Raw genomic sequence first — 56,602 nt, 5'->3', positions numbered from 1 at the left:
AAGGTATGCCCGCACCTAAGGTTGGACGTCTTTGGAGATTCAAAGCGAGCGAGGTTGACGGCTGGGTTCGCCGCGGGGGCGCGGCGGCAACTGACTCATCACCAATGCGCTGAACGATACGGCCCTTGCTAGAGCGATGTCGGCGGCATTACGTATTCTGATTTATTGTCCATTCCAGAAAGGAGGCCCAATGCCACACGGCACATATGAACGCTACTCATTGTCGTTTACTAGCGGCGGCCTCCTTGCCCGGGAGGCCGCAGTCTTGGCACCTGTGTACGTCGAGCATCGCGACTGGGCGAAGGTCCGGGGTGTCGCCGTTGAGGAAAACCTTCTTCAGGCGCGAACCCAAAGCACTGGTGTCCGCCGCGTGCGAGAGACGATCAAGCGGATGTCAGCGCTTTCTGACCGTGAGATTGCGATCCTCGCCGAAATCACCGCGTCTGAGCGGGGTCACCTTATTTGGGCAGCCGCCTGTCGACGCTACGAGCTAATAGGCGAGTTCGCCGAGGAGGTGCTCCGTGAGCGTTTCCTCACCTTGGCTGGTACGGTCTCATACGACGACTACGACTCCTTCTACCGTGCTAAGGCAATGTGGCACGACGAGCTGGGCGCGGTCACGGAGCTCTCGTATAAGAAGCTCCGGCAGGTGCTCTTCAAGATGATGGGCGAGGCAGGGCTTGTAACGACTAAGGGTGCCATCGAGCCCGCTCTTCTCTCCGCCCGCATAATCGATTTTCTAACGCGGCGCACCCCGAGCGACATCCGCTTCTTCCCGACGAGGGACGCCTGATGCCTCTTCCGTCCAAGCTCACGTTGGCTCAGCAGGAGGAGCACCTGTTCAAGGTGCTCAGCAGCGAACGCTTCCTGAGGATGGAGGGCCTCGGCAACGAGGTCGCCCACTTCATTTATGACTACGACCCTGCGTGGGCGCTCGACGTCGCGCAAGCCAGAAAGCGCATTAAAACCAAGCTCGACACCGAGTTGGGCATCAAGGTCTTCGAGATCCACCTCTACGACCTATGTGTCGAGCTGCTGAAAGAGCGCAACGTGTGGGAGCGCGTACTCGCCGCCGAGCCAACGATGGACAAGCCCGACTTCCTCAAGATGCTCCAGAACATGCTTGACCCGCACATACACCTAGCCCCGGCGATCAAAGAGCGCATCACGGACAACTCGTTCCAGATCCTCTTCCTGACCGGTGTCGGTGAGGCGTTCCCGTTTGTGCGTTCCCATACGGTGCTCAACAATTTGCAAGCCGTCGTCTCCGACCGGCCGATGCTGATGTTCTTCCCCGGACGGTATGAGGTGTCGGCCACGCAAGGCTCGGCACTGGTCCTGTTCGGCCAGCTCAAGGACGACTCTTTCTACCGCGCCAAGCGCATCCTCGATCAGGAAGCATGACCCGATGAAACTCAATGAGATCTTCCTCAAGGACGTCACCCGCTCGATCGAGGGCGTCGTCAAAGCCGACGACACCGACCACCTCAGTGTCGAAGTCGAGGAGTACGTCCTCACCAACGACGCGGCAAAGGGTGTGGCGCCCTTGCTGGAGGAGTACACCAACTACACCAACGCCAACGGCGTTTGGATCTCCGGCTTCTTCGGCTCAGGAAAGTCGCACCTCCTTAAGATGCTCGCGCATCTCCTCGGTGACGTTGACGGTCAGGCGTTCCCACGAGAGGAGGTCAGTGAGAGTTTTCTCGGCAAGAGCGACGATGCGATGCTGCTGGCTTCGCTTAAAAAGGCCTCCTCCATTCCGGCCAAGAGCCTTCTGTTCAACATCGACCAGAAGGCGACGCTGATCGCCAAGGACCAAACGGATGCGCTACTCAAGGTGTTCGTCAAGGTGTTCGATGAGAGCCGTGGCTACTTCGGCAACGACGGAGCGGTGGCCCGCTTTGAGGAGGATCTCAACAAGCGCGGGCAATACGAGGCCTTCAGGAAAGCCTTTGCGAAGCACGCAGGCATCGACTGGTCTCAGGGTCGCGAGCAGACAGCTCTCGAAGGCCACAACATCGACAAGGCGTTCACCCAAGTCAACGGTGAATCGAACCCCGATATCATTGGCAAGTACCAGAAATCCTATGCCGTCTCAATTGAGGGCTTCGCCGAGTCCGTGAAGGCGTGGATCGACAAGCAGGAGCCAGGATTCCGGCTGAACTTCTTCGTCGACGAGGTCGGCCAGTTCATCGCCGACGATGTGAAGCTCATGCTCAACCTGCAGACCATCGCCGAGTCCCTCAACACCGCGTGTAAGGGCCAGGCGTGGGTGTTCGTCACATCCCAGGAGGACATGGACAAGGTAATTGGCGACCGCACCAAGCAGCAGGGCAACGACTTCTCGAAGATTCAGGCTCGCTTCAGCGTCAAGGTGAAGCTCACTAGCCAAGACGTCGAGGAGGTCATCAGCAAGCGCCTCCTGGAGAAGAACGATCCGGGCGCGGCCGAGCTGATGGCGATCCATTCGCACGAGGCTGCCAACTTCAAGACGATCTTCGACTTCGTCGATGGTGCGAAGACCTACCGCAACTACGTCGACGGCAACCGGTTCATCAGCACATACCCGTTTGTGACCTATCAGATCCCGATGTTTCAGGCCGCTATCGAGGGTCTGTCCGAACACAACATGTTCGAGGGTAAGAACAGCTCGGTCGGGGAGCGCTCCATGCTCGGCGTGGTCCAGGAGGTCGCCAAGCGCATGGGTGACGAGCGGATCGGTTATCTCGCGACCTTCGACCAGATGTTCGCGGGTATTAGCGCCGCCCTGAAGTCAGCGGCGCAGAGCGCGATTCTTCAGGCTGAGAGGCACCTGCCCGATCCCGGCTCTGACGTCACGATCCTCGCCAACCGCCTGCTCAAGGCACTGTTCCTAGTCAAGTATGTTGACACCTTCAAGGCCACGCCACGCAACCTCACCGTGCTCGTCTACGACCGCATCGGGCTCGACCTCTCTGGATTGGGCAAGCAGGTGCGGGAGGCGCTCAACCTGCTGGAGACCCAGTCGTATCTCCAGCGCAACGGCAACGTCTATGAGTACCTCACCAATGAGGAGCAAGAGATCGAGAAGGAGATTAAGGCGGTCGACATCGACTCTTCTGAAGTCTCCAGCAAGCTCTTCCGGTACCTGTCATCCGACATCCTTAAGAGCAACAAGCTCAAGTACGCCAAGAATGGCCAGGACTTCTCCTTCGGGTACAAGCTGGACGACATCGTGCAGGGGAACCAGCGCGAGTTGACGATCCACTTCATCACGCCCGAGACGAGTTACAGCGACTCCGAGATCGCCGCGCAGAGCATGGGCCGGGACGAGCTGCGAGTATTTCTCGGCCGTGACAAGCGTCTGCTCGCCGACGTGCGGCTGCTGCTCAAAACGGAGAAGTACACGAAACAGCGCACCAACTCCGGTACCACAGCCTCGACGCAGGCCATTCTCCAGTCGAAGCAGGTGCTCAACGCCGACCGTGAGAAGGAACTCATCGAGCGTCTCCGTCAAGCGGTCGGCAAGGCGCACTTGATCATCAATGCCTCGGAAGTCACCTCCAGCTCGCAAGATGCAATCGGCCGTGTCGCCGACGGGTTCCAAGAGCTCGTCAGCCGTACATACACGAACCTGGGCCTGCTCGGCGGAAAGGTGTTCTCGGAGCAGCAAATAGCCAGCGTCGTGAAGAACGAGCAAAGGCTGGTCGACACAGAGATGCTGAGCACCCTGAACTCGCCTGGCACCGAGATGGAATCCTGGATCATCACGCGGACGGGTTTGGGCGAGCAGACGACGATCAAGAAGATCGTCGACCGCTTCGAGACCAAGCCCTACGGGTGGGACCTCGGTTCCATTGAGGTCGTGCTCGGCTGGCTAGTTGGCCACGGCAAGGTGGCGCTGAGTGTCGACTCCAATGCGGTCGTCCGCACCGAGGCCGCAAATCTGATCCGCAACACGGGTAAGCACCAATACGTTGTAGTCGCGCCGCAGAAGGCATACGACCAGTTCAAGGTTGCCGCGTTCAAGAAGTTCTGCATCGACTTCTTCGACGAGGGTGCCGTGCCGACCGACCCTGCTGAACTGGCCCGTTTTGGCAAGGACAGGCTCGCGGCCAGGCGTGACGAGCTCACGGACCTCGTGAGCAGCAGCCGGTATCCGTTCGTCAGCCAACTCTCCGACGTGGTCGTGATGCTCGATGAGGTCGTCGGTAGGCAGCCTGACTGGTACCTGAGCGAGTTCAACAAGTCCGAGGAGCTGCTGGGGGCCAAGGAAGACCTGATCGACCCGATCAAGTCGTTCCTGAAAGGTCAGCAGTCCAAGATCTTCGACGAGGCGCAGGCCCTCCTGAGCGCCAATGCCGGGAACCTCGGCTACCTCCCTACAAGTAGTGCTGACACCGTTAGAACTCTGCTCGGTGATACCAACGGCTTCCGCGGCAACAAGATGAACCAGCTCAAGGTCGCCGTAGATTCCTTGCGCGGGCAGATCGACGATGTCCTCGCCGACAAGCGCGCCGCGGTTTCCGCCGCAATTGAGGGGCGTCAGTCGGAGATTCACGGTAGTGCCGACTACGCGAAGGCCACCGTTGAAGCGCGCGAACGCGTGAGCCTCCGCATCGGACAGATCCTTGGGCGCCTCGCCAGTGAGAATCAAATTGCACTGGTTCTGCAGGCAGAAACAAGCTTCGAGCAGTACGACTACCCAGGACTTCTCGACGAGCTCGTCGCGTCTCACCAAGACGGAGGTAGTGACGCCGCCAACGACGACGAGCCGAAGCCACAGCCGAAGCAGACGGTTTCAGTCAGAACGATCAAGGTACCGGGCATTTCTGGGAGGGTGCTGGAATCTGAAGCCGACCTCGACGACTACGTTGCCAAGTACCGCGCCGCGCTTGTCGCGACTCTCAGTGACGGAAAGCGAATCACGCTCTGATGGACACCGCATCACTGAAGTCCTTCGCCACCTCGGCACGCACGGAACTCATTCGTGAGGTCGGCGCGCGCATTACGGCAGTCCTCGCCCAGGGTTCGCCCGAGCGCGTCGAACAGCCCCGCGCTGTGACCGCGCTGGAGCGGGCTATCGCCGCCGGGGGTGGAGACATCTCGGGCAAGGCTCACGTTGCCGACAAGGTCGCCTACACCTGGTTCAACCGCATCATCGCCCTAAGGTTCATGGACGCCAACGGCTATACCGGCATCGGGATCGTATCACCTGCCGCCGATCAGGTCGGCCAGCCAGAGGTTCTCGCTGCAGCGAAGCGCGGCCAGATCGACGGCGACGTCGTGAAGGGCGTTAACGGGGCGGTCGTTCCCGGACTGCTCGACGGCACCCGTCAACCGCGACCCGGCTTCGATGCCCAAGCCGAGGCATACGCACTGCTGCTCGCGGACTACTGTCGCTACTGGAACCAGGCGATGCCGTTTATGTTCGAGCGCGAAGGCGACTACACCGAACTGCTCATCCCCGCCAACCTGCTCGCGGAGGACTCCGCCCTTAGCCGCTCCGTCTACGTGCTCACTGACGAGGTGTGTCGAGATGTCGAGGTCATCGGCTGGCTCTACCAGTTTTACATCTCGGAGCGGAAGGACGAGGTCTTCGCCGGGTTCAAGAAGAACAAGAAGGCCGGCGCCGATGAGATCCCCGCTGCAACCCAGCTCTTCACCCCGCACTGGATCGTCCGCTATCTGGTCGAGAACTCCCTCGGCCGGCTGTGGATGCTCAACCACCCTGAGTCCCGGCTTGTCGACCAGATGGACTATTACATCGCTCCGGCCGACGAGCAGACTGACTTCCTCAAGATCAACACGCCGGCGGAGCTGAAGGTCATCGATCCTGCGTGCGGTTCCGGCCACATGCTCACGTACGCCTTCGACCTTCTCTACGCGATCTACGAGGAGGAGGGCTACACGCCTTCGCAGATCCCGAGGCTCATTCTTACGCAGAACCTCTACGGCACTGAGATTGACCCGCGTGCAGGTTCTCTTGCCGCATTCGCGCTGACGATGAAGGCCGCAGCCAAGCGCAGGCTGTTCCTGAAGAACCCAGTCGAACCAAACGTCTGCGTGCTCGACCCTATCTCCTTCCGCGCCGACGAGCTGAGCTACCTCGTGACCAAGGACGGCGATCGCCACGCGGAGGGGGAATTCTGGAACCAGTTTGCTGACGCAGACACGTTCGGTTCCCTCATTCAGCCCGACCCGGACCTCACCGCACGCCTCGCCCACCACCTCGCGAGTCTCGGCGACGACGGCGACATGCTTCACGCCGACACGCGCGACCGGGCGGCCGCGGTCATTGCACAATCCGAGTGCTTGGCACCGCGGTACTCGGTAGTCGTGGCGAACCCTCCCTACATGGGCAGCGGGAACATGTCCGAACGGCTTTCCTCTTACCTCGGCGAGCAATGGGCCGACGGGAAGTCGGACTTGATGACGGCATTCATGCTTCGGTCTTCGGCATTGACTGTCCGTGGGGGGTTCTGGGCGATCATCGACCTTCCCGCTTGGATGGCGCTGAAGTCGTATGAGAAGCTTAGGAATAGGCTTTTTAGCACCGATTATCTTGTCTGCCTGGCGCAGTTTGGCCGCGGGGTTTGGGGGTCTGACTTTGGATCAGTTGGATTCGTCTTTCAGAAGGCATCCCCGAACGGGCGACACGGCTCGTACCGAAAGCTCTTTGAGCGGCACGTGGATGTCCGGAGTAGCGCGGAGATTGAAGCGCTCTTCCTGGATCGAGATTACAACGCCTTCGCATTCGACCAAGCCAACTTTTCCCTTATCCCAGGATCGCCGCTCGTGTACTGGCTATCGGACTCGATGCTTCGAGCATTCTCCGACGGCGTGCCACTTAGTGACCTCGCGGAGCCGCGACAGGGGCTCCTGACTGGCGATAGCCAAGCGTTCGTACGTCAGTGGTGGGAGGTGTCCGTAGACCGAAGCTCGTTCGCGAGCGGATCGCGCGACGCAGCCCGAGCGTCTCAAGCTCGCTGGTTCCCCTACAACAAGGGCGGGGAGTATCGAAAGTGGTACGGAAACCACGAGCACGTCGTGAATTGGGAGGACGATGGCGGTGAAGTTCGGGCATTCGGCTCTGAGAACGGAGGCAAGGTCCGGTCGCGACCGCAAAATGCCGACTATTATTTCAAGCCGTCGGTGTCGTGGTCGAACGTCAGCTCAGGATCGCCAGCCTTTCGAATGTATCCGCCGGGTTTCATCGCCGCTGGAAGTACGGGAGACGGAGTTTATCCTCCTTCAGTTGATTTGTCAGAGATTCTTCTCGGTATTCTAAATTCGTCTGTTACGCACGAGCTTCTTGCGGCGATCGCGCCCACGATCACCTTCAATGTCGGTACGATTGCCAATCTCCCGATCATTGACCCGGGCGAGGGCAGTGACATTGCGGATTCTGTCCGTGAACTTGTCAACATTGCTCGCGCGGACTGGGACCAGGCGGAGACTTCCTGGCGCCATTCCTGTAACCCTTTGGTCGCGCGCGGCTCAAGTCTGCTCGAGGATGCGGTGCGAGATCACCAGATATCGAGCGATGACGCCACGGAACGTGCTCGGGTCTTGGAGGAGCGGAACAACGAATCGGTTGCCCACTTGTTTGGACTCGCGGGGGAGGTGAAATCTCAAGTGGATGTCTCCCGGGTGTCGCTGAGCTACAACGCTGCGTTCCGCTTCGGCGCTGGACTTCCGCATCCCGAGTATCAGAAGCGCTTCCGGATGCTCGTGGTTCAAGATCTGATTAGTTACGCGGTTGGTTGCATGTTCGGTCGCTATAGCCTGGATGTCCCGGGGCTAGTTCTTTCTCATGGGGGCGCGACGCTGGAGGAATACCTTGCGAAGGTTGCGAAGCCAACCTTCACGCCGGATCACGACAACGTGATTCCGATCGTCGATGGCGACTGGTTCGAGGATGACGTCGTGGCGCGGTTCCGCCAGTTCCTGCGAGTTGCATTCGGGGAGGAGCGCTTCGAGGAGAACCTCCAGTTCGTCACCAAGTCACTCGGGGTGAAGAACCTGCGCGACTACTTCGTAAAGTCGTTCTACAAGGACCACGTCCAGCGGTACAAGAAGCGCCCGATCTACTGGATGTTCTCGAGTCCGAAGGGCTCCTTCAACGCCGTGATCTACATGCACCGGTACACGCCGTCATCGGTCTCGACGGTGCTGACCTACCTGCGTGAGTACGTGACCAAGTTGGAGTCGGCCCTGCAGCAAGCTGAGCGTGCGGGGAACGCCAAAGAAGCGGACCAGGTCCGCAAGGTCCTGGTCGAGTTGAACGAGTACGAGCACGACATTCTCTATCCCAAGGCGTCCGAGAACGTGGTGATCGATCTCGATGACGGGGTCAAGGCGAACTATCCGAAGTTCGGTGCGGCGCTCAAACGGATTCCCGGTTTGGAGGCGGCCGGTGACTGATCTGACCTCCGTCCAGGAGGCCCTCCGAATCCGTCTGACTTCCCAGCGAGTCGTGTTTTGGCATGACGCTGCCGGTGAGTACGCTGCCGATCTCGACGCGCTGAACCTCGGCGCGGTGCACGTCATTCGAGCCAAGGACAACGAGTTCGGCGTGAAAAACACGCTTCTCGCCGACCACGCCGGCAAGTACGTCGTCTACCGTTCTGGTGACGTCCCGCGCGGCACCGCGAACTGGCTGCTCGATCTCGAGCTCGCCTACGGCGTCTTCACTGCCAATAGGGCCTCGATGCTCCAGCAGGAATTGGGTCTGAACGATCCGGCGCTACTGCCGGTGATCGAGCAGCACCAGAAGTTCTTCGCCGCGAACAGTCGCAAAGAAGCACTCGAGAAGCTCCTCAACGACGGCGATGACGCTGCACGCCTGCGCGCCAAGATGTGCCAGGTGCTTGTGAGGGCGTCCGGTAACAAGCTGACCGACATCGTGCGCGAACTCTTGGTCGAGAACTCCAACGGGAAGACGACGAAGCTTGACGACCTCGCCGCATTCGGCCTTGACCAGTTTCTCTGGGACGGGCTCGCCACCATCTACAAGTACACCAGCGCGACACCGACTATGGACGACTTCGTCCTGTGGATGTTTGGCCGCGCCATCGAGGATTTCGCCTCGGTTACTCCCGACGAGCTCCGCAACATTAGGAGCGACTTCAACGCGCTGCGGTACGACGTCCGCACGCAGGACGTGATGACGTCGCTCGCAACCCGTGCGGCCGAAGCGCTCGACGTGAAGTCGAAGATCGACCAGCGCGACTACCGCGACCTGGCCAAGCTCACAATCTTCGAGGAGATCGACCGCAAGGTCGTCGTCGACCTCGCCGCTGCCGTCGCTTCCCAGTCGGTGACGCCTCGCGAGGTCGCCGACGTCGTCTGGCAGCGTCAGCACAGCCTGTGGGCAGCCAACTACGCCAAGCTTTACAGCGCCATCCAGAGCGCCTCGGAGCTGCTCGCAGCGATCGTCGCGCTTCCACACGCTATCGCGTCAGCCGGGGTCGGACTTGCGACGTACCAGTCCGACTGGTTCCGCATCGACCAGAACTACCGCTGGTTCACGTATGCCTCCCAGACCGCCGACTTCCAGAAGCCGCTCGAAGCGCTCAAGGCTGAGGTCGACAAGCAGTACACCAACACGTACCTCTACGCGTTCGGCGGGCTCTGGCAGCAGGCGCTTGAGCCCATGAGTGAATGGAGGTCCGCTGCGCTGACTCCGCAGGCGAAGTTCTTCGACCGCCACGTCGGCCCCGTCGTCAAGGACGGGCGCACCAAGGTTGTCGTGATCATCTCCGACGGCATGCGCTACGAGATCGCCGAGGAGCTCGCTTCGATGGTGCGCAGCGAGGATCGGTTCGAGGCCTCGCTCTCGGCCGTGCTCGGTTCCTTGCCGAGTTACACCCAACTCGGAATGGCCTCACTGCTACCCCAGTCGAGCCTCGAGCTCGACCCCTCGGGCTTCCCGGTACTCGCAGATGGGAAGCCGACGAACGGTACGGCCAACCGCAACACGATCCTCAACGACGTCAAGGGGCACGCCATCACTGCGGCCGAGGTCTTGGCGATGCCGGGGAACGAGCTTCGCGAGCTCTACACGAAGCACCAAGTCTTCTACGTCTATCACGACCGGATCGACGCTGCTGGCGACAAGGCGCCTACCGAGCGGACGGTCTTCGAGGCGGCCGAGGACACCCTTCGCGAGTTGCTCCAACTGGTGAAGAAGTGGACCAACGCCAACGCTACGAACATTCTGATCACCGCTGACCATGGCTTTCAGTACCAGGACATCCCGCTTGAGCAGGCGTATTACCTCTCTGAGGCACCCCAGGGTGACGCTGTTACCAAGACCAACCGCCGGTACGTGCTCGGCCGGGCGCTAAAGCCGTCCCCGTCCTTCATCACGTTCACCTCGGCCCAGGCAGGACTTGTCGGTGATATCGATATCCAGATCCCCAAATCGATCCACCGCATCCCGCTGCCCGGCGCTGGCACCCGTTACGTCCATGGCGGCGCATCCCTCCAAGAGATCGTCGTGCCGGTAATTACCGTCAACAAGAAGCGCAAGAGCGATATCCGCTCGGTCAACGTGGACCTCATGCCCGAGACCAACAAGATCACCACCGGGCAGCTGGCGGTCAATCTGCTTCAGCGCGAGGCAGTTACGGACAAGATCCAACCGCGCCAGGTCCGGCTTGGCCTCTACGTCGGCGACACGCTGATCTCCGACCAGCCCGTCCTCACCTTCGACAGCGAATCCGATGACCCACGTGATCGATACCAGAAGGCCGTGCTCTACCTGACACAGGACGCTGACCAGTACAACAACCGGCCTGTGGAGCTCCGGCTCGAAGGGCCGATCCTTAACACGACACAGTGGAAGTCGTTCTCTAAGGGGAACTACACCATCAAGCGGTCGTTCACGACGGACTTTGACTTCTAGGAGAGTCATGACGAACCTCGAAGAAGCTCTCGGCGAGATTGACGTCCTCGCCCCTACTGAGGCGAACAATGCCGCCCCAAAGAAGTCCGCGCTCGACGACAAAATCAACGAGCACTTCGCCGGCGCCGTCGTCCGTAAGGACCTCGTCAATGCAGTTCGCGGGAACGCGGTCGTACCGTCGTACGTGCTGGAGTACCTGCTCGGCCAATACGCCGCGTCCGACGACGAGGCCACGATTCAGGCCGGGATCGCGAGCGTGCGCCAGATCTTGGCGGCCCACTACGTCAACCGCAACGAACATATGCTCGTCAAGTCAGAGATCCGCCGCAAGGGCCGCCACCGAGTGATTGACAAGGTCACTGTCACGGTCAACGAGAAGAACGACGTCCACGAAGCTGAGTTCGAGAACCTTCAGGTCAAAGGCGTCATCATCGATGATGTCACAGTTGAGCGAAACCCGAAGCTCCTCGTCGGAGGTGTGTGGTGCATCTGCGATATTGAGTACTTCCACTCCGACGACCAGCGCGTCGTGCCGTGGATCCTCGGCAGTCTCAAGCCTATTCAGGTCGCCGGCGTCGACATTGACCACTATTACCAGGCGCGCGAGGCGTTCACGACCGAGGAATGGATCGACCTGCTTATGCAGTCGGTCGGCCTCAACCCTGAGCAATTCAACGACCGCGGCAAGCTCATCGCCCTGACCCGCCTTATCCCGTTCGTCGAGCGCAACTACAACGTCGTCGAACTCGGACCAAAGGGCACCGGCAAGTCACACACGTTCAGTGAGTTCTCCCCGAACGGCATCCTTATCTCCGGCGGGGAGGTCACCGTCGCCAAGTTGTTCGTCAACAACGCCAACGGCCGTATAGGGCTGGTGGGATACTGGGACTGCGTTGCGTTTGACGAGTTCGCAGCTAATCGGCGTACCGACCAGAACCTCGTCAATGTGATGAAGAACTACCTCGCGAACAAGTCATTCTCGCGCGGGACGAGCATCTATGGAGCCGAGGCCTCGATGGCATTTATCGGCAACACGACTCACACGGTGCCCCATATGCTCAAAAACTCCCACCTTTTCGATGAGCTGCCCGACGCCTACAGCGACCCGGCCTGGCTCGACCGGATCCACCACTACATCCCCGGCTGGGAGGTTGCACCAATTCGGTCCGAGATGTTCTCCACGGGCTACGGTTTCGTCGTCGACTACCTCGCCGAGATCCTGCGCGCCAAGCGGTCTGAGGACTTCTCGGACAAGTACAGGGACTATTTCACACTCGACAGCTCGCTTTCGGCACGCGACCAGGACGGCATCCGCAAGACCTTCTCCGGACTGATGAAGCTTGTGCACCCGACGGGTGAGGCCGATGAGGAAGAGGTCCATACGATGCTGGAGTTTGCGATCGAGGGCCGTAAGCGCGTCAAGGACTCGATCCTGCGGATCGACGCCACCATGCGCGACACCCCCGTCCACTTCCGGTACGTTGACAAGGCGGGCGTATGGCACGACGTCGCAACTCGCGAAGAACGCCAGTACCCGCAGCTCTACAGGCGGGACTGGGCCGCAATTCCCGGCGGCGACGGTTTAGATGAGGGCACGCCTACGCCAATCCGGCCGAAGTTGAACTCTGCACCATCGGCCGCTACCGCGGTGCCGGACTTGTCCTCTGGGCCCGCAGTCTCACCGTTGACCGAGGGACACCGTGACTTCATGGCGGGTCAGAAGGGCATCTCTTACGAAACCCTCCTTCTGCCCTACCTTCGCGGCGCATCCGAGATTACGATTACAGATCCGTATATCCGCCTGCCGCACCAGGGGCGCAATCTCACTGACCTGCTGAGCCTGCTCGCCGCGGTGAAGGACGATGCTGACGAGATCTCCGTAGAGCTTGTCACCACTGAGGAGCCAAAGATTGAGTTCAAGCACAATCAACTACTCATGCTCAAGTCGATCAAGGACGCCTCAGATGCGGTCGGCGTCCGCCTGGCAGTGCGACTCGACGACACGATCCACGACCGCCGCATAGAGACCAACCTCGGCTGGCGCATCGACCTCGGTAAAGGCCTCGACTTCTGGCAGAAGCCGACCGACAACCCATTCGACTTCGGCCGCAACCGCCAAGAGTTCCGCCTCATCGGATCGGCGTTCACCGTTCACTACGTCAGGGTCCTCACCGAGGAGAACGCGCAGTGATCGTTCTTGTCCTGCCACCGGTACTAGCTGGCCTCGGTGACTCCTAATTCCCCGACGATGATTGCGAGGACGTCGCACTGGCCCGCAGTTTCTCGTCGTCTTGAAGCTTCCGGATGATCTGTTCCGGGGAATAACCTCGTGGGCTTGTGCTGTCATGGTCACACCAGTCTCCTGCCCAGAGTCTTGGGCGCGGGCGCAACTCTCGTAGCTGTTGGAACCTAACTCGGATCAACCCAGGAGCCCCTGAGTTTGGGTAGGAGACGCGAGAAACGGAGCCGCAAAGACCTCATCGATAGTGACGAGGGGCGGGCCACCTTGGCGCCCCTGGACCTGCTTAGAGCTCTACCTGCCCCTGGTCGCCCATGTTCGGGGTCTCTGAGGAGAGCGACGCCTTCGCCATCTTGACCAGTGCCGCGGCCTTGCCGGGTCCCTCCCAGTACTGGGCGGTCTCCGGGGTCACCTCGATCAGCACGGCGTTGGGATCCTCGGGGCCGCCCTCGAAGTAGGCCTTCGGGCCCAGGTCCCACAGCTCCTTCTTGCGCTCGAGATCAGCGATGACCTGAGCGGAGCCCGCGATCGAGACCCAGGTATGGTCGCCGACGAAGCTGAGGTTGACCTCGCCCTCACCGATGATGTCCTCGATCTTGTCCGAGTTCAGCGGGGTGAAGAACCAGAACTTGTGCTGGTCATCGATCTCGGTGACACCCATCGGGCGGGAGACGATCCGGCCGTTCTGATCCACCGTGGTGAACATGCAGGTGCCGATGCTGTTCAGCTTCTTGACGAGCTCGTTCGCAGTCATGTCAGTCATATCGTTCTCCTGTGTTGGGTATGTGCGTCTTGATTCGCAGTCTACGGATCAGCAGTGGTGTGTACAGGGCGTCCGCACTGAGCCAATTTCAGGGCCCGTTGTTCATCCGGGTGCCCCGCCACGTGGGGTGGCGCAGCCGGTTGTCTCTGGTCACCCCCGAATGACGCACCTCCGCGGACAGCTTTGGGGTCACCCAGGTGGCGTCTGAGGAATCCTCGGCAGGGACGTCATCCACCGGGGCGGTCTTGCGAACCAGCTTCTCCAGCTTGGCGCGGAGATCGCCCAGTTCCACATCGCTGAAGCCGGTGCCGACCCGTCCGGCGTAGTGGAGCTCGCCGTCGTCGTCGGTCATGCCCAGCAGCAGGGAGCCGAAGGTCTTGGCGCGGCCACCCTTGCCCTGGCGCCAGCCGATGATCGCCACCTCCGCGTGGCTCTCATGCTTGAGCTTCACCCAGTCATCGGAGCGCCGCTCGGGGCGGTAGGGACTGCTGGCGCGTTTGGCCACGAGTCCCTCGATCTTGAGCTCCAGGCTGACCTCCATGGCCTCATCCAGAGAATCGCCCAAGTCACCAGGCACCTGTACGTGCTTGCCGATCTCAGCGAGCTGTTCCAGGACCTCCCGGCGGCGTGAATATGGATCGCCAGTGAGGTCGCCGTGTTTTGCGGTGTGTAGGACGTCGAAGACCATGAAGTGCACCGGGATCTTGCTTGCCGCCTGCTCGATCTCCTTGTCCTTGCTCAGTTTGCCGCGGCGCTGGAGCAGGCCGAAGTCGGGCCGAGAGCCGGAGTTCAGTGCGACGATCTCGCCGTCGACCACGGTGCCAGGCGGGACCAGGTCCGCAAGTTCGCTCAACTCGGGGAAAATGGAGCTGAAGTCCTTGCCGTTGCGGCTGCGGATCTCCACCCGGCCATCGGCGTGGACTGCAGCGATCGCCCGGTAGCCGTCCCATTTGCCCTCCAGCACCCAGCCTTTGCCGCGGATGTCGGTGGGCTTGCCGGGGGAGGCGAGCATGGGGGAGGGGAGTGGGTCTGGGAACGCTGACTTCTTCGTAGATGCGGCGGCTGACTTCTTGGTCTTCTCGGCTTTCCCCGGCGACTCGGATGACGGCTTCGCAGGGCTCTCTTCGGCGCGCTTGCCGGCACGCGGCTGATCCTTGGTCATCCGCATAAGCCAGTCCTTGCCGGCTTCATCGGTCTGCACCAGCGCGTAGCGCCGCGGCACCCCGCCCAGCCCGCCCTCGGGTGCACCGGTCAGGACGAAGACCACTTTCCCGGTCTTGCCCTCGCCGATCTCCCACTTCTCGATCTTCACGGTGCCGGAGTCCCAGATGGACATCTCCCCGCCGCCGTACTCGTTCTTCGGGATGGTGCCCTCGAACTCGGCGTACTCGATCGGGTGGTCCTCGGTCATCACCGCCAGCCGCTGCTGACCACTCTTGAGCGGCGGGCCCTTCGGCACCGCCCAGGAGACCAGCACGCCGTCGTGCTCGAGCCGGGTGTCATAGTGCAGCCGGGAGGCGTGATGCTCCTGGATCACGAAGATCGGATCTCCGGTCCGGGCGGCGGGAGAGTCGGTGGGGACCGGCTCGGGAGTCTTCGAGGCGTCGCGCATGGACCGGTAGGTGCTCAGTGCGTCTTGGGCAGGCGGCAGGACGTCCGTAGCGTCGTCGTCGGCGGTGAAGTCAGCCAAGGGATCTGTGCCGGAGGTGATGCGTTCCATCACCTGGTGCATGTCCAGCTGGGCGAGGTCAGGATCCTCGAGTTCCTCCCAGGTCCGAGGGGCGGCGACATGAGGACCCTCGGCGGAGCCGGGACGGCCGCGCAGCGAGTAGGGGGCGATGGTCGTCTTGTTGCGGTTGTTCTGCGACCAGTCGATGAGCACCCTGCCCTGGCGCAGGGACTTCTTCATATCGCTGACCACATCATCCGGGTGGTCGGCCTGAAGCGCCTTGGCCAGCTCATGGGCCACCTGGGAGACCTGCTCGGAGGTGTAGCTGCCGTTGATCGCGGCGTAGAGATGGATGCCCTTGGAGCCGGAGGTGACCGGGACCGAGGGCAGGTTCATCTCATCGAGGATCTCGCGGCACCAGCGGGCCACCCGCGCGCAGTCGGCGAGGTCCGCGCCGGGGCCAGGGTCCAGGTCCAGGACGAGCCGGTCGGGGTTCTGCGGTTCACCATCCGGGCTGAACCGCCACTGCGGGACGTGGACCTCCAGGGCGCCGACCTGCCCGAACCAGGCCAGCACGGCGGGTTCATTCGCCAGCGGGTAGGTGTTGCTGTGATCGGAGTGTTCCAGCTCCTCGCGCGGTACCCAGGCCGGGGCGGAGTCTTCGAGGTTCTTCCGGAAGAACGGCTCGTTTAGCTTGGCTTCGGTGCCGACGCCATCGGGCCAGCGCTTGCGGGTGGCGGGGCGGTTCTTGGTGTGCGGGAGCATCGCGTCTGCGACGGTCTGGAAGTAGTGGACGACCTCACCCTTGGTGGTGCCCGAGGCGGGGAAGAGAACCTTGTCCAGGTTGGAGAGCCGGAGCTTGTGACCGCCCACGGTGACGGTCTGCTGCCGCTTGCTTGCCATGGCTCAACCCTGGTGGGGGAGGCTGAGCGTTTGCTGGGTGGTGTTAGGGCTCGCGCCGAAAGAGTGCCATCTCGACTTCGTCTTGCCGGACTGACCTCGACGGGTCCAGAGTGTTCGAAGCTTGCGCAGCCCAGCTCTCGAGGAGTTTGCAATAGCGCTCGTAGCTATCCGGGTACCAAGCCGCGAGGGGCGCCGTGGGCCAAGCATCTCTCTTGAGGTTAGCGGAAACGACCTTGTCGATAATCAAATGACGCGGGTCATTCGTGCTCCCCTCGGCGAAGTAGAGGAACTTGGTGGCGAATGCCGGACCCAGACCCTTGATCTTCCCGGCGCCTCTTTCAGTCGTGAGAACTCTGTATGACGAAATGGGGGACTGGCCGTCCCTGACCGAGACCCAGGCCGCTGGGAGGAGATCCGCCGCGTTTTCGGTCTGAGTCGCGAGATCGTCTAGGCGTCTAGTCATCCAAGAGCCTTTCGATCCTAGCCCCCAAGCGAGCGAGTAGTAGAGAAGCTGAAATGCGTTCTCTACTGAAATCTCTCGTTCCCCGAGTTCGAACACTTCACGACGCGTCAAGGTGGTCTGGTCACTCTCGGCTAGCTTTCCCTCGATTGTTGGAAGCCCTCTTTGGGAAAGCGCCTTCCGCCACCGGGAACCGTCGACAGGCTCTGCGTGACTCATCACGCCGTCCCGTCCGGGGAGTGAGTTCAGGATGTCTTCTGGCAGAAACGCATCTTCCTTGAGCATGGCTCGAGCGTAGCTAGTAGTCGAGAAAATGGAGAGCACCTTCAGGTCAAGACATGACTGTGGCGGGCGCTTCAGCTGCGAAGCGCCCGTCACAGTGATGCCCCCTAAAGGGAAGTGACTTATGCCCGGCGGGTGACTGCCAGTTCGATCTCATCGGCGCGGACCGTGCGGTCCACCGAGGAGTCCTGCGAGGCTTCGTCCGCCCATTCGGTCATCAGCGTGCAGTACTGCTGGTAGACCTCGGGGACCCAGACGTCAGTGGTCGCGTCGGGCCAGGCGTCGCGAGCGAGGTTCGCGGCGACGTCGCGGTCCAGACTGACCAGCTTCGGCTCGGCGGCCGCGCCCTGGGCGAAGTAGAGGAACTTCGTGGAGAAGGCGGGCCCGAACCACGGGATCCGGCCGGCGCCGTCGTCGGTTGTCAGGATGCTGAAGGCGTCCTTGGCGGAGTCGCCGTTGCGCACCGAGTTCCACGCGTTGACGAGCAGCTCGGAGGCCTCGTCGCGGTGGGAAGCGAAGTTGTCCAGGCGGTGATGCAGCCGCGGAACCTTAGGCCCGAGACCCCATGACAGCGAGTAGTAGAACAGCTGGAACGCGTTGTCGGCGGTGCGCTCGCGGTCACCGATCTCGAACACGTCGCGGCGGGTCAGCGAGACCTTGTCAAGGCTGCCGAGCATGCCGGTCAGCGTGGGAAGGTTGCGCTTGGAGAGTTCGGCGCGCCAGCGGGCAGCGTCGACATCAACGCCGTGCTTCATCACCGCGTTGGAGCCGGGCAGTGCGTGCAGGATGTCCTGGGGCAGTCGTGCGTCTTCATTGATCATGATCCAACCCTAATGCGCCCAGCGGGCCGCGGCCTCCATCTGCCGGACGGTGGGGTCGGATCGTCGGGTTCTCAGGATTCTCCGGTGGTGCCGTTCGCCTGTCTCTTGCGCATACACGCCATCGTGAAACCCAGGATCGCCATCAGCCCGATGAGAGCGACGGGTGTTCCAATTTCCGGACCCTAGTAGGTCAAGGAGATCCACACCGCGACGACCTGCGCGAGGATAAGGGCCACGGTGATCGGGAACAGATGCTTCTATGGGTGTCGTTCCGCCAATCGTGTTCTCCTCGCTGGGTTTCTGACGCGGCTTCGTGGCGCACCTATTCGTGAGGGGAAGGTGGCGAAGGTGAGTCGTATATTCGCTTGTACTCCTCGGCGACGAGCGGCCATATATGTTCCCGCGCATCCTGAATTGAGTTCAGGCCCCCAGCCGCGTCACCTTCGAGCACGAAATCGTGGAAGATGACGCGTCCGGACTGGTCCTTCCGGCCTTCAGGGTCACGGAATCGTAAGGCAACCGTGTGGCCTAGGCGCCGCCAAGCCTCCGGGCCGTCATGGATGCCAGAGAAGACAGCTTCATATACGTGCAGAGGATCCGACGCCCCTGCGTTCTTGACGAAACGAAACCCCCAAGTGCGCCCGCGAGTCGCCCAGATCAGGCTCATCGTTGGCTCCTGTGCAGGACGTCGTTCTCCTCACCCTGTTCTAGGTCTATCTTGAACCGCGTCAGGATCGCGGTGAGGACTTGCTTCTTCGCCAATGCTTCTTGATTTGCCCGCCTGAGTTTCTCTCCGGCCAGTTCCGCACCGTTGACCACTACCTCCCTAGATACGAAAGTGCCGAGGAGCCCGGCAATTGCGCCTAAAGGACCAGGCAGCCTGGACGCCTTGCCGGCACGGAGTGCAAACACCATCGCCACCGCACCTACGGCGCTCGCCTTCCCCAACAGGTGTTCCGCCACCTTCCCAGAAAATTCTCTTCTCTGCACCCATCTGACGTGACGCTCGATGGGGAGTACCGAGGCAAGGGGAAGGATCAGATCCAACCCAATTCGGTCGTCGACGTTGATCTCGTCCGGCTCGAACTTCGCTGAAGAAATGATGACGAGATCCTCACCAACAGAGAGCGCGTCGTTGCCTTCGACCATGCTCGCTATCGTCTCGCGAAGATCCGCCAAGTTTCCTGCGGCCTTTTCAATGAGCAGAGCCTTGAAACCTGAGACGGTCGTTTGCGGTAGTAAGTCAGTTTTCGAAAGGGCGATAACCCAAATGCGCGGGAACTTGACGAGTGGTTTTCCACCTTCGAGAAGATCGTCCCTCAAGGTCAGCAGTCCGTTGCCGAAGTTGGCGAGAAGTGCCCGGAGGTACCGCTCTTCTTGACCTTCATTGTCCAGAAGCTTCTGACCGTCGACGAGCAGGAGTGCCACGTCCGAGCCGAGGAGTGCCCTAAACGTCTCGACTCTGCGTTTTCCCTCTTCAGGTCCACTGACATCTTGTTCGAACCACTCGCCGGGATAGTCGTGCCACACGATGCTCAACTCATCGAAGGGCATCGCTCTCTTTGCCGCCGCGTCTAGCGGATCCTTCAGCTTGAGCAAGAATTGGTACCGGGTTGTGCGGAAGCGAGTCGGTGGAGGGGCCTCCCCGGAGCTACGCATTCTGAAATAGTTCTGGAGTAGCTGATTCCCCTGGCCTACGTCTTCTGCCACTACGCGGAACTGATGATCCTTCGTGAACTCTCGCTCCTGGGTGGCTCCGAAGAACGAGGAGATCAGCACCGTCTTTCCGCTGCCACTCTCTCCAAAGACTGCGATGTGCTGTTCTTTTTTCCTCGTATGAGCCATATGAGGAGATTACTTCATGTGGTTCACACCACGTCGGAACGGTAGCGAGTCCGAGAGGGCTCTAACCGACACTCGTGTTGATCGATGGAGCCTAGCGGTGTCGCAGAAACTGCAGAAGCCGAAATGGGGGAGAAGTTAAGTTCGGTTCACGCGAGGCGGTTGCGTTCAGCGTTGCTTGACCACCGTGAGCAGGATGACGGCGTCTTCGACGGCGTCCAGCGAATGCAGTCCGTCCGGAATGGTCAGGAGATCTCCGGGTGATCCGTTCCAGGACGCCTCACCGGATTTCAGCAAGACTCGGCCCTCCAGCACCTGCAAGGTGGCTTCCCCGGGGTTCTCGTGCTCGGAGAGCTCCTCACCTGCCCGTAGGGCGATGAGAGTCTGCCGCAGTTGATGCTCATGACCCCCGAACACCGTCTTCGCGCTCCTGCCGCTGGACGCCTTACGAGCCTGCTCAAGTTCATGCCGTGCCAGTGCGATCAGTGAGGTCTTCTGCATGGTGCTTGTTCCGATCTCTTGAGGGTGACGGCGATGCCATTCTCATGGCCATTCCCGAAAGGTGTGGTATTTGACACACTGGGAAGATGAAACGATATCTCGCTCCGCTGACCCCAGACCTGGCCCGGGCAGCTCGCGCGCTCACACAGGTGTCCGTCGAAGAGATCAGTGAGGAGGCCTCGCTCGAGCCCGCGAGGGTCCGCGACTTCGAACACCGCGGATCCGGTTTGGACCCAGAAGCCAAAAAGAAGCTGCGGGCGGCGTTGGAGCGATTCGGCGCCGTCTTCTTCGATGAGGACGACGAGGGCGGCTACGGGGTGCGGCGCAAGTACAACGCCTCCAAGGCTCGTCAGTTGGGCCGCTGGGAGAGCGAGGGCGGACCTGCCTACGAGGACGACATCTGAACAGTTGCTCGAGCTGTTCCTGCCGCGCTTCCCGAAGGATGCGAATCGCTTTGGGACCCACCCCGTGCAGCGTTGCCAGATGATCGAGGCCTGCTTCCTCGCCGTCGTCCAGGCTCCGCAGGCCGCAGCTCAGCGCCGTCGTGCCAAGGAGATGAGGGCTGCTGGAATCGCGAGGCAGGCGTAGATGAACGCGCCGACTCCCAGGGCAGAGTGGATCCCGATTCCCAGATCGTCACCGTCCAGCGCGCTGAAGTGCAGGGACAGCACCCCGAGGGTGGCGATGCCCATCCCGGCACCCAGGGCGAAGGCGCTTTCCTGGATCGCGCCGGCATCGGCTGTGCGGGTGGTCGGAGCGGAGCTCATCAAGGCGTTCGACGCGATGGCCATCACCGTGCCGGCGCCGAGTCCGAGCAGCATCAGGCTCGCAGGGTGGGCTGTCTGCGGCAACGAGATCAACAGCAGGGCACCCGACGCCGTGCAGAGGAACCCTGAGATCAAGAGGTACGGCTCGGAGATCCACCGTTTCAGTCCAGGGCTCAGCACGCCGCCGAGGACGCTGGCCGCGGCCAGGGGCAGGAGCACCAGGCCGGCCTCGATGCCGGACCGCTCGTCAACGAGCTGGAGCTGCTGGGTGAGCAGGTAGAGGGTGCCGTTGAAGAGTCCCGTGGTGGCCGCGATGCTCAGCGCCGAGACCGCGAGCACCGGGTTCTTGAACAGCGCGACGTCCAGGTACGGCCGGCGCAGTCGGAGTTGCCGGACGCAGAAGGCAGTCAGGGCGACCGCGCCTCCTAGAAGGAGTGCCGGCGCGATCACGACGGAGTCGTCCCGCGGCATCGATTTCAGCGCCAGGATCAGAGCCGCAATTCCGATCGTCGAGGACCCGATGCTGAACGGATCCAGGCCCGGGGGATGTGCGTTCCTCGACTCGGGCAGCACCAAGGCCGCAGCGAGCAGACACAGGCCCAGGACCGGTGCGTTGACCCAGAAGATCCACGCCCAGGGCAGGTGCTCCACCAGCACGCCGCCCAGCAGCGGTCCGAGACCGACGCCGGCACTGAAGCTGGAGACCCAGAGGCCATAGGCGAAGGCTCGAGATCTCTCGGTGGGGAATGAGACGCGGATGATCGCCACGGTGGCCGCGATGAGCAGGGCGGACCCGACCCCCTGCCCGATCCGTCCGATGATCAGCATCGTGGGATCGGCAGCGGTCCCTGCGAGAAGGGCGCTTGCCATGGCGACGGTCAGCCCGGCAAGGTAGGCGCGCCTTCGTCCATAGCGATCGGCAAGGACTGCGCTGGGAATGATCGCGATGCCCGTGGTGAGGGCGTAGGCATCGGCGACCCATAGCGCCTGGACCGGGCCCAGCGACAGCTGTTCGGTGAGTTCGGGCAGCGCCACAGCCACTTTGGTCATATCGGTCCCGCCGATGACCAGCACCACCGTGAACACCGCCAGGATCCCGGTCAGGCGGGCCAGAGAGATCGGGGGTTCGTGCTGCCGGGAGACCGTGGAGATTGTGGAGTGGGGCATGGGCCCAGTTCAACGGACTCAGAAGCCTGCGTCCAGGTTCACATAGTCACGATGATCGTGCAGTATTGATTCATGATCGACTCCCGCCTGCAGCTCCTGGTCGCCGTGAGTGAATACGGGACGGTGACGGCCGCTGCGGAAGCGCTGTTTCGCAGCCCCTCTGGGGTGTCACGGCAGATCAAACAGCTCGAGGCGGAGATCGACCTCGACCTTCTCGAGCACGAGGGGCGTCGGGTGAAACTGACTGCGGCAGGCCATCGGCTGGTCGAGCACACCCGGGCGTTGAACGCCGCGTGGGAATCAGCGCTCAGCGACACAGCCTCGGCCGCCACCGAGCTCTGCGGACCCGTGTCGATCGGCGGCTTCGCCACGGTCTTGACCTCAGTGGTGACCCCGGCCGTGGTGCGACTCCGGGAGGATCACCAGCTGCTGCGGCCCATGGCCAAGGAGATCTATTCGCAGGGGATCACACGAGCCCTCGAGACCGGCGCAATCGATGTGGGCCTCTTCGTGGCCGATGAATCCACGAGTCGCCTCCCCGCCTACCTTGAGGTCGCGGAGTTCATGGATGATCCCATCGACCTGCTGGTGCACCAGTCTCATGCCTTCGCCTCGCGGGAGGAGGTGCGGTTGGAAGAGGCGCGGAACGAGGAGTGGATCACCGGTCTGCCGCACCAGGACTCCTACAAGGAGCTCTACGCGGCGACCCGATCAGCGGGTTATGCCCCGCGATCCAGCCACTACGCACAGGACCTCACCGCGACGGCGGCTCTCGTGGCCGCGGGTCTGGGCATCTCGGCGGTGCCACGGATCGCGCAGGAGATCTCACATCCGCACGTTCGACGCGTCCCGCTCGCCGGTGAGCATCGACCGCACCGCCGCATCATGCTGACCTTCCGGGCAGGCTCGCGCGGCAACCCGCGGATCGACGCCGTGATCGACGCCCTGGAGCGGGCCCGTCCGACCTAGGTGCTTCCGAGTGAACCGGGCGCGTGACGCGTGAGGCGTACAGCGCGCGGACAGGTCAGCGCTCGCGACTATGCTGTAGTCATCCCGCGCCCGCAGTGATGAGGAGTTGTGTGGAGCAGTCATTGCAGCACCTCGAAGCCGCGGTCACGCGCTTAGCCGCAGACCAGCCCTTCGCGCTGTCCTGGGAGATCCGCGCGATCGGCACCGGCGAGATCATCGGCCAGGACTCGACCCGCGCCGCCGCCTCCTTCAGCACTCGCAAGGTCAGCGTGCTGCTGGCCTGCCTCGCACTGGTGGAGACCGGCGAACTGAGCCTGGAAGACCGCTCGGTCATCACCGAGGAGATGAAGGACGGCGTCCAGGCCGGGATCATGCGCAGCCTCTCCGCTGGGATCTCGCTGAGCCTGCGCGACTGCCTGCTGCAGATGATGAGCACCTCGGACAACATCTGCACCCAGCTGGTCTTCGCCGCCATCGGCTCCGTCCGGCCTGACCCGCTGCAATGGGTCAACGACTACTGCGCCTGGATGGGCCTCCACGCCACCCTGCACCGCGAGATCTTCCCCCGCACCGGAGACCTGACCTGGAGTCATTCATTGGACACTCTCACTACGACGACGGCGCAGGATCAGTCCCGCTTGCTGGAGCAGCTGGGCCGCGGGTGCGTGGATGGCGCTGCCGCCGCACAGCTGATGCTGTCGCAGCAGCTGTGCGAGTTCGTGCGTGATGCGATGCTGAGCCTCTTCACCCCGGCGCTGGGGGTCGCCTGTACTCAGATTCGGTTCGCGGAGAAGAACGGGCGCGGGCTGCGCAGCCTCTCCCAGGTGGGACTGGCGCTCTCGGCGTCGGGTGCACCTCTGGCAGCAGTCGCGGCCTACGCCGAGAACATCCCGACCGTGTTGCCCTCCGGGGTCCCCGGGCGGGTGGCGGCGTTTGATCTGTTCGCCGAGCTGGGACTGGCAGTTCAGGAGTGGGCCCTTGGTCGCTGAGGTGAAGATGCTGAGCCTTGAGGAATGTGCGGCGACCTATCCGGAGCTGCGTTTCGCCGTGGGCGCCGCTGGGTCTGCTGAATCTACTGGGGTGGGTGCCGAATCCCGGGCGGATGAACCGCACGACCTGGCAGGCACGGGCAAGCTGCTGCTCGGCCTGACCCTGGCCCTCCTCGCCGAGGGGGACGGGGGCTTCCTCGGGCGTCCGCTCACGGTGACCGCTGACCACCGCGCCGGCGCACGGACCGGGACTCTGCGACTGATGTCCGGGGAGTTGACGCTCATTGTGGACGACGCGGTGAACCTGGTCTTCTCCACCGGAGACGGCGCCTGTGTGCTCGCGCTGCTGGACTTCGCCGCGTCCGAGGGAGTCGACCTGCTCACCGAAGCCCAGAGCCTGGTCGCGAAGCTGGGCCTCGATGCTGTTCGGCTGACCGGCCTGGAGCGCGATCAATCATGGGGCGAGGGGCTCGTCGGTGAGACGACTCCTTCCGCAAACCTGCAGCTGCTGCGTGCGCTTGGGACCCCGGGCGAAACCGGGAACGGTCCAGCCGCAGCCGGGGGAGTCTCCTCCGAAACCCGTCACCGGCTCCACGGCTGGATGGGCAAGGTCTTCGAACCCGCCGGCCTGGCCGCGGCGCTCCCAGGCTTCGGGCCGAAACGAGTGCCGCACCAGACCCTCTCGGGCTGGGAGCTCACCGCCCACGGCGCGCAGCGCGGATACAGCTCGATGCTCTCCCTGCCCAACCACGCAGGGGAGTGGGTGCATCTGGCAGCCCACCTGCCGCCGTCGTCGGCTGGTGTTCGATCCCCACGGGACGTCTCGGCCGTGCTGGGCACTTTGGGCCTGGCGGCCTACGACTCCGCGCTGAGCTGACCGCCGCGCGCCTAGGCTTGGCACTCCGGCGTGCAAAGCCTAGGTGGAGGTAAGAACCATGAAGTCACCAGGCGGCGACCATACGTTGAAGTCAGGTGCCGAGTTTGTCCGGGTACTGACAACGATGTTCTTGAGGAGTCAACATGCTGACGACACTGCATAATCTGGGTCTACGTTCCGAGCACGCCTACAACGCCGCACTGGTCTCAGTGGGGCTGTCCTTCGGCAGCTGGGCGCTCTCCCGCTACAAGAATGACGACTCCAAGCCGCAGGCAGACCGATGGGGCATCTTCGTCGGCCAGTGGGCGCCGACACTCTTCGGACTGGGCCTGGCACTCTCGCAGTACGAGAACAACGGCAAGAAGCGCTGAATCTCAGACTTCCACGGAGGGGCACTGCCGATCATCGGCAGTGCCCCTCCGTGTGTGTGGGTGCATTCAGATGCTGCTCATCGCGGCCTACCTGCTGGCCCAGCTCCCCTGCCGCCGCCGCGTCTCCCAGCCGAGCCCGCGCCGTCGTCGTCCGCTCTATCTGTCCGGACCCAGACGGCTGTGATGTCATTAGCCCAAGAGCAATGACGAAGAACCCATGATGAACAACCTCAGGAGTGACCCATGCGGGCGATCTGGTCTGGAGACGTGTCTTTCGGGTTGGTGACGGTGCCGATCAAGCTGTATTCGGCCACGCAGAGCCACGATCTGACCATGCATCAGGTCCACGACGAGGACGGCGGGCGGATCCGCTACCAGCGCCACTGCGAGGTCTGCGGCGAGAAGGTCGACTACAAGGACATCGACAAGGCCTACGATTCAGGCGAGTCCACCGTCGTGCTCACCAAGGAGGAGCTCGGGGAGCTTCCCGCGGACGACTCCAAGGAGATCGCGGTGGAGCAGTTCGTACCCGAGGACCAGATCGACTCCATGGTGCTGGACAAGTCCTACTACCTGGAGCCTGCGGGGAAGTCTGCGAAGGCCTATGTGCTGCTGCGTCGAACCCTGGAGGAGTCCTCCCGAGTGGCGATCGTGACGTTCACGCTGCGCACGAAGACCCGGCTCGGGGTGCTGCGGGTCCGTGAGGACGTGATCGTGCTGCAGGGGCTGCGCTGGGCCGATGAGCTGCGCGAACCGGAGTTCGACATCCCCAAGTCGCGGCTGACGAAGAAGGAACAGGAGATGGCCACCTCGCTGGTGGACGCCTACGCCGAGGACTTCGACCCGGAGCGGTTCAAGGACGAATACCAGGACCAGCTGCACACGCTCGTGGAGGAGAAGCTCGCCCACGGGGAGGACATCGACACCGACGCGACCTTCGGCAACGTCGAGGATGAGGACGACGGCGACGGCAACGTCATCGACCTCATGGAGGCGCTGAAGCAGTCGGTGGACTCCCGGCGGAAGAGCTCGGGGAAGGGTGCTGGGGAGTCTGAGGGTTCCAAAGGTGAGGGATCTCAGGGTCCCGCGAAGGGTGGTTCTTCGAAGAACTCCTCGAAGGACAGCGGCTCCAGCCAGAAGAAGAAGGCCAGTTGATCAGGCTCCGGCTCGTCAGTGCCGCGAAGATCAACCATTCGGTTGACACCTTGCGCGCCTGAACCTCTGGCTCATTCCATAGGCTGGAGGTATGGATATCATCTACGACCTCAGCGTCCTGGCCCACCTGTTCGCGATGGCTGCCGTCATCGGCGGGTACTTCGTGGTCCTCCGCAAGCCACGACCCTGGCCAGTCATGGTCTGGGGCGGCCGCATCCTGCTTCTCAGCGGCCTGCTGATCGTCGCATTGGGCGAGGCCGCCGACCTCTGGGGAGGCGCCGATGTGAACCATCTCAAGATCGGGATCAAGCTGCTGGTCTCCCTCGCCGTGGTCGCGACACTGGAGATCGCCGCGAGCAAGTCCCGCAAGAACAACCAGCGGGCAAGCGAGAAGCTGACCCACGCCGCCGGCATCCTCGCCACCGTCAACGTCCTGGTGGCGGTCCTCGTGCCAGGCTTCATCTAGGAATCTCCCCGGACGGTTCTGCTGGGTCTCTCTTCGCCGCTTCTGCTCGATCGGGCAGAAGCGGCGAAGGTGTTCTCAGGGCTGCGGCTGCGGAGGTGGTGTCTTCGTGGTGAAGGAGACTGTGATCCAACTGTGCGGATCCTCACCGTCCAGCTGCGCTCGGGTCTCGTCACGGATGCGATCCCAGTCCTCCAAGGATCGCAGCCCCATGCCTGTGGGAACGTAGAAGACGACGTCGATCGTGCGCGCTCGTCCCTGCTGCGCGGCGTAGACCCGATAGTCGGTGAAGCCTTCTGACTCGGTGACGTCCTGGGCTGCTCCCTCGGCCTGTCTCTTGAGCTCGGGTGGAGTCACCAGGGAGATCTCGGCCAGGGCCCTGCGCAATGTGGAGAACGGCATGGGAAGAAGGATCAGAGCGACGATCGCCAGCACCGCTGGATCGACATAGGGCATCGCCCATTCCGCGTCGGTGTCCTCGATCAGCATGCCGATCAAGAAGGCCGCAAGCAGAGCTCCGGTCACTCCTCCGGCCATGATCCAGCCCTTCACGTCCATCGCGACCAGAGCCGAGCCGAGCTTCTTGTTCGCTCGATGCTCGATGAACCCGATCACGAGGGTCAACACGACTACAACGGCGGCGTAGACCACCGCGGGGCCGAACTCGACATCACGGCCACCCGTCAGCAGAGCCGATATCGCTTGGAAGAGTGCGTAGGCGGCCACCGACATCATCAGCAGGGCGTTCACCGCCAGGACGATCGGCTCGAAATGCCAGAAACCCATGGTGAATCGATCATGTGTCCGTTTCGAGAGCGCATTGGATGCTGACTTCGCGATGAGTCCCGCGAGAGTGATCGACACGACTGACATCACCGCATCGACCAGCGAGAAGACACCATCGAAGAGGATGGCGAACGATCCGGAGACGACGCCGAACCCGATTCCCAGCGCAGAGACGATAAGGACTCCCACCAGGGAGACCTTCAAGGCCTGTTGTTCCGTACGCACGGCGTTGAAGCCCTTTCATAGATGAGGAAGGCCCGAGAAGAGGGCTGCTGACCGCGATAAAGCGCAGTCAGCCTAGTAATGGCTAGGTCAGATGATGTGCTGAGCGCGTGCTCGATCGATGGCCTGCGTGCGATTCTCCACGCCGAGCTTGTCGTAGATGTGGACCAGATGTGTCTTCACCGTGGCCTCCGAGATGAAGAGCACGCGGGCCAGGTCACGATTGGTGGCTCCGGTGGCCAGCTGCTGCAGAATCTCGATCTCACGCGGAGTCAGCGCCGTCGCTGGTGACGCGAGTCGCTTCATCATCTGCGCGGTGATGGAGGGGGAGAGCACGGATTTCCTCGCCGCGGCGTCCAGCACCGCGTGCTGCACGGTCTCCGACGGTGCGTCCTTGAGCAGGTAGCCGATCGCGCCGGCACCCATGGCGGCCACGATGTCCGCCTGGGTGTCGAAGGTCGTCAGGATCAGCACTGGAAGGTCATGCTCCGCGGTGATCATTCTCGTGGCTTCGACCCCGCTCATGCCTGCACCCATCTGCAGATCCATGACCACCACATCCACCTCCTGGGCGGAGACCGCGAGGATCTCCAACGCCGCTTCACCGGTGCCGGCCTCAGCGGTCAGGCGCAGCTTCCCCGAACCTTCCAGCAGCGCCTTCACCCCTGAGCGGACCACGGGGTGGTCATCCACGAGAAGGACGCGCACCTGCGTCGTCGGGCCGGGTGTCGTGGCTTCAGGCGTCATCGGTCCGGGTGTCACTGGCCCTCCAGGGGAAGTCGGATGTTCACCGCAGTGCCCTTGCCCGGAGCCGACTCGACGGTCAGTGCTCCGTTGAGCTCGCGAGCGCGCGCCGCGAGTTTGGCCAGTCCGTAGCTGGGGGCGTCCTGTCGTTCGAGCTGGGCGTCGTCGTCGTTGGCAAAGCCGATCCCGTCGTCAACCACGTCTAATGAGACCGCATCGGGCCAGACCTGCAGAGTGACCACGGCTGTGTGAGCGCGCGCGTGGGCCACAACGTTGCCGAGCAGCGACTGGGCTGCACGCAAGAACACTGCACGGTGGTTCAGCGGCAGGTCAGGCAGCTCGCCTTCGCTTCGAAACCTGCATTGCAGTTCCTGTCCCTCGGCGTGCGCCCGCTCGGCAGTCCGGGTGCAGACCTCGCGGAGGGCGGTGAGGAGGTCGGAGTCCAGGGCGGGTGAGCTCAGATCCCGCACGAAGCGTCGGGCCTCGGCCATGTTCTCGGCCGCCGTCTCCTCGATCACGTCGATGCGTTCGAGCGCCCTGTCCGGGTGCTGATTCTCCAGTTCTTGCCGTGCGGCGCGGGTCATCAGCACGATCGAGGACAGTCCCTGGGCGAGGGTGTCGTGGATCTCGCGGGCCAGTCTTTCCCGTTCGGCCGCGCGCCCCACCTCTTGTTCCTGCTCGGCAAGCTCCAGACGAGCTGCCTGCAGCTGACGGATCGTTCGCTGGTGGCGTTCGTTGTCTCGGTATACCGCCCGGTAGGCGAAGCCGACGACCACAGCGAAAGCGGCTCCCAGGGATGGCCCGATCACCATTGCCAGATGAAAATCACCCGACGGCGCGTGCATGAACTGGGCCACGATCACCACCGCTGTGAGACCCACGATGCTCGCTATCGCCGGTCCTGTCGACAGGACGACCAGGTAGAGGAAGAAGAGCGGGAACGCCACCCAGGAGAAGTCGGGGCTGGCCAGCGTCATCACCGCCCACACGACGGTGACTGCGCCCAGCCACGGCAGTACGAAGCGTCGGGGATTGCGGCTGGTCTGACCTTGTGCGAACCGACTTTCCCAGACGGTTCCGATGACGTAGATGCACGCCAGCAGAATGCTGAGTGAGACGACGAGCCATTCGCCCCCGAAGGCAGAACGGATGCCGACGACGACGCGCAGCACTCCGATGAGCAGCAGGGCGGCGAAGCTGACATGCAGGCTGATTCTCAGACCACGCAGGATGTCGGGCGTGGAGACCTCTCCCACCAGCGATGCCCTCCTCGACTGCTCCACGACAAGTGACAATGCGCGTGGGCCGTGGTCGTCCACTTGATCATCGTACCGAGGCCGACTCTCCGCCGGATCAACCATTCGGTTGAGCCTGGCGTCCACCGAAGGAACCTGCGGGATCAACCGATCATACGATCCCTGAGCGGCCTTATTCCAGGATTCTGGAGAGCAAGATCATCACCCAACACCTGCTCTCTGGAGTCGCCATGTACTTATCCCTTCGGGACATCACCTTCGCCAAAGGGCGCTTCGCGCTGATCGGCGGAGTCGTCGCGCTCATCACCATGCTCCTGGTGCTGCTCACAGGCCTGACCAACGGTCTCGGTCATCAGAACACCTCAGCACTGGAGCGACTCGACGCCTCACACGTCATCTTCAGCGCGCCAGCGGACGCGGATGATCATCCCTCCTTCACCGAATCAGGGATCACCGCAGCCGAGCTGGACATCTGGGAGGAGGCTCTGGGCGCAGGCGCCGTGGAGCGACTGGGAATGACGCAGACCCGGGTTGAAACCAGTGCTGATGACGCGGAGGAGGGCTCAAGCCGGACAGCGGCCTCGGTCGCGGTCTTCAGCGTGGAGCAGGACACCGCGCTTGCGCCGGGACTGCAGGCGATTCAAGGTCGGCCGCATCCGGGTGAAGGCGAGGTGATCCTCAGCTCTGTGATCGCAGAGGATCTCGACTTGGCACTGGGGGACAGCCTGCGCCTGTCCTCCGGTGAGTTCACCGTTGCCGGGATGGTCGACGACGAGTTCTACAGTCACGTCCCCGTGGTCTGGACCTCCATCGAAGACTTCGCGGGCATCGCTCATCTGGGCGAGGACACTGTGGCGACCGCTCTCGCGGTACCCGCTGCCGCGGTTCCAGCTCTCGCGGTGCCTGAGGCAGTCGGACGCGCTGCCCCAGATGATCTGTCCACCGAGGCCCTCGCCACGGTCAACGACCAGGCTGCCACTGTCTCCACGGATATTCGGGGAGCCTTCAACGCTCTGCCCGCCTACCAGTCAGAGCGCGGCTCACTGGTGATGATGCAGGGATTCCTCTACGGCATATCCGCGCTGGTGGTCGTGTCATTTCTCACCGTGTGGACCATCCAGCGCACGCGTGACCTCGCGGTTCTCCGCGCGCTGGGATCCTCCCGCGGCTACCTGGTCCGCGACGCGCTGACCCAAGCGGCCATCGTGGTTTCTCTCGGCGCCCTCACCGGCGGACTGGCCGCCTGGGCAGCAGGACTGCTCATCGCCAACACCGTGCCGTTCGTGCTGACGCCTGTCACCGTCGCGGCCCCGGTCCTCGGGGTCGTCGCACTGGGCGTTGCCGGTGCCGCCCTGACGACTCGACGCGTCTCCCGCGTCGATCCACTTCTCGCCCTCGGAGGAAACTGAGCATGACCTCGATGCACACCGCACCCATTCCATCGCCGTCGGCTCCGACTTGTGGAGATGCCGCTGCTCTTCGGCTTGAGGACGTGACCTTGACCTATCCGGACGGCGTCGACGAGAACGGAGAGGCACGCACGCTTCGGGCACTCGATGCGGTCCATTTCAGCGCAGAGGCCGGGACCGTCACAGCCCTGGTCGGTCCTTCAGGCTCCGGAAAATCATCGTTGCTGGCCGTGGCCGCGGCACTCATCCGACCCAGCTCCGGCTCGGTGCACCTCGCCGGCCGTGACCTCACCGGACTGGCTGAGCGCGAGCTCACCACGCTGCGCCGAGACCAGGTCGGCACCATCTTCCAACAGCCCAACCTCCTGCCGAGCCTCACCGCGCTGGAGCAGCTGGTGCTCACTGCTCATCTGCGCGGCGACCGAGGCAGGCAGCTGAAGGCGGCAGAAGAACAGGGTGCGGAACTGCTGGATCTGGTCGGTCTGGCGTCTGTCGCGAACCGGCGTCCGCACCAGCTCTCCGGCGGTCAACGCCAGCGGGTCAACATCGCCCGGGCGCTCATGGGCAGACCGTCGGTGATGCTGGTGGACGAGCCCACCTCCGCTCTGGATCACGAGCGGGCCCGATCCATCCTCGAACTGCTCGTCAGCACCACGCGTCAGTTCAACACCGCAACGGTGATCGTGACCCATGATGCGCAGATGGCGACGTTGACCGACCGAACCGTGACGATCCGTGATGGTCGCCTCATTTCTGAGCGGTAGTCGACCTGTGGCTGTCGTCTTGGAGGAAGGAGTCAAGGACATTCAGCGCGCTGTCCCAGCCGTCGTAGAAGAAGTTGTCCCCCTTGGCGCCCTCTGCACCGCGGAGGTCGAGGGTCAGCTGGGTGCCCGCGTCGGTGGTGGCCAGGACGAGGGTGACCACCGGGGCGTCGTCGGGATCGCTGTGCGGGTCACCCCAGGTGAAGACGAGGCGTTCAAAGGGGGAGACCTCTCGGTAGACGCCGGCGGTGACCACCTCGGTGCCGTCCTCATCATTGACCATCGTGTAGGTGTAGCGTCCGCCCACGCGCACGTCCATCTCGACCGACTCCCGCGGTGTGGTGGCACCCTCGGGGTGGAACCACTGTGCTGCGGCATCGGGGTCTGTCCACGCAGTCCAGACCTGCTCCGGCGTGGCCGCGAACGTCCGCACCAGGGTGAAGCCCTTGGATTCATCGATCATTGCTCTTCGCCTTTCTGTGATGCATCTTCCTTGGATGGGTGATTGTTGAGGTACTCCTCAAGGCGATCCAGCCGCTCATTCCACTGCCTGCGCTGGTTCTCGATCCACTGGGATGCCTCATCGAGGGACGCCGGGGTGATCGAGCAGTCGATCCACTGCCCGCGGCGATTGCGGCTCACCAGCTCTGCCCGCTCCAGAACGCTCAGATGCTGGGAGACCCCGGCGCGGCTCATCGGGTAGTGCTTGGCGAGCTCGCTCACGGTGAGCGGCCGGCGTCGCAGTCTGTTCAGGATGTCCCGACGGGTCGGATCGGCCAGGGCGCTGAAGGTGACGCTCAACGGGTCCTTGGGTGGCAAGAGCGCCTCCACGCGTAAGTAGTTGCTTACACGTTAGAAGAGGTCCTGAGCATGGGTCAAGAGTCTGGCGCCTGGATTGATAGGTCAGCGCTCGATGTATAGTCACCCCATGCTGACCAATGTTTCCCGCGCGGAAGTGATGAACCGCCTTGGACGGGCGATGTCGGACCCGACTCGCTCCCGAATTCTGCTGTCCTTGCTCGAGAAACCGGGCTACCCGGCGAAGCTCGCACGTGAACTCGCACTGAGCCGCACGAATGTCTCCAACCACCTCGCCTGCCTGCGGGGATGCGGAATCGTGGTCGCTGAGACCGAGGGGCGCCAGACTCGCTACGCCATAGCTGACCCACACCTCGCCGTCGCCCTGACCGCACTGCTGGAGGTGACTCTCGCGGTGGATGAGAGCGTGCCATGTATGGACCCGGCCTGTTCCGTGTCTGGTTGTCGTGAAGCTTCGGCAACTGTGGAGCGTCAATGAGCCCGGAGTCCGTGACGCCCACGCGGCGGGCGAAGCTGCACCGTCGGGTGCGGCTCATCGTTGCTTTCACCATCACCTGGAATGTGATCGAAGCTGCCGTGGCGATCGGGGCCGGGGTGGCCGCCTCCTCCAAGGCATTGATCGCCTTTGGACTCGATTCCGTGATCGAGGTCGCCTCGGCGATCGCGGTGGCCTGGCAGTTCACCCGAAAGGATCCTGAACGGTGGGAGAAGGCCACCGTCCGCGCCATCGGGATCGCATTCTTCGCCCTGGCCGCCTACGTCAGCATCGACGCGATCCTCACCCTGACCGGGGTGGAGCAGGTCGATCACAGTCCGGTCGGCATCGGCATCGCCGTGGCGAGCCTGGTGGTCATGCCGCTGCTCGCCTGGTTCGAATTCCGCACCGGCGGCGAACTCGGATCCAAGAGCGTCCAGGCCGACGCCAAGCAGCTGCTGCTCTGCGTCTATCTCTCCGGGGCGGTGCTTCTCGGGCTGCTGCTCAACACCATCTTCGGCTGGATGTGGGCCGACTCCGTGGCGGCACTGGTGACCGCGGCGCTTGCACTGCGTGAAGGGATCGAGGCGTGGCGCGGTGATGTCGAGTCACCGCTCGAGGTCCTCGATGATCTGAAGACGTAGCGCCATCGGGGCCCGGGAAGTCTTGCTCGAGAAGAGGGAAGTGGGCGCCTAGGGCTTGATGCCGCGGGGATGATCAGTCCAGGGTGCACGAGGGTCGCGCAGCTCCCCTGCACCGGTCCTGATCGCGTGCAGCGCCAAGACTCCGGTCACGGCGCTGGGGTTGCGGATCTGCCCGGTGAGCACCGCCTGCACAGCCTCAGTCAGAGGGATCCAGGCCTTCTCGATCTCGGCCTCTTCGCCCTCGCGCTCGTGCTGGTCATGTTCCGGCGTCTCGGTGATGCCCCGGGCCAGGTAGATCCGGATGCCTTCATTGGAGGCGCCGGGGCTGGTGTGGAAGTCCGCCAGGGTGTGCCAGGTGTCGGCGCTGATGTCGGCTTCCTCGTGGAGTTCCCGCGCTGCGGCGTCGAGCATCGGCTCACCCTCGGCGTCGAGCAGTCCTGCCGGAATCTCCCACATGTTCTGCCGCAGCGGGTGCCGGTACTGCCGGATCAGCAGCACCCGGTCCTGCTCGTCCATCGCGAGGACGGCCACGGCGCTGAGGTGCTTGAGGAACGCGCGGGTCAGCGTCTGGCCGTTCTTGCCGAAGCTGAAGGTCTCCTCGACCAGGTCATAGATCGGTGTCGACTGCAGGGACTTGGCCCCCAGGATGGGGTGCTCAGCGGGGGAGTCATAGATCGGCATGGAGCCAGCCTACGTGGGGCCGGTGTCTCGGCCGCTGAACAGGGCTCGCCGTCGTCGTCCTCCGCACGACCTGGCCCATAGGCGCACGGGGCCCGGAGTTCTAGACTGCGGACATACGCGCCGTGGCCTTTACTCGGGGAGCGGCGACCCTGAAGGGAAGGACGCTCATGCCGACAGTCGCACGGAACATTGTTGATACCTTGCACGCCAGCGGAGTCGAGCGGATCTACGGGATCTCCGGGGATTCGCTCAACGGTCTGACCGATGCGCTGCGCGCCGCGGGGACCATCGAATGGGTGCCGACCCGCCATGAAGAGGCGGCTGCCTTCGCCGCCAGCGCGGAGTCCCAGGTCACCGGGGAGCTCGCGGTCTGCGCGGGAAGCTGCGGGCCGGGCAACCTGCACCTGATCAACGGCCTCTTCGACGCGCAGCGCTCGCGGACCCCGGTGCTCGCGATCGCCGCGCACATCCCCAGCGAGGAGATCGGGTCCGGCTACTTCCAGGAGACCCACCCGCAGGAGCTATTCCGCGAATGCAGCGTCTATGTGGAGCACGTCGCCCACGCGGACCAGATGCCGCGGCTGCTGCGCATCGCCATGCGCGAGGCCATCGAGAAGCGCGGGGTGGCAGTGCTGGTGATCCCCGGAGACGTGGCGCTCGCCGATAGCCAGGCCGAGGCTGAGACCATCCGGGCGATGCACTCTCGGGTCATTCCTGCCGAGGCCGATCTGGACCGGGCGGCCGAGGCGCTGAACACCTGCGAGCGCGTGACGATCCTGGCCGGTGCCGGCACCGCCGGAGCTCACCCCGAGCTGCTGGCGATCGCCGAGCGTCTGCAGGCCCCGATCGTGCACGCGCTGCGCGGCAAAGAACACGTGGAGTGGGACAACCCCTACGACGTTGGAATGACCGGGCTGCTCGGGTTCTCCTCCGGTTACGCGGCGATGGCGGCCTGCGAGACGCTGCTGGTGCTCGGCTCGGACCTGCCGTATCAGCAGTTCTATCCCGAGGACGCGAAGGTGGTGCAGGTCGACATCCGCGGATCTCAGATCGGGCGACGCACCCCGGTGGACGTCGGGCTGGTCGGGTCGGTCAAGGACACCGTGGAGGCGCTGCTGCCGAAGCTCGATGTGCATCAGGATTCCCGGCACCTTGACGGTGCGACGAAGCACTACGCGAAGACCCGGAAGGATCTTGACGCGCTGGCGACGCCCTCGCGGCGGACCATTCATCCCCAGTACCTGACCAAGCTGATCAACGACGCCGCCGACGACGACGCGATCTTCCTTCCCGACGTCGGCTCACCCGTGGTCTGGGCCTGCCGGTACCTGACGATGAACGGACGACGCCGGCTGCTCGGTTCCTTCAGCCACGGATCCATGGCGAACGCGATCTCGCAGGGCATCGGCGCGCAGATGGCCGAGCCGGAGAAGCAGGTGATCGCGCTCGCCGGTGACGGTGGGCTGGCGATGCTCATGGGGGAGCTGCTGACCATCACCCAGAACGAGCTGCCGATCAAGACCGTGGTCTACAACAACTCCTCGCTGAACTTCGTGGAGGTGGAGATGAAGGCCGCCGGCATCGTCAATTTCGGCACCGAGCTGAAGAATCCCAACTTCGCGAAAGTGGCCGAGGCGATGGATATCAAGGGGATCCGGGTGGAAAAGTCTGAGGATCTTCCAGCCGCCGTCGAGGAGTTCCTCGCGCACGACGGCCCGGCGCTGCTGGATGTTGTCACCGAGCGCCAGGAGCTTTCGATGCCGCCGAGTGTCACCGCTGAGCAGGCAAAAGGCTTCACGCTCTATGCGGTGCGGACGGTTCTCAGTGGCCGCGGGGATGAACTCGTCGACCTCGCGAAGACGAATCTCCGCCAGTTGTTCTGATTCTTCGCCCTCCACAGAATCGCCCCGGCCCCTGTTGCGCCGGGGCGGTTCTGTTTAGTCTGTTGCTTCAGTGGCCGTGACGGATTGAACGGGACAGGTTCATGAACACTTCAGCGGGTCGGCTTGGTGTGGTGAGTGTTGTGCTGGTTCTTGGGCTGGCGCTGAGTTCCTGTGGGCGTGACGATGCTGGGGCTGAGTCTGGTGGAGCGGATGTTGAGCCGAGTGCGGAGGAGACCTCACCGGAGGGTGGAGCTTCGGATCCGGAGCAGTCGAGTGGTGACGGGAGTGAGGCCGAAGAGCCTGAATCGTCGCCGACGCCGGTGCCTGCGTCTTCGGATGGACCCGCGCAGAACTGGCCCGAGCCTGAGGTTCCGGATGAGATCTATGAGGAGACCGAAGAGGGCGCGCTGGCGGCGCTGACGTACTGGTTTGAGGCGATTACGTACCTGCAACTTACTGGCGAGTTTGAGCCTGTCTCCGCAGTCTCGGCTCCCGACTGCGCGATGTGCGACAACACAATAGCCCAGTTCTACGACCTGTATGAGGTTGAGAGCGGTTGGTACGCGGCGGAGGGCACCACTACTCAAGATGAGCTCGCATCGGGCATCACGGGAGACGGCCACGCACGCATTCTGTTCGCGTTGGTCGAGGGTGGGTATACGGCTTACGGTCCCGAGGGTGAATCCTTGGGGGTTGTCGAGAGTCGCACATACGATGCTGAGGCATTTCTGTATTTCGATGGTAGTCAGTGGTGGGTTTCAGAGCTCGAGATAGCGGATGCGGTCGTCGAATGAGGGTGCAGCGAATCTGGGGCACCCTAATGGTGCTCTGTGGCCTTAGCGGAGAACTTATCGCTGGGTCCTTCGGAGGTGCTTCAGTTAGCCCACTGATGTCGCGGACTTGTAACCATGTCGTCACTTGGGAAGGAAGGGAGGCCCAGGGTGCGGCTAGGTGTGAGCGTCCCCAAAATGGTGCGGTGGATCGATCGCCGCGGGAGCCTCGGAGTGAGGGCGAAGAGTATGTTGCTGGTGATAGGGAAGCTGACTGGTCGATTCCTGCTCCTGAAGTTCAGCCGACCTACTGCAGTGCCGAAGGTGGAGCAGCCCAAGCCGGGTGTCGAGTCGTTCTAATTGACGAGTGCGCATCTCGCGGCATGGACCTAGTCAGTCCAGTCGACACGGGGGAATTCTCGGGCTTCATCTGCGCTCCAACCGCTGATGCCGTCGAGGTTGAAGAAGACGTAGAGGAGGCCGTGGACATAATGGCGCTCCTGCCCGGCGCCGTCGAAGAAGCTTTCGCCACCCTCCCGATCGCCGGAGGTTCCGTCGAGTTCGAACCCGACCTTCTCGGTTTCGGCTACCGGGGCCGGCATACCCACATGTTCGCGGACGTCGAGACACAGACCCTGAATCAGACCCTTCTCGGCATCCCGGTGGAGATCCGAGTGAACCCGCAGAGCTTCCTATGGGACTACGGCGATGGTGCCAGCCGGGTCACCTACGACCCCGGGGAACCGATGCCCGACAGCTGGCAGGGTGAAGCGGTGGTCAAGACGAATCAAGAGACACCCACGAGTCACGTCTACACCGAGACCGGGCGCTTCCCGGTCAGCCTGAGCACCACCTTCGTCGGCGAGTACCGGGTCGGCAGCGGACCGTGGATCGTCATCCCCGGATCCGTGGATGTCCAGGCCTCACCGGGTGAGGCCGACATCTGGCGAGTCGCTGCACGTAACGTCTCCGGCTCCTGCCGCAACACCGTCGACTGGGGCTGCAACGGACCAGTCACCCTCGAACCGGGCGACACGCCACCGAAGATCTTCGCGGACCAGTACGACGCCAACGGCAACTGGCTGGGGGAGTGACCCAAAGCCTGCTGGCCACCCAAAGATGAGGCGACCGAGCGCCGTCGTCGTCCGTTCCCTGCAGATCTTCCCCGGCAGTTGAGTTCTTCGGTCCATACGTATCGACCGGAGAACTCAACTGCCCAGGATGGGGTCAGCGGCGGGGGAGGTGGTTGCCGGCGATCATGCAGCGCACTGACCCGCCTGCGGCCTCCAGGGTGGAGACATCGACCGGCATCAACGTGCAGTGCGCGGCGATGGTGTCCCGCTGAGCGTCCGTCAGGCTCGCCTCGGCTGTCGTGGACAGCACCAGGTAGCGCCCGTCGGTCCCCGCGAGTTCCAGGCAGTTGCCGGCGAAGCGGCCGACCTGGGCTTCGCTGAGCTCCACCACGGTCCTGCCGGAATCGCGCAGAACGCCGAGCACGTGCTCGCGCTGAGCCCGGTCGCGGATCATGTCACTGCTGATCAGTGCCAGGTCGGTGCCCACCGACATCATCACGTTGGTGTGATAGACGGGCACCCCGTCGCCGTCGGTGGCGTCGAAGAGCACCGGGGCGTAGCCGAAGTCGCGGCAGAACTCAGCAAAGAGTCCCGCGGACAGCCGACGTGACCGGCAGGCGTAGGCCAGCCGGGCGCGGTGATCGAGCACCATCGAACCCGTTCCCTCGAGGTACTCGCCGAAGCGTTCCGCCGAGGAGTAGTCCACCACGCGGCGCACCCGATGGGTCTCCTGCAGGTGCGCCACGATGTCGCCGCGCCGCTCAGCCCGGCGGTTCTCCGCATACATCGGATACAGCGTGACCGTGCCGTCGGGATGGGTGCTGAACCAGTTGTTCGGAAACACGCTGTCAGGCGTCTCCGCGGAGGGGTCATCGAAGATGTCCACGCCGATGCCCAGTCGCTCGAGGGTGCGGCCGAGCTCGGTGACCTCGGCGTAGGCCGCATCGGCTACCCGGCGGGCGGGCTCCCGGGCGGCTGAGGGCAGCAGCGCGTCGAGGATCCGCTGCTGGAAGCTGTTGTCCGCAGCGGTTTCCGGGTTGGGCGTGAACTGGTGCGGTCGCACGAGCACCACTCGGGACGGGGCCTGCTCGGTCACCTGCTCTGCGGTGACGCGGAAACGCGCCACCGGCGCATTCATCACCTCAGTCATCGACGATCACCCGACCGGCTTCATCGAGCTGACCAGTGAGAACAGGTCCTTCGGGTCCTCGGGGTCGGCGACCAGGTCCAGCGAGGTCTGCAGATCGGTGCCGGCGGTGGCGTCGCGGACGAAGCGCAGCGCGGAGAGATCCGCGATCGCGAAGCCCACCGAGTCGAAGATCGTGATCTGCTCAGGGGACTGGCGGCCGGACTCGGCGCCGGTGAGCACCTGCCAGAACTCGACCACCGGGAAATCAGGCTCCATCTGCTGGATCTCGCCTTCGATCCGGGTCTGTTCCGGGTACTCCACGAAGACCCGGCCGCGGCGCAGGATCTCGGCGTCCAACTCGGTCTTGCCCGGGCAGTCTCCGCCGACAGCGTTGATGTGCACGCCGGGGGAGATCTGCGCAGAGCTCAGGATGGTGTTCTGCGCCTTGTCCGCGGTGCAGGTGGTGATGATGTCGGCACCGGCCACGGCCTCATCGGTGGACTCCGCCAGGGTGACGTTGAAGCCGAGCGGCTCCAGGTTTCGGCGCAGCTTCTTCATCGCGGCGGGATCCACATCGAAGACCTGCAGGTCCTCGATGCCCAGCGCGGAGCGGATCGCGAGTGCCTGGAACTCCGCCTGGGAGCCGGCGCCGATCAGCGCCATCCGCGTCGAGTCTGGGCGGGCCAGCGCCTTCGCGGTCATCGCGGAGGTCGCGGCGGTGCGCAGGGCGGTCAGCAGAGTCATCTCTGCGAGGAAGGTGGGGTAGCCGTTGTCCACATCGGCGAGCATGCCGAAGGCGGTGACGGTCTGGAACCCGCGGGAGGGGTTCAGCGGGTGCCCGTTGACGTACTTGAAGGCGTAGGTCTCCATGTCGGAGGTCGGCATCAGCTCGATCACGCCGAACGGCGTGTGGCTGGCGATGCGCGGGATCTTGTCGAAGCTCTCCCAGCGGCGGAAGTCGTCCTCGAGGTACTGGATCATCTCGGTCATCAGCTGCTCCACGCCCTCGCGCTGGATCCAGCGGGCCATGTTGCCGACGTCGACGAACTGCGTCATGAGGAACTCCTTCAAGGGGTGGTGCGTGAATCGTGCCAGGGTGATGAGTCTCAGCCTAGGGATCTCGATGTGTACATGTAAGAGCAGTTCTGTTGAATTTCGGGGCACTCAGGTGGCAGTTTGGCAGGTTACGGATAGCATTATGCACATGCCTCGCCTCACGGACCTCGACCGTCGACTCATCTCCGCGCTGCGCAAGGACGGCCGCGCACCGGTCGCGGCGCTCGCCGAACAGCTCGGAGTCGCCCGGGCCACGGTCACCAGCCGAATCGAGAAGCTCAAGGCCCAAGGGGTCATCGTGGGGTTCAGCGTGCGCGTCCACGACCACAACGAGACCGGCGAGGTCCGCGCCATCTCTTTCATCGAGGTCGTCGGGCGCACCACCGATCATGTGATCGCCGAGCTGCGCGGCTTTCCCGAGATCATGGCGCTGCACACCACCAACGGGGGCTGGGACCTGGTCGCGGAGATCTCGTGTGAGAATCTGCGCGACTTCGACGAGGTGCTGCGCCGCGTCCGCGGGATCAAGGGAGTGGTCAACAGTGAGACCAGCCTGCTGCTCAGCTCGGTGGTCCGCTGAGCCCGGGTCCGCGCCGATGCTGGAGAGCTGAGCCGCCCGCTGGGGGCCGAACGGGCGCTGTCGTCGTTCTCCCGTCGTTCCTCCTAGCTGGTTGAGTTCTCCGGCCGATACGTAAGTGCCGGATAACTCAACCACCCAGGTAACCTGGGGGCCTATGCGCGTCACCATTGATCCCCACACCGAAGGCGTCCTGAACAACGACGCCGGCTCCACCGTCCGCCGCTCCGTGCTCCCCGCCGGGGTGCGTGTGCTCACCGAGGAGATGCCGGGCCAGCGCTCGGTCACCTTGGGCTTCTGGATCGGGGTGGGCTCCCGCGACGAGGCCGCCCACCAGCACGGCTCCACCCACTTCCTGGAGCACCTGCTCTTCAAGGGCACCGAGACCCGCTCCTCGCTGGAGATCGCCTCGGCCTTCGACAGCGTGGGCGGTGAGTCCAACGCGATGACCGGCAAGGAGCACACCTGCTACTACGCCCGGGTGCTCGACACCGACCTGCCCATGGCGGTCGAGGTGCTCACCGACATCGTCACCTCCGCGCTGCTGGATCCTGCCGAGATGGAGATCGAGCGCGGGGTCATCCTTGAAGAGCTCGCCATGGCCGAGGACGATCCCGAGGACGTGGTCCACGAGCGGTTCGGCTCCCAGGTCCTCGACGGTCACCCGCTGGGCCGGCCCATCGGGGGCACGCCCAAGGAGATCAATGCCGCCAGCCGCGAGGACGTCTTCAACCACTACCAGCGCTGGTACCGCCCCGACGAGCTGGTCATCACCGCCGCCGGCGGGCTCGACCATGACCATGTGGTCTCACTCATCGCGGAGGCGCTGGACAAGTCCTCCTGGGACATGACCGTCCCCGGCTCACCGGCGCAGCGCCGGGTCGGTCGCGAGACCGAGATCCCGGTCCGCGCCGGCACCGAGACGATCATCAAACCCGTGGAGCAGTCCCAGGTGATCCTCGGCGGCCGCGGTATGGCCGCCTCCGACGAGGACCGCTTCGCGCTCTCGGTGATGCACGCGGTGCTCGGCGGCGGCATGTCCTCCCGACTCTTCCAGGAGGTTCGCGAGCGCCGCGGCCTGGCGTATTCCACCTACTCCTTCTCCTCGGCGATGACCGACGCCGGCTACTTCGGCCTCTATGCCGGCTGCCTGCCGAACAAGGTCGCCAAGGTCACCGAGGTCATGGCCGCGGAACTCGACCGGATCGCCACCGACCACGTCAGCGCCGAGGAGCTCACCCGCGCGAAGGGTCAGCTGCGCGGCGGCACCGTGCTGGGCATGGAGGAGACCTCTTCGCGGATGTCCCGACTGGGCCGGGCCGAGCTGGTGCGCGGCGAGTTCGTCGACATCTCCGACACGCTGCACCAGATCGACACCATCACCGCCGAGGACGTGCGCAAGGTCGCGGCCAGGCTTGCCAGCTCGCCACGAGCTGTCACGGTGGTCGGCCCCGCCTAGACTGGAAGAGTCACTGCAGGCGGACCGAGGGGGTCTCATGCACCGCAGCCGAAGTGGATGCCGCAGTCGGAGTCGCAGCCGCAGGCGAGCTGCTTCCCGGCGGTCCGGCGTCGTGGTCATGTCTCTCGGCCTTATGCTCCTGACCTCCTGCGCGGGCGACTCAGGCCCTATGAGGGCAGAGAGCCCTGGCGATCAGTCCACCAGCGCCCCCGCGGTGACCTACCCGAACGAGGGTGCCGACGGCAGCGGCGCCTACATCGACGGCGCGGGGCCTGACGATGGCGGTGAAGTCCCGGACATGATCCCCACCCCGGTTCAGGAGGCACCAGAGCTGGTGTCCGAACACCTCTCCAGCTGGCAGGAATACAGCACCGCCTCCGAGACGGAGCTCCAGCTGGCCTTCTACAGCGGCAATCCTGCCTGTTACGGCGTGCGGTCGGTGGTGGAAGAGGATGACACGGAGGTTCGCGTGGCCACCATCTCGGGCACCCTGCCCGACGCAGTCGGCTCCGCCTGCACCCAGGAGGCCCGCTACGTGGCCCTGGTCATCGAGCTCGACCAGCCGCTGGGAGACCGCGAGGTCGTGCCGCTGACTGAGGTTGAGCTCGCACCCTGACCCAGCGGCTCGGCTCGGCTTCAGTGTCGACCTGGCCAGATCGGACTCGGACCCGACCCCTTGGCCTCGACCCCGCCGAAGTACAGCTCGATCTCGGTGATCTGCCCATCGACCACTTTTACCAGCTCCACATTGCTGAACGGCGGCTCGTTCGGCAGCTGAGCGGTATAGCGCAGCATCACCGTGCCGGGTTCGATCTCGACCGCAGCGGTGATCTCGTGGCGCAGGAAGCGCTCGGCGGTGGCGAAGCAGGTCTCCAGGAATGCGGCCTTGTCCAGATGGTCATCTTGTGGAGACGTGAAGGTCATGTCCTCATCGAGGAGGATCCGCGCCGCCTGGCGGTCCCCGACGCGGTAGGCCGCGAACTGCGCCAGAGCTGTCTCCATCGGCGTCCTGATCATGATCGGGAATCTACTCGTCCCTCCCGCGGCCTGTCAGCGCTTCGGGGCCGGGAGCGGCAGGCCTAGCCGCCGGCGAAGGGCGGGAGCACATCGAGCTGATCCCCGGGGTGCAGCCGAGCCGTCTCGGACCGGGCTCGAACCCCGTTGACCAGGAAAGAACTTCGCGCGCAGACCCGCTCCAGGCCGGGCACCGCGGCGCCGTCGTTGGTGTTGCGGTCGTGGTCGCCCGCAGGGTCGTCACCGCCGGCGGTGGTGGACAGCTGCTCCCGGACCAGCCGGGGCAGCTCGGTCAGCAGATCGACGACGGCGACCCCTTCTGCGGGCACCGGCAGGCGCAGCTCCTCGACCCCGGCGGCCTCGGCGGCGGCGGCGAAGAAGCGCACGCTGATCGGCGCACCCGTCATAGGCGCGGCGCTCGGCGCTGACGTCGGGACAGGCGCAGCGGATGTGTCCGGTGCGGGGGATGCCGTCGCAGGTGAGGTCTCGGTCATGGCTCAGCCTCCGATGGCGGACATGGAGCGGTCAGGGCGGTGGAAGCTGGCCAGATCGAAGCCTGGGCGGTCGGTGCCGTGGGCGGCGGGCTTGACCCACATCGCCTCGGCCCAGGCCTGGGCGATCTCGGCGTCGGTGGTGGCGGGGTTTCGCAGCAGGTGCATCAGGTCGAACTCCTCGTTGGAGAACAGGCAGCTCATCACTCGGCCCTCCGCGGTGAGCCGGGTGCGCCGGCAGTCCGCGCAGAACGGCTCGGTCACCGAGGCGATCACCCCGACGCGGCCCTGCGGCGGCCCGTGCAGTCCGCTGAGGATCGCGTCATCAGTTGTGCCCAGCGGGTAGACGTCGAAGCGCTCGGCCGGGGCGCCGTCGCGGTTCTCCGGTGTCGGGGTCAGGGCGAAGCGCTCGGAGAGCAGCGCCCGGGTCTCCGCGGCGGAGATCGTGCCGTCCTTGTTCCACTGCTGATCCCCGTCCAGCGGCATCTGCTCGATGAAACGCAGCTCGAAGCCGCGCTGAAGCGACCATGCCAGCAGGTCTGCGGCATGGGTGTCATTGATCCCGCGCATCAGCACCGCGTTGATCTTCAGCGGGGTCAGTCCTGCCGCGGCGGCGGCCTCGACCCCGATCAGCACCTTGTCCAGGGAGTCGCGGCGGGTCAGCTGGGCGAAGGTCTCCCGGTGCACCGAGTCCAGCGAGATGTTCACCCGGGTCAGCCCGGCCTCTGCCAGCGCGGCGGCCTTGCGCTCGAGTCCGATGGCGTTGGTGGTCATCGCGATGGGCAGATCCGGGTGATCGGCGCGCAGGGCCGCGACGATCTCGACCAGATCAGCACGGACCAGCGGCTCACCTCCGGTCAGTCGCAGCTCGCGCACCCCCAGCGTGTTCACCCCGATGTGCACCAGCCGGCGGATCTCCGCGGCGGAGAGCAGCTGGTCCTTGCTCAGCCAGGGGAGCCCCTCGGCCGGCATGCAGTAGGTGCAGCGCAGATTGCACTTGTCGATCAGCGAGATCCGCAGGTCTGTGGCGCGGCGGCCGAAGGAGTCCATCAGCCCGCGAGCCGGATCCGCGCCGCTGGTGTCGCGCCCGGTGTGACCCCCGCCCGATTCTCCGGGCCTGGATGCGCTCTGCTGGGAGGGCAGCGCGGGCATGCCCAGCTGGACCCGACTGGGTGAGGCCGGGCTCGAGGAGCTCGGGCTCACCGGGGCGGTGCTCGATGCGCCTGGAGCGGGGGCGTGGTCAGCTGGAAGCTGCTGCATCTGGCCATCGTATCCTCGCGGCCTGTCACGAGGAGATGTCACAGCCTCTGCGTAGACTGGACCCCATGTCAGAGACCCCCGACCGCGTACCCGTCGAAGAGCACATCAGCCGCCTCAGAGAGGTGCTCGGCGCCGCCCTGGGCGCCCGTGCCGCCGAGACCGTGGAGATCTCCTCCGGCGGCGTCGCCGGCCGGATCATCGCCGAGCGGCTGGTCTCCGAGGTGCCCCTGCCGGGGTTCGACAACTCCCAGATGGACGGCTTCGCGCTGCGCGCCGCCGACCTCACCGTGCATGCCGGTGAAGCCACCCTGCCGGTGGCAGGCACCACCGCCGCCGGCCAGGAGCCGGCCCTGCTGCCCATCGGCGCCGCCTTCGAGGTGATGACCGGGGCCCCGATCCCCGCCGGGGCCGACGTGGTGATCCCGGTGGAGTTCACCGACGGGTTCGGCGCCAAGGAGGTCCGCTTCACCGGACTCACCGAGGCCGACGTCGCCCGCGGCCGCTACATCCGGGAGGTGGGCTCCGACATCGACGCCGGCACCCTCCTCGCCGAACCCGGTGACGTGATCAGCCCCGCCCAGCTCGCCGTGCTCGCCGCCTGCGGCTACGCCGAGATCAGCGTGCTGGAACCGATCCGCACCCTGGTGGTCTCCACCGGGGACGAGATCCGTCGTCCCGGCTCCGAGCTGCGCCCCGGCCAGCTCTACGACGCCGACACCCCGCTGCTCGGCGCGGTGCTGGAGACCTTTGGTCACCAGGTGGAGACCTCCCGGATCGGCACCGATGATCCGGCCTGGTTCCTCGAAGCGCTGGACGCGCTGATCGCGGTGCACCACCCACACCTGATCATCACCGCCGGCGGCATCAGCAAGGGCGCCTACGAGGTGGTCCGCCAGGGGCTCGGCCGTCGCGGCATCTCCTTCGGCGTCGTCGCGCAGCAGCCCGGGGGCCCGCAGGGATGGGGTCTGCTCGAGGGTGACCTCGAGGGCCGGGGCCTGCTGCACTGGCGCTCCCAGGTCGACGACGCCCGCGCCCCGATCGCCGTCATCTCGCTGCCGGGCAACCCGGTCTCCTCGGCCGTGAGCATGGAGACCCTGGTCCGTCCCGCGCTGGCGGCGGTGGATCCCAACTGCGCCCCGCCGCGCCGGATCACGGTCCGCACGGTCGAAGACATCAGCTCCCCGCAGGGCGTCCGGCAGTTCCGTCGCGTGCGGATCCTCGATGACGCCGCCGTCGAGACCGGCGCGGCGCCCAGCGTGGAGCTCGAGGGCGGGCCCGGCTCCCACCTGCTGGGTCACCTCGCCCGGGCCGATGCGCTGCTGGAGCTGCCCGAGGACGACGTCGAGATCCCGGCCGGCTCCGAGCGGCAGGCCGTGCTGATCACCGGCCGCGGGATCGGCACCCGATGAGCGAACAGCCAGGTGCTCAGCAGACCGAGCCCGCTGCCCAGCAGCGGCTGACCCACGTCCGCGGTGACGGCAGCGCCCACATGGTCGACGTCTCCGGCAAGGAGGTCACCCAGCGGGTGGCCCGGGCTCAGGCCGTGGTCAAGACCACCGCCGAGGTCACCGCGCTGCTCGCCAGTGACGGGCTGCCCAAGGGCGACGCACTGGCCACCGCGAGGATCGCCGGGATCATGGCCGCCAAGAAGACCCCTGAGCTGATCCCACTGTGTCATCCGCTGCCGGTCGCGAAGGTCACCGTGGACCTCGACGTCGACACCCCTGCCTCGGGCTCGGTGCGCATCACCACGGAGGTGAAGACCACCTCGCGCACCGGCGTGGAGATTGAAGCATTGACGGCGGCCACGGTCGCGGCGTTGACTCTGTACGACATGATCAAGGCCGTGGACAAGGCCGCCGTGATCACCGACCAGATGGTCCTGTTCAAGGCCGGCGGCGCCAGCGGAGAATGGGCCAGGACTGAGACGGAGACCCGATGACCGACACCCCGCACGCCACCCCGCCCAAGAAGATCCCCGCCGACGCCACCGCTGAGGCTGAAGTGCCGGACCTCGGCGAGACCGACTACTCCGACGCCCAGACCTCGCGCATGATCGCACCGGTGATCGTCTCCACCCGCGCGGCCACCGGGGTCACCGAGGACCGCTCAGCACCGGTGATCGCCGAGTTCGCGAAGAAGATCGGCTTCTTCACCCGCCCCCCGGTGCTGATCCCCGACGGCGAGGGAGTCCTCGCGGCACTCTCGGAGCTGCTGGTGCAGATCGAGCCCGCGGTGATCATCACCTCCGGAGGCACCGGGCTCACCCCCGATGACCTGACCCCCGAATTCACCAAGCCGCTGCTGGACAAAGAGATCCCCGGCATCATGGAGGCGGTGCGCGCCCACGGCCGGACCAAGAACCCGCTGGCCTCGCTCAGCCGCGGCGTCGCCGGGGTCACCGGCAAGACGGTCATCGTGAACCTGCCCGGTTCTCCCAAGGCTGTCCGCGAGGGCATGGAGGTGCTGGTCCAGGTCCTCCCGCACCTCTGCGACCAGGTCGCCGACATCCGCGACCACGAGGCCTGGGACAGCGAGGAATGAGCTCGGATACACCCCAGGAGCTGAACCGGGCAGGCTTCTCCGCCGATGAGCCCTTCGAGTTTCCGCAGGAACGCGTGATCCTCGCCCAGCTCAGCGATCAGCCGCTGACCCCCGCCCAGGCAGAGGCGGAGGTCTGGGCTGAACGGGCCGGCGCCGTCGTCGGCTTCTCCGGAATCGTGCGCAACCACGACCAGGGCCAGCCCGTGCACCGGCTGAGCTACACCGCGCACCCCTCCGCGGCCGAAGCGATCGCCCAGGTGGCCGTCGACATCGCCGCGCGCTTCCCCACTGTGCGGGTCTGGGTGGCCCACCGGGTGGGGGAGCTCGCGATCGGGGACCACGCACTGGTCGCCGCCGTCGCCTCGGCCCACCGCGCCGAGGCCTTCGAAGCCTGCGCCGAACTGGTGGAGCAGACCAAGGAACAGGTGCCGATCTGGAAAGAGCAGTTCTTCGCCGACGGCAGCAAGGAATGGGTCGGGCTCTAGCCGGGTGCAGGACCTACCGGCTCGAGCGGGCCGTCTTCTCCATGGCGATCGCCTTGCGCATGTTCTTCCGGGCTCGGGTGCGATCCCCGGCGATGTCATAGGCGATGGAGAGCCGGAACCAGGAGCGCCAGTCTGAAGGGGCGGCCTCGGCCTCGGCGGCGTAGATCTTGAACTGCTCATCGGCCTGGGCGCGGTTCGCCCGGCCCCCGGCGGAGCGTTCCACGGTGTCTTCGGGCAGCCCGCCCTCGGTCTCCAGCCTCCGGCCCAATCGTTCAGTGCCGATGCCGAAGAGCAGCTCACGGCCCAGCACCCAGGCGCCCAGGATCACGATTGCCATCGCGCCGGCCCCGATCAGCTGGGCGTAGATGTCATCGACGCGCAGGAACCGCCAGGCTGAGGCCCCGGCGCCGACCAACATGATGGCGAGCAGGACGATGACCAGTCCGGTCCAGAATTTCGTCTTCACGCGGGCTACAGTCCCAGATCGAGGTAGCCGTCGAGCCCATGGGTCAGCCCGGGTCGTGAACCGACCGTGCGCAGGCCCAGCAGCACGCCGGGCATGAAGGAGGCGCGGTCGAAGGAGTCGTGGCGGATGGTCAGTTGCTCGCCGGTGGAGCCCAGCAGGACCTCCTGATGCGCGACGAGTCCGCGCAGCCGCACCGAATGCACGTGAATCCCGGCGACCTCGGCGCCGCGAGCACCTTCCAGGGCGGTCTCGGTGGCATCGGGGGAGGGGCCGACGTCGGCCGCGTCCCGAGCCTGACCCATCAGCTCCGCGGTGCGCACCGCGGTGCCTGAAGGGGCATCGACCTTCTTCGGGTGGTGCAGCTCGATGATCTCGGCAGAGTCGAAGTATTGCGCGGCCTTGGCGGCGAAGGCGGTGGCCAGCACCGAGCCCAGCGCGAAGTTGGGGGCGATCAGCACACCGGTGGAGCTGTGCGTGCTGAGCAGCTGCTCCAGAGCCTGCAGCTTCGCGGTGTCCCAGCCGGTGGTGCCGACCACCGCGTGGAGGCCGTGTTCCACGGCGAAGCGGACATTGGCCTCGGTGGACTCCGGCACGGTCAGATCCACCACATGGGTGGCCCCGGCGGAGAGGATCTCGCTGAGCTCGTCTGTGCGGCCCTGCGCGGCGACCAGCTCCATGTCCGGTGCGTTCTGAACGGCTTTCACGGCCTCGGTGCCCATGCGGCCGCCCGCGCCGAGGACGGCGACTCGAATCTCTGCTGTGCTCATCCCCCCAGCCTATCGTCCAGTCCTCCCCACCGGGGGTTCTCCCTGGACAGGTCAGGGGGTGTTGAAAACTGTTCGCTTGTGTTTGAATGTGAGCACCAGGTCGGCAAGTGAAGGGGAGTCCATGCTGGCAGCACAGCGCCGTGCCGGGATCGTCTCGCTGCTGGACGTCTCCGGGGCCGTGAGCGTCACCGAGCTCGCCGCGCACTTCGGGGTCTCGGACATGACCATCCGTCGGGACCTGGACAACCTCGCCGCCCACGGGCTCATCGCCAAGGTCCACGGAGGAGCCGTCGCCCCGGCCGATGCCGCCGCCGGCTCATCCGCGCGGCGCAGCGAGGAGCCGGGCTTCCCGGTGAAGTCAGCGCAGCGCCAGGCCGAGAAGGAAGCCATCGCCGCGGCCGCCGTTCAGCTGGTCCAGCCGGGGATGTCCATCGGCCTCTCCGCCGGCACCACCACCTGGGCGCTGGCGCACCGGCTCCTCGGCATCGGAGAGCTCACCGTGGTCACCAACTCCCCGCGGATCGCGGAGATCTTCCACCGCTCCGCCGAGCAGGCGCGGGTCGGCGGCGAAGCCCCGGAACAGACAGCCGCGGGCAGCGCACCAGCAGATCAGACCGTCATCCTCACCGGGGGAGTCCGGACGCCCTCGGACGCGCTGGTCGGCCCGATCGCGAACCAGGCGCTGCGCTCCCTGCATCTGGATCTGATCTTCCTCGGCGCCCACGGCTTTGCCCTGGAGGCCGGGTTCACCACTCCGAACCTGGAGGAGGCCGAGACCAACCGGACCTGGCTGCAGACCTCACCGCGCGCCGTCGTGCTGGCGGATCACAGCAAATGGAACGCCACAGCGCTGGGCACCTTCGCCGAGCTCGCGCAGATCCACACACTGATCACCGACACCGGCCTCGACGACGCCGCGGCCGATGCGCTGCGCGAGCAGCTCGAGGCGCTGATCCTCGCCGAACCCACCGAGACCAGGAGTCCCCGATGACCACCCCCGCCAGCGCCGCCGAGCGCCCCGCGCCCGAACCGCCGCAGCCCCTCCCCGGCGGGCATGCCGCGCAGCGCACCCGGGCCCAGCTCGCCGACGGCCGCGAGATCTTCTTCTTCGACGATGAGCCCCGCCGTCGCACCGTCGAGGACCGGCGCGAGATCTCCCGACCGGTGGGCGGCAACGAGATGCGCTATGACCCGCTGCTGCGCGAATGGGTGGCCATCGCCGCGGCCCGCCAGAATCGGACCCACCTGCCCTCCACCGATCAATGCCCGCTGTGCCCCTCGACGCCCGAGCGTGCCACCGAGGTCCCGCAGGGCCAGTACGACGTCGTCGTCTTCGAGAACCGCTTCCCCTCCTTCCGCGGCGACATCCCGATCCCCGAGGAGCTCCTGAGCACCACGACGGCGGCGCAGGAGTCTGCCGGTCTGCGCCACCCCGGCTCGGGCCGGTGCGAGGTGGTCTGCTTCACCGACCAGCACACCTCCGCGCTGGGGCAGGTCAGCGTCAGGCGGATGCGCACCGTGGTGGACGCCTGGGCGGACCGGACCGCCGCGATGCTCGCCGAACCCGGCGTCGAGCAGGTGTACTGCTTCGAGAACCGCGGCGAGGAGATCGGAGTGACGCTGAACCACCCGCACGGGCAGATCTACGGCTACCCCTTCGTCACCCCGCGCACCCGCACCCTGTTGGACTCCGCCGCGGACTACCGCGCCCGCCGCGACGCTGATCTCTTCGCCGACATCCTGGCCAGCGAGGTCGCCGACGGTCGCCGGATCGTCGCGCGCACCGAGCACTGGACCGCGTTCACCCCCGCCTGGGCGCGCTGGCCGGTGGAGCTGCACATCTACCCGCACCGCGCGGTGGAGCGGCTGCCCGAGCTCACCGACGCCGAACGCGACGACTTCGCCGCGCTCTACCTGGACCTGCTGCGCCGCGGCGACCTGCTCTTCGACTCACCCCTGCCCTACATCTCCGGCTGGCAACAGGCCCCGGCCTCGACCGCACCCGGGCTGATGCGGCTGCATCTGCAGCTGTTCTCGATCCGGCGGGCGGAGAACAAGCTGAAGTACCTGGCCGGCTCCGAATCCGGGATGGGCGTGTTCATCAATGACATCGCCCCTGAGGAGACGGCACGGCGACTCGTGGCGATCGGCCCGCAGGCGGCAGAATCAGACACGGCAGAGTCAGAGCAGGCAACACCCACCCAGACAGAGGAGACACCATGAAGCTGCTGGTCACCGGCGGTGCCGGGTATATCGGATCCGTGGTGGTGCAGCGGCTGCTCGCCGAGGGCCACACCGTGGAGGTCCTGGACAACCTGAGCACCGGCCACGCCGACTCCGTGCTGGACGGAGCGCGCTGGCACCAGGCCGAGCTGCTCCAGGTCGGTGAGATCCTGGACTCCAGCTTCGACGGTGTCGTCCACCTCGCCGCGCGCTCCCTGGTGGGGGAGTCGGTGAGCCACCCGGAGCGCTACTGGCACGGCAACATCGTCGCCACCCTCGCGCTGCTCGATGCGATGCGCGAGGCCGGGGTCGGCCGGCTGGTGTTCTCCTCCACCGCCGCGGTCTACGGGGAGCCCGCCGGATCCAGCATCGCCGAATCGGACCCGACCATGCCGACCAACCCCTATGGGGCGTCGAAGCTGGCGATCGATCACATGCTCACCGCCGAGGCCCACGCCCACGGGCTGGCCGCGATCAGCCTGCGCTACTTCAACGTGGCCGGCGCCTCCGGTGACCTGCGCGAACGCCACGACCCGGAGACCCACCTGATCCCGAACCTGCTCAAGGTCGCCGCGGGGGAGAAGGAGTCCGCCAGCATCTTCGGCACCGACTACCCGACCGAGGACGGCACCGCGGTGCGCGACTACATCCACGTGCTCGACCTCGCCGAGGCGCACCTGCGCGCGCTGCAGGCCGCCGAACCCTCGACCCACGAGATCTACAACCTCGGCACCGGCACCGGCACCTCGGTGCGCCAGGTGATCGACGCCGTCCGCGAGGTCACCGGGGCTCCAGTTCCGGCGACGGAGGAGCCCCGCCGCGCCGGGGACCCGGCGGTGCTGGTCGCCTCCGGAGCGCGCGCGCTCGAGCGGCTGGGCTGGAGCCCGACCCGCGAGGTCCGCGAGATGGTCGCCGACGCCTGGGCCGCCCTGGGGCACGAGCCCGCCGCGACCCCCGACCCACAGACCGCCGGAACCCAGACCCCCGGAGACCAGGCCCGCGGAGGCGCCGCATGAGCTCAGAGCACCTCGCGCTCGCCGAGCACTTCCACGCCGCCTACGGCCGCACCTGCACCGGGATCTGGGCCGCCCCGGGCAGGGTCAACCTGATCGGCGAGCACACCGACTACAACGGCGGCTTCGTGCTGCCCTTCGCTCTGCCTCAGGTCAGCGAGGTGGCGGCCGCGGCCCGCGAGGACCGGATGGTCCATGTGCGCTCGCTGCTCAACGGCGAGACCGCGGAGTTCAGCCTCGACGGGCTGGCCCCCGGCGTCGTCACGGGCTGGGCCGCCTATGCCGCCGGGGTGCTCTGGTCACTGGAGCAGGCCGGACACCGGCTGCCCGGCCTGGACCTGCTCATCGACTCCACGGTGCCCATCGGCGCGGGACTGTCCTCCTCGGCCGCCCTGGAGTGCTCGGTGGTGCTGGCGGCCACCGACCTGGCCGGCGTCGACCTGCCCGCCGCGGAGCTGGCCCGGCTCGCGCAGCACGCGGAGAACGACTTCGTGGGCATGCCCTGCGGGATCATGGACCAGATGGCCTCGGTCGCCGCCGAGGCCGAGCACGCGCTGCTGCTGGACACCCGCAGCATGAGCACCGAACAGGTCCCGTTCACCCTGGCCCCGGACGATCTCGCGCTGCTGGTCATCGACTCCCGCGCCGAGCACCGCCTCGTGGACGGCGAGTACGCCGCCCGCCGCACCCAGTGCGAGGCCGGCGCCCGGACGCTGGGGGTGCAGAGTCTGCGCGAGCTCACCGACGACGGGGTCGCGCCCGAGGAGCTGCCGGCGCGGCTCCCCGACGAGGTCACCCTGCGACGGGTCCGGCACGTGCTCACCGAGAACGCGCGGGTGCTCGCCGCCCGGGAGGCGCTGCGCACCGGCGCATACGCCCAGCTCGGTGAGATCCTTTCTGCATCCCACGCCTCTGCCCGCGATGACTTCGAGATCACCGTCGAAGAGACCGACACCATGGTGCAGACGCTGCTCTCGGTGCCGGCCTCCGATCACGTGCAGCCCGCGCTGGGGGCCCGGCAGGTGGGCGGAGGATTCGGTGGGTGCGTGATCGCGCTGATCCAGGCGGACTCCTTCGACGGGCTGCTCGCCGCGGTCCAGGACAATGCCCGCCGGCGCGGCTTCACCGAGCCCACCGGCTTCCTGGCGCACGCCTCCGCCGGAGCCCGCCGCCTCGCCTGAGCGCCGTGCGGGAACCGCCGCCGTGCCTGCTCCGGGCGAGGACCTAGCGGCCCGCGACGGCGTTGCCGGCCGCGTGGGCCAGCGCCTCCAGCGGGCCGCGACGGCGCAGGATGAAGCGCAGCAGACCCGCGCCCAGGGCGCCGATGATGAGGATCATCAGCATCTCCATCGGCGAATACTCGGTGAGGAAGGTCAGGAAGTCCGGCACCGGAGCCCCGCGCCAGAAGTGCAGCACCACGATGTGGGCCACGTAGAGGGTCAGCGGCATCGAACCCGCGCCGATCAGCGGTGCCAGCAGCCAGCGCAGCTTCTCCGCGACCAGCAGGCACAGCCCCAGCACCAGCATCGAGGTGCCGATGGTGTGGATCAGGTCCATGGTGGAGCCCTCATGGGGGGTGGCAAGCAGAAACCACAGGTCCTCGGTGACCAGCGGAACCTGGAAGGTTCCGACCAGCAGCTCGGCGCGCATCTCGGCGCTGGACCAGCCATAGCGGGCCGCCAGTTCGGGGATCAGCGAGGACTGCCAGAGCATCCACAGGTGCACCGCGTAGCTCGTCGCGGCCAGCACGAGACCGATGCCGGCCAGCTTCAGCGCGGTGGGGGCGCGGTGCAGCTGCAGCCGGCCGATGGCCATGCCGGTGAAGAGGTAAGCCGGCCACAGCAGCAGCGGATAGTATCCGGTCAGCGCCAGATCCATGCCCAGCACCGACGGATTGGCCAGGTCGGCGACGCCGGGGGAGTGCCAGAGCCGCCAGATGTCGGGGAATCCCTCCCAGGAGCTGCGCAGATCGTTGTGCAGCCACCAGAACGCCACCGGGGCCGCGGCCACCCAGGCCCCGGCGAGCGCGAACAGCGGCACCGCACCCAGACGCAGGAACGGCAGCGCGAGCAGGAAGAGCAGGCCGTAGTGCACCAGGATGATCGCCACTCCGGAGTTCAACGAGGCCAACAGCAGCCCGATCACCACCACGACCAGCGCGCGCCCCGCCACAGCCTTGCGGTCCCCGGCGAGCTGCGCCCCGGAATGGGGTCGGCCGGCGCCGCCGCTGAGCAGCGAGAGCCCCACCCCGGCCAGCATCGCGAACAGCGCGGAGGGCCGTCCGGTGAAGAGCAGCCCGGCCCAGCTCGCGTCCTGACCGGGCTCAGAGATGGTGGGCAGCGCGTGGACGCTCATCATCCCCAGCAGCGCGAGACCGCGGGCGGCATCGACACCGGAGATGCGGCGCGGACGTACGGAGGTGGTGCCAGCTTTGATCACCGTATGTACGTTACTGCTTCCTCGGGCCGACGATCGCCGAGCACCTGGTGGGCGCGCCAGCGGACCACGTGAGCGGCCCGGGAGAAAAAGTTTCGAATCCGCTGCAACCTTTTCGCGGCTCCGACGGTAGTCCTGATGTGAGCACAAAAAGTGATCACCATCACTGCCTTCAGGCACCCTGAAAGGACAACGCCATGCGCAAGTCACTTCCACTCGCCACCACCGCTCTCGTCGGGATGGCCATCGCTGCCACCGCGGCCCCTGCCTACGCCGACGAGCATGAGGCCTCCGCTCAGCTCTCCGTGCTGCACGCCGTGCCGGACCTTCCCGTCGACGTCTACGTCAACGGCGAGCTGACCCTCGATGACTTCAACCCAGGTGACCTGGCCGGGCCGCTGGAGCTGCCGGGCGGCGACTACGAGATCGCGATCACCGCCGCCGACGCCGCCGATGCCTCGGATCCGGTGCTCGGCCCCGTGGACGTCTCCCTGGAGGGCGGCGGGAACTACACCGCAGCCGCCCACCTGGACGCCGACGGCAACCCGACCGTGACCGCGTTCGGCAACGACACCTCGGAGCTCGCGGCCGGTGAGGGTCGCCTCACGGTGCGCCACGTGGCCGCCGCCCCCGAGGTCGACATCTGGGCCAACGGCGAGGTCGCCGTCGAGTCGCTGGCGAACCCGGACGAGGCCGCGCTGGAGCTGCCTGCCGGCACGCTTGAGGCCGCCGTGTCTCTGGCCGGCGAGTCTGACCCGGTCATCGGCCCGGCTGATGTCGACGTCGCCGAAGGCGTCAACACGATCGTCTACGCCTGGGGCTCCGCCGCGGACGGCAACCTGGCTCTGGCAACCCAGACGGTCGACGCCGCGCACTCCTCGCCAGACGGCGTGCCCACCGGCAACTTCGAGGTCGTCGCCGGCCAGTCCACTGCCGGCTGGGTCGCCGGCATCGGCGTGCTGACCCTGATGGGCGTCGGCGCCGTGGCCATGGGTGCCCGCGCCAAGAGCCGCGCCTGAGATGAACAACC

The 56,602-nt window shown here is 65.1% G+C and carries 53 protein-coding genes; 32 read left to right on the top strand and 21 right to left on the bottom strand.

Annotation, left to right across the window (positions count from 1 at the left end):
• Window positions 1-190: 190 nt before the first annotated feature.
• The 6 genes from LTH93_RS03085 to brxL are packed head-to-tail and all read left to right on the top strand — an operon-like array spanning window position 191 to window position 13,082.
• On the top strand, window positions 191-793 hold the full coding sequence (locus LTH93_RS03085; RefSeq protein WP_241470048.1) for a DUF1819 family protein: 603 nt from the start codon (window positions 191-193) through the stop codon (window positions 791-793).
• Window positions 793-1,404, top strand: a complete 612-nt coding sequence (locus tag LTH93_RS03080; RefSeq protein WP_241470047.1) for a DUF1788 domain-containing protein — start codon at window positions 793-795, stop codon at window positions 1,402-1,404. The genes LTH93_RS03085 and LTH93_RS03080 overlap by 1 nt, the downstream gene beginning before the upstream one ends.
• Window positions 1,405-1,408: 4 nt before the next feature.
• Window positions 1,409-4,915 carry a BREX system P-loop protein BrxC gene (gene brxC, locus LTH93_RS03075; RefSeq protein WP_241470046.1) on the top strand — a complete coding sequence of 1,169 codons (3,507 nt, stop codon included), beginning with the start codon at window positions 1,409-1,411 and terminating at the stop codon, window positions 4,913-4,915.
• Entirely contained in the window at window positions 4,915-8,406 is a 3,492-nt protein-coding gene (gene pglX, locus LTH93_RS03070) for a BREX-1 system adenine-specific DNA-methyltransferase PglX (RefSeq protein ID WP_241470045.1), read from the top strand. Before brxC ends, pglX begins: the two co-directional genes overlap by 1 nt.
• A complete protein-coding gene (gene pglZ / locus LTH93_RS03065) occupies window positions 8,399-10,891 on the top strand; it encodes a BREX-1 system phosphatase PglZ type A (protein WP_241470044.1) in 2,493 nt (830 codons plus the stop codon). The genes pglX and pglZ overlap by 8 nt, the downstream gene beginning before the upstream one ends.
• Before the next feature lie 7 nt (window positions 10,892-10,898).
• A complete protein-coding gene (gene brxL / locus LTH93_RS03060; protein WP_241470043.1) occupies window positions 10,899-13,082 on the top strand; it encodes a BREX system Lon protease-like protein BrxL in 2,184 nt (727 codons plus the stop codon).
• 334 nt (window positions 13,083-13,416) lie between these two features.
• Here brxL and LTH93_RS03055 read toward each other — a convergent pair whose 3' ends face one another.
• The 6 genes from LTH93_RS03055 to LTH93_RS03030 all read right to left on the bottom strand — a co-directional run bounded on the left by LTH93_RS03055 (window position 13,417) and on the right by LTH93_RS03030 (window position 20,371).
• Window positions 13,417-13,893, bottom strand: a complete 477-nt coding sequence (locus LTH93_RS03055) for a pyridoxamine 5'-phosphate oxidase family protein (RefSeq protein ID WP_241470042.1) — start codon at window positions 13,891-13,893, stop codon at window positions 13,417-13,419.
• 88 nt (window positions 13,894-13,981) lie between these two features.
• A complete protein-coding gene (locus LTH93_RS03050) occupies window positions 13,982-16,465 on the bottom strand; it encodes an ATP-dependent DNA ligase (RefSeq protein WP_241470041.1) in 2,484 nt (827 codons plus the stop codon).
• A 43-nt stretch (window positions 16,466-16,508) separates the two neighbouring features.
• Window positions 16,509-17,210, bottom strand: coding sequence for an 8-oxoguanine DNA glycosylase OGG fold protein (locus LTH93_RS03045; protein ID WP_241470040.1), 702 nt, complete (start codon window positions 17,208-17,210; stop codon window positions 16,509-16,511).
• Between the two features lie 119 nt (window positions 17,211-17,329).
• A complete protein-coding gene (locus LTH93_RS03040; protein WP_241470039.1) occupies window positions 17,330-18,028 on the bottom strand; it encodes an 8-oxoguanine DNA glycosylase OGG fold protein in 699 nt (232 codons plus the stop codon).
• A 663-nt stretch (window positions 18,029-18,691) separates the two neighbouring features.
• Complete coding sequence (locus tag LTH93_RS03035) at window positions 18,692-19,873, bottom strand: TRAFAC clade GTPase domain-containing protein (protein ID WP_241470038.1); 1,182 nt, start codon at window positions 19,871-19,873, stop codon at window positions 18,692-18,694.
• Window positions 19,874-20,038: 165 nt separating this feature from the next.
• A complete protein-coding gene (locus LTH93_RS03030; protein ID WP_241464177.1) occupies window positions 20,039-20,371 on the bottom strand; it encodes a cupin domain-containing protein in 333 nt (110 codons plus the stop codon).
• An 86-nt stretch (window positions 20,372-20,457) separates the two neighbouring features.
• On the opposite strand from LTH93_RS03030, the gene LTH93_RS03025 reads away from it, so the two are divergent.
• The gene (locus LTH93_RS03025; RefSeq protein ID WP_241464178.1) at window positions 20,458-20,775 is read left to right on the top strand and encodes an XRE family transcriptional regulator; all 318 of its coding nucleotides are present in this window, start codon (window positions 20,458-20,460) and stop codon (window positions 20,773-20,775) included.
• Window positions 20,776-20,904: 129 nt separating this feature from the next.
• Here LTH93_RS03025 and LTH93_RS03020 read toward each other — a convergent pair whose 3' ends face one another.
• Window positions 20,905-22,305, bottom strand: coding sequence for an MFS transporter (locus tag LTH93_RS03020; RefSeq protein ID WP_241464180.1), 1,401 nt, complete (start codon window positions 22,303-22,305; stop codon window positions 20,905-20,907).
• 72 nt (window positions 22,306-22,377) lie between these two features.
• Between LTH93_RS03020 and LTH93_RS03015 the strand changes: the two genes are divergently transcribed.
• The 6 genes from LTH93_RS03015 (at window position 22,378) to LTH93_RS02990 (ending at window position 27,132) form a co-directional block, all read left to right on the top strand.
• Window positions 22,378-23,274 carry a LysR family transcriptional regulator gene (locus tag LTH93_RS03015; RefSeq protein ID WP_241464183.1) on the top strand — a complete coding sequence of 299 codons (897 nt, stop codon included), beginning with the start codon at window positions 22,378-22,380 and terminating at the stop codon, window positions 23,272-23,274.
• Between the two features lie 110 nt (window positions 23,275-23,384).
• Window positions 23,385-24,263: a serine hydrolase gene (locus LTH93_RS03010; protein ID WP_241470037.1), complete on the top strand. Its 879-nt coding sequence runs from the start codon at window positions 23,385-23,387 to the stop codon at window positions 24,261-24,263.
• Complete coding sequence (locus LTH93_RS03005) at window positions 24,253-25,140, top strand: serine hydrolase (RefSeq protein WP_241470036.1); 888 nt, start codon at window positions 24,253-24,255, stop codon at window positions 25,138-25,140. Before LTH93_RS03010 ends, LTH93_RS03005 begins: the two co-directional genes overlap by 11 nt.
• A gap of 143 nt (window positions 25,141-25,283) precedes the next feature.
• Complete coding sequence (locus tag LTH93_RS03000; RefSeq protein WP_241470035.1) at window positions 25,284-25,511, top strand: hypothetical protein; 228 nt, start codon at window positions 25,284-25,286, stop codon at window positions 25,509-25,511.
• 243 nt (window positions 25,512-25,754) lie between these two features.
• Window positions 25,755-26,666, top strand: a complete 912-nt coding sequence (ku, locus tag LTH93_RS02995; RefSeq protein WP_255727131.1) for a non-homologous end joining protein Ku — start codon at window positions 25,755-25,757, stop codon at window positions 26,664-26,666.
• A gap of 91 nt (window positions 26,667-26,757) precedes the next feature.
• Window positions 26,758-27,132, top strand: coding sequence for a hypothetical protein (locus LTH93_RS02990; RefSeq protein ID WP_241464188.1), 375 nt, complete (start codon window positions 26,758-26,760; stop codon window positions 27,130-27,132).
• Window positions 27,133-27,207: 75 nt separating this feature from the next.
• Here the strand turns inward: LTH93_RS02990 and LTH93_RS02985 are convergent, their stop codons facing one another.
• From LTH93_RS02985 to LTH93_RS13400, 3 genes are all read right to left on the bottom strand, one after another.
• The gene (locus LTH93_RS02985) at window positions 27,208-28,140 is read right to left on the bottom strand and encodes a cation diffusion facilitator family transporter (protein ID WP_241470033.1); all 933 of its coding nucleotides are present in this window, start codon (window positions 28,138-28,140) and stop codon (window positions 27,208-27,210) included.
• A gap of 87 nt (window positions 28,141-28,227) precedes the next feature.
• Window positions 28,228-28,884, bottom strand: a complete 657-nt coding sequence (locus LTH93_RS02980) for a response regulator (RefSeq protein ID WP_241470032.1) — start codon at window positions 28,882-28,884, stop codon at window positions 28,228-28,230.
• Window positions 28,885-28,895: 11 nt separating this feature from the next.
• Complete coding sequence (locus tag LTH93_RS13400) at window positions 28,896-30,137, bottom strand: sensor histidine kinase (RefSeq protein WP_241470031.1); 1,242 nt, start codon at window positions 30,135-30,137, stop codon at window positions 28,896-28,898.
• A gap of 230 nt (window positions 30,138-30,367) precedes the next feature.
• Here LTH93_RS13400 and LTH93_RS02970 point away from each other — a divergent pair, with 230 nt between their 5' ends.
• Both LTH93_RS02970 and LTH93_RS02965 read left to right on the top strand, forming a co-directional pair.
• Entirely contained in the window at window positions 30,368-31,546 is a 1,179-nt protein-coding gene (locus tag LTH93_RS02970) for an ABC transporter permease (protein WP_241470030.1), read from the top strand.
• 11 nt (window positions 31,547-31,557) lie between these two features.
• Window positions 31,558-32,310 carry an ABC transporter ATP-binding protein gene (locus LTH93_RS02965; protein ID WP_241470362.1) on the top strand — a complete coding sequence of 251 codons (753 nt, stop codon included), beginning with the start codon at window positions 31,558-31,560 and terminating at the stop codon, window positions 32,308-32,310.
• Here the strand turns inward: LTH93_RS02965 and LTH93_RS02960 are convergent.
• Both LTH93_RS02960 and LTH93_RS02955 read right to left on the bottom strand, forming a co-directional pair.
• A complete protein-coding gene (locus LTH93_RS02960; protein WP_241470029.1) occupies window positions 32,294-32,770 on the bottom strand; it encodes an SRPBCC family protein in 477 nt (158 codons plus the stop codon). The genes LTH93_RS02965 and LTH93_RS02960 overlap by 17 nt on opposite strands.
• A complete protein-coding gene (locus LTH93_RS02955) occupies window positions 32,767-33,126 on the bottom strand; it encodes an ArsR/SmtB family transcription factor (protein ID WP_241470028.1) in 360 nt (119 codons plus the stop codon). The genes LTH93_RS02960 and LTH93_RS02955 overlap by 4 nt, the downstream gene beginning before the upstream one ends.
• A gap of 109 nt (window positions 33,127-33,235) precedes the next feature.
• On the opposite strand from LTH93_RS02955, the gene cmtR reads away from it, so the two are divergent.
• Complete coding sequence (gene cmtR / locus LTH93_RS02950) at window positions 33,236-33,604, top strand: Cd(II)/Pb(II)-sensing metalloregulatory transcriptional regulator CmtR (protein ID WP_241464200.1); 369 nt, start codon at window positions 33,236-33,238, stop codon at window positions 33,602-33,604.
• Window positions 33,601-34,245, top strand: a complete 645-nt coding sequence (locus tag LTH93_RS02945; RefSeq protein WP_241470027.1) for a cation transporter — start codon at window positions 33,601-33,603, stop codon at window positions 34,243-34,245. The genes cmtR and LTH93_RS02945 overlap by 4 nt, the downstream gene beginning before the upstream one ends.
• Before the next feature lie 48 nt (window positions 34,246-34,293).
• On the opposite strand, the gene LTH93_RS02940 is transcribed toward LTH93_RS02945, so the two are convergent.
• Window positions 34,294-34,926, bottom strand: coding sequence for an NUDIX domain-containing protein (locus LTH93_RS02940; RefSeq protein ID WP_241470026.1), 633 nt, complete (start codon window positions 34,924-34,926; stop codon window positions 34,294-34,296).
• A 167-nt stretch (window positions 34,927-35,093) separates the two neighbouring features.
• Here LTH93_RS02940 and poxB point away from each other — a divergent pair, with 167 nt between their 5' ends.
• From poxB to LTH93_RS02925, 3 genes are all read left to right on the top strand, one after another.
• Window positions 35,094-36,809 (top strand): ubiquinone-dependent pyruvate dehydrogenase, encoded by a 1,716-nt coding sequence (gene poxB / locus LTH93_RS02935; RefSeq protein WP_241470025.1) that lies wholly within the window; start codon window positions 35,094-35,096, stop codon window positions 36,807-36,809.
• Between the two features lie 131 nt (window positions 36,810-36,940).
• On the top strand, window positions 36,941-37,603 hold the full coding sequence (locus LTH93_RS02930) for a DUF6318 family protein (RefSeq protein WP_241470024.1): 663 nt from the start codon (window positions 36,941-36,943) through the stop codon (window positions 37,601-37,603).
• A gap of 467 nt (window positions 37,604-38,070) precedes the next feature.
• Window positions 38,071-38,673 (top strand): hypothetical protein, encoded by a 603-nt coding sequence (locus LTH93_RS02925; RefSeq protein ID WP_241470023.1) that lies wholly within the window; start codon window positions 38,071-38,073, stop codon window positions 38,671-38,673.
• Window positions 38,674-38,806: 133 nt separating this feature from the next.
• Here LTH93_RS02925 and ctlX read toward each other — a convergent pair whose 3' ends face one another.
• Window positions 38,807-39,802 carry a citrulline utilization hydrolase CtlX gene (ctlX, locus tag LTH93_RS02920; RefSeq protein WP_241470022.1) on the bottom strand — a complete coding sequence of 332 codons (996 nt, stop codon included), beginning with the start codon at window positions 39,800-39,802 and terminating at the stop codon, window positions 38,807-38,809.
• A gap of 6 nt (window positions 39,803-39,808) precedes the next feature.
• Window positions 39,809-40,837, bottom strand: coding sequence for an ornithine cyclodeaminase (locus LTH93_RS02915; RefSeq protein WP_241470021.1), 1,029 nt, complete (start codon window positions 40,835-40,837; stop codon window positions 39,809-39,811).
• Window positions 40,838-40,985: 148 nt separating this feature from the next.
• On the opposite strand from LTH93_RS02915, the gene LTH93_RS02910 reads away from it, so the two are divergent.
• The 3 genes from LTH93_RS02910 (at window position 40,986) to LTH93_RS02900 (ending at window position 43,489) form a co-directional block, all read left to right on the top strand.
• Window positions 40,986-41,417: an Lrp/AsnC family transcriptional regulator gene (locus tag LTH93_RS02910; RefSeq protein ID WP_106122999.1), complete on the top strand. Its 432-nt coding sequence runs from the start codon at window positions 40,986-40,988 to the stop codon at window positions 41,415-41,417.
• A 154-nt stretch (window positions 41,418-41,571) separates the two neighbouring features.
• The gene (locus LTH93_RS02905) at window positions 41,572-42,873 is read left to right on the top strand and encodes a M16 family metallopeptidase (RefSeq protein ID WP_241464210.1); all 1,302 of its coding nucleotides are present in this window, start codon (window positions 41,572-41,574) and stop codon (window positions 42,871-42,873) included.
• Between the two features lie 169 nt (window positions 42,874-43,042).
• Window positions 43,043-43,489, top strand: coding sequence for a hypothetical protein (locus LTH93_RS02900; RefSeq protein WP_241470020.1), 447 nt, complete (start codon window positions 43,043-43,045; stop codon window positions 43,487-43,489).
• Between the two features lie 20 nt (window positions 43,490-43,509).
• Here the strand turns inward: LTH93_RS02900 and LTH93_RS02895 are convergent, their stop codons facing one another.
• The 3 genes from LTH93_RS02895 to moaA all read right to left on the bottom strand — a co-directional run bounded on the left by LTH93_RS02895 (window position 43,510) and on the right by moaA (window position 45,530).
• Entirely contained in the window at window positions 43,510-43,890 is a 381-nt protein-coding gene (locus LTH93_RS02895; protein WP_241464212.1) for a nuclear transport factor 2 family protein, read from the bottom strand.
• A gap of 62 nt (window positions 43,891-43,952) precedes the next feature.
• On the bottom strand, window positions 43,953-44,381 hold the full coding sequence (locus LTH93_RS02890; protein WP_255727126.1) for a MoaD/ThiS family protein: 429 nt from the start codon (window positions 44,379-44,381) through the stop codon (window positions 43,953-43,955).
• A gap of 3 nt (window positions 44,382-44,384) precedes the next feature.
• Window positions 44,385-45,530, bottom strand: a complete 1,146-nt coding sequence (gene moaA / locus LTH93_RS02885) for a GTP 3',8-cyclase MoaA (protein ID WP_370642689.1) — start codon at window positions 45,528-45,530, stop codon at window positions 44,385-44,387.
• A 173-nt stretch (window positions 45,531-45,703) separates the two neighbouring features.
• Here moaA and LTH93_RS02880 point away from each other — a divergent pair, with 173 nt between their 5' ends.
• From LTH93_RS02880 to LTH93_RS02865, 4 genes are read left to right on the top strand one after another with little or no spacing between them, the layout of a single operon-like run.
• Window positions 45,704-47,047, top strand: coding sequence for a molybdopterin molybdotransferase MoeA (locus LTH93_RS02880; RefSeq protein WP_241470019.1), 1,344 nt, complete (start codon window positions 45,704-45,706; stop codon window positions 47,045-47,047).
• Window positions 47,044-47,580, top strand: a complete 537-nt coding sequence (gene moaC, locus LTH93_RS02875; protein ID WP_241464217.1) for a cyclic pyranopterin monophosphate synthase MoaC — start codon at window positions 47,044-47,046, stop codon at window positions 47,578-47,580. Before LTH93_RS02880 ends, moaC begins: the two co-directional genes overlap by 4 nt.
• Window positions 47,577-48,182, top strand: a complete 606-nt coding sequence (locus LTH93_RS02870) for a MogA/MoaB family molybdenum cofactor biosynthesis protein (protein ID WP_342357707.1) — start codon at window positions 47,577-47,579, stop codon at window positions 48,180-48,182. The genes moaC and LTH93_RS02870 overlap by 4 nt, the downstream gene beginning before the upstream one ends.
• Complete coding sequence (locus LTH93_RS02865; RefSeq protein WP_241464219.1) at window positions 48,179-48,667, top strand: molybdenum cofactor biosynthesis protein MoaE; 489 nt, start codon at window positions 48,179-48,181, stop codon at window positions 48,665-48,667. Before LTH93_RS02870 ends, LTH93_RS02865 begins: the two co-directional genes overlap by 4 nt.
• 13 nt (window positions 48,668-48,680) lie before the next feature.
• Here LTH93_RS02865 and LTH93_RS02860 read toward each other — a convergent pair whose 3' ends face one another.
• Together LTH93_RS02860 and dapB are read right to left on the bottom strand one after the other, a co-directional pair.
• Complete coding sequence (locus LTH93_RS02860) at window positions 48,681-49,133, bottom strand: hypothetical protein (protein WP_241470018.1); 453 nt, start codon at window positions 49,131-49,133, stop codon at window positions 48,681-48,683.
• 5 nt (window positions 49,134-49,138) lie between these two features.
• Complete coding sequence (gene dapB / locus LTH93_RS02855; protein WP_241470017.1) at window positions 49,139-49,900, bottom strand: 4-hydroxy-tetrahydrodipicolinate reductase; 762 nt, start codon at window positions 49,898-49,900, stop codon at window positions 49,139-49,141.
• A 121-nt stretch (window positions 49,901-50,021) separates the two neighbouring features.
• Here dapB and LTH93_RS02850 point away from each other — a divergent pair, with 121 nt between their 5' ends.
• From LTH93_RS02850 to galK, 4 genes are read left to right on the top strand one after another with little or no spacing between them, the layout of a single operon-like run.
• On the top strand, window positions 50,022-50,891 hold the full coding sequence (locus tag LTH93_RS02850; protein ID WP_241470016.1) for a DeoR/GlpR family DNA-binding transcription regulator: 870 nt from the start codon (window positions 50,022-50,024) through the stop codon (window positions 50,889-50,891).
• Window positions 50,888-52,123 (top strand): galactose-1-phosphate uridylyltransferase, encoded by a 1,236-nt coding sequence (gene galT, locus LTH93_RS02845; protein ID WP_241470015.1) that lies wholly within the window; start codon window positions 50,888-50,890, stop codon window positions 52,121-52,123. Before LTH93_RS02850 ends, galT begins: the two co-directional genes overlap by 4 nt.
• Entirely contained in the window at window positions 52,120-53,139 is a 1,020-nt protein-coding gene (galE, locus tag LTH93_RS02840) for a UDP-glucose 4-epimerase GalE (protein WP_241470014.1), read from the top strand. Before galT ends, galE begins: the two co-directional genes overlap by 4 nt.
• Window positions 53,136-54,317 carry a galactokinase gene (galK, locus tag LTH93_RS02835; protein WP_241470013.1) on the top strand — a complete coding sequence of 394 codons (1,182 nt, stop codon included), beginning with the start codon at window positions 53,136-53,138 and terminating at the stop codon, window positions 54,315-54,317. Before galE ends, galK begins: the two co-directional genes overlap by 4 nt.
• Window positions 54,318-54,360: 43 nt before the next feature.
• On the opposite strand, the gene LTH93_RS02830 is transcribed toward galK, so the two are convergent.
• The gene (locus LTH93_RS02830) at window positions 54,361-55,575 is read right to left on the bottom strand and encodes a heparan-alpha-glucosaminide N-acetyltransferase domain-containing protein (RefSeq protein WP_241470012.1); all 1,215 of its coding nucleotides are present in this window, start codon (window positions 55,573-55,575) and stop codon (window positions 54,361-54,363) included.
• Window positions 55,576-55,769: 194 nt separating this feature from the next.
• On the opposite strand from LTH93_RS02830, the gene LTH93_RS02825 reads away from it, so the two are divergent.
• Window positions 55,770-56,591 (top strand): DUF4397 domain-containing protein, encoded by an 822-nt coding sequence (locus LTH93_RS02825; protein WP_241470011.1) that lies wholly within the window; start codon window positions 55,770-55,772, stop codon window positions 56,589-56,591.
• The last annotated feature ends 11 nt before the right edge of the window (window positions 56,592-56,602 follow it).

Source organism: Nesterenkonia sp. DZ6 (assembly GCF_022565835.1).
Classification (GTDB): domain Bacteria; phylum Actinomycetota; class Actinomycetes; order Actinomycetales; family Micrococcaceae; genus Nesterenkonia.
This window is presented reverse-complemented; position numbering and strand designations above follow the sequence as displayed.

Coding starts and splice junctions, on each gene's coding strand:
- LTH93_RS03030 (WP_241464177.1), bottom strand. CDS start 20,371: ATGCAGAAGACCTCACTGATCGCACTGGCACGGCATGAACTTGAGCAG.
- LTH93_RS02870 (WP_342357707.1), top strand. CDS start 47,577: ATGACCGACACCCCGCACGCCACCCCGCCCAAGAAGATCCCCGCCGAC.
- LTH93_RS03015 (WP_241464183.1), top strand. CDS start 22,378: ATGATCGACTCCCGCCTGCAGCTCCTGGTCGCCGTGAGTGAATACGGG.
- LTH93_RS02865 (WP_241464219.1), top strand. CDS start 48,179: ATGAGCTCGGATACACCCCAGGAGCTGAACCGGGCAGGCTTCTCCGCC.
- LTH93_RS02825 (WP_241470011.1), top strand. CDS start 55,770: ATGCGCAAGTCACTTCCACTCGCCACCACCGCTCTCGTCGGGATGGCC.
- LTH93_RS02895 (WP_241464212.1), bottom strand. CDS start 43,890: ATGATCAGGACGCCGATGGAGACAGCTCTGGCGCAGTTCGCGGCCTAC.
- LTH93_RS03035 (WP_241470038.1), bottom strand. CDS start 19,873: ATGGCTCATACGAGGAAAAAAGAACAGCACATCGCAGTCTTTGGAGAG.
- LTH93_RS03020 (WP_241464180.1), bottom strand. CDS start 22,305: ATGCCCCACTCCACAATCTCCACGGTCTCCCGGCAGCACGAACCCCCG.
- moaA (WP_370642689.1), bottom strand. CDS start 45,530: ATGCCCGCGCTGCCCTCCCAGCAGAGCGCATCCAGGCCCGGAGAATCG.
- LTH93_RS03055 (WP_241470042.1), bottom strand. CDS start 13,893: ATGACTGACATGACTGCGAACGAGCTCGTCAAGAAGCTGAACAGCATC.
- LTH93_RS02965 (WP_241470362.1), top strand. CDS start 31,558: ATGCACACCGCACCCATTCCATCGCCGTCGGCTCCGACTTGTGGAGAT.
- LTH93_RS02970 (WP_241470030.1), top strand. CDS start 30,368: ATGTACTTATCCCTTCGGGACATCACCTTCGCCAAAGGGCGCTTCGCG.
- LTH93_RS02945 (WP_241470027.1), top strand. CDS start 33,601: ATGAGCCCGGAGTCCGTGACGCCCACGCGGCGGGCGAAGCTGCACCGT.
- LTH93_RS02905 (WP_241464210.1), top strand. CDS start 41,572: ATGCGCGTCACCATTGATCCCCACACCGAAGGCGTCCTGAACAACGAC.
- brxC (WP_241470046.1), top strand. CDS start 1,409: ATGAAACTCAATGAGATCTTCCTCAAGGACGTCACCCGCTCGATCGAG.
- moaC (WP_241464217.1), top strand. CDS start 47,044: ATGAGCGAACAGCCAGGTGCTCAGCAGACCGAGCCCGCTGCCCAGCAG.
- LTH93_RS02850 (WP_241470016.1), top strand. CDS start 50,022: ATGCTGGCAGCACAGCGCCGTGCCGGGATCGTCTCGCTGCTGGACGTC.
- LTH93_RS03040 (WP_241470039.1), bottom strand. CDS start 18,028: ATGATCAATGAAGACGCACGACTGCCCCAGGACATCCTGCACGCACTG.
- LTH93_RS02910 (WP_106122999.1), top strand. CDS start 40,986: ATGCCTCGCCTCACGGACCTCGACCGTCGACTCATCTCCGCGCTGCGC.
- cmtR (WP_241464200.1), top strand. CDS start 33,236: ATGCTGACCAATGTTTCCCGCGCGGAAGTGATGAACCGCCTTGGACGG.
- LTH93_RS03025 (WP_241464178.1), top strand. CDS start 20,458: ATGAAACGATATCTCGCTCCGCTGACCCCAGACCTGGCCCGGGCAGCT.
- LTH93_RS03050 (WP_241470041.1), bottom strand. CDS start 16,465: ATGGCAAGCAAGCGGCAGCAGACCGTCACCGTGGGCGGTCACAAGCTC.
- LTH93_RS02890 (WP_255727126.1), bottom strand. CDS start 44,381: ATGACCGAGACCTCACCTGCGACGGCATCCCCCGCACCGGACACATCC.
- LTH93_RS03045 (WP_241470040.1), bottom strand. CDS start 17,210: ATGCTCAAGGAAGATGCGTTTCTGCCAGAAGACATCCTGAACTCACTC.
- LTH93_RS02915 (WP_241470021.1), bottom strand. CDS start 40,837: ATGACGCAGTTCGTCGACGTCGGCAACATGGCCCGCTGGATCCAGCGC.
- LTH93_RS03085 (WP_241470048.1), top strand. CDS start 191: ATGCCACACGGCACATATGAACGCTACTCATTGTCGTTTACTAGCGGC.
- LTH93_RS02880 (WP_241470019.1), top strand. CDS start 45,704: ATGTCAGAGACCCCCGACCGCGTACCCGTCGAAGAGCACATCAGCCGC.
- LTH93_RS02940 (WP_241470026.1), bottom strand. CDS start 34,926: ATGCCGATCTATGACTCCCCCGCTGAGCACCCCATCCTGGGGGCCAAG.
- LTH93_RS02980 (WP_241470032.1), bottom strand. CDS start 28,884: ATGACGCCTGAAGCCACGACACCCGGCCCGACGACGCAGGTGCGCGTC.
- LTH93_RS02925 (WP_241470023.1), top strand. CDS start 38,071: ATGGCGCTCCTGCCCGGCGCCGTCGAAGAAGCTTTCGCCACCCTCCCG.
- LTH93_RS03000 (WP_241470035.1), top strand. CDS start 25,284: ATGCTGACGACACTGCATAATCTGGGTCTACGTTCCGAGCACGCCTAC.
- LTH93_RS02900 (WP_241470020.1), top strand. CDS start 43,043: ATGAGGGCAGAGAGCCCTGGCGATCAGTCCACCAGCGCCCCCGCGGTG.
- ku (WP_255727131.1), top strand. CDS start 25,755: ATGCGGGCGATCTGGTCTGGAGACGTGTCTTTCGGGTTGGTGACGGTG.
- poxB (WP_241470025.1), top strand. CDS start 35,094: ATGCCGACAGTCGCACGGAACATTGTTGATACCTTGCACGCCAGCGGA.
- galE (WP_241470014.1), top strand. CDS start 52,120: ATGAAGCTGCTGGTCACCGGCGGTGCCGGGTATATCGGATCCGTGGTG.
- LTH93_RS02960 (WP_241470029.1), bottom strand. CDS start 32,770: ATGATCGATGAATCCAAGGGCTTCACCCTGGTGCGGACGTTCGCGGCC.
- LTH93_RS02990 (WP_241464188.1), top strand. CDS start 26,758: ATGGATATCATCTACGACCTCAGCGTCCTGGCCCACCTGTTCGCGATG.
- ctlX (WP_241470022.1), bottom strand. CDS start 39,802: ATGACTGAGGTGATGAATGCGCCGGTGGCGCGTTTCCGCGTCACCGCA.
- dapB (WP_241470017.1), bottom strand. CDS start 49,900: ATGAGCACAGCAGAGATTCGAGTCGCCGTCCTCGGCGCGGGCGGCCGC.
- galK (WP_241470013.1), top strand. CDS start 53,136: ATGAGCTCAGAGCACCTCGCGCTCGCCGAGCACTTCCACGCCGCCTAC.
- galT (WP_241470015.1), top strand. CDS start 50,888: ATGACCACCCCCGCCAGCGCCGCCGAGCGCCCCGCGCCCGAACCGCCG.
- LTH93_RS03080 (WP_241470047.1), top strand. CDS start 793: ATGCCTCTTCCGTCCAAGCTCACGTTGGCTCAGCAGGAGGAGCACCTG.
- brxL (WP_241470043.1), top strand. CDS start 10,899: ATGACGAACCTCGAAGAAGCTCTCGGCGAGATTGACGTCCTCGCCCCT.
- pglX (WP_241470045.1), top strand. CDS start 4,915: ATGGACACCGCATCACTGAAGTCCTTCGCCACCTCGGCACGCACGGAA.